The organism is Pelorhabdus rhamnosifermentans (assembly GCF_018835585.1).
GTDB lineage: Bacteria > Bacillota > Negativicutes > UMGS1260 > UMGS1260 > Pelorhabdus > Pelorhabdus rhamnosifermentans.
This window is the reverse complement of the sequence record NZ_JAHGVE010000025.1, coordinates 1-57,671: the sequence shown is the minus strand read 5'-3', so window position 1 is coordinate 57,671 and position 57,671 is coordinate 1. Positions and strand designations below refer to the sequence as shown.

General features: G+C 37.8%; 47 protein-coding genes and 1 riboswitch (1 of these 48 running past the window's edge). Of the genes, 45 read left to right on the top strand and 2 right to left on the bottom strand.

Annotation, left to right across the window (positions count from 1 at the left end; all coding sequences use genetic code 11):
• The 6 genes from Ga0466249_RS21255 to Ga0466249_RS21230 all read left to right on the top strand — a co-directional run.
• Positions 1-2,903 carry the 3' end of a hemagglutinin repeat-containing protein gene (locus Ga0466249_RS21255; protein WP_215831499.1) on the top strand. The gene continues 7,324 nt to the left of window position 1, outside the view, so 2,903 of the gene's 10,227 nt are visible here — the last part of the coding sequence; its start codon lies beyond the left edge, outside the window; it ends in the stop codon at positions 2,901-2,903.
• Complete coding sequence (locus tag Ga0466249_RS21250; protein WP_215831498.1) at positions 2,904-3,455, top strand: hypothetical protein; 552 nt, start codon at positions 2,904-2,906, stop codon at positions 3,453-3,455.
• Positions 3,456-3,705: 250 nt separating this feature from the next.
• Positions 3,706-4,152: an OmpH/Skp family outer membrane protein gene (locus Ga0466249_RS21245; protein ID WP_215831497.1), complete on the top strand. Its 447-nt coding sequence runs from the start codon at positions 3,706-3,708 to the stop codon at positions 4,150-4,152.
• A gap of 148 nt (positions 4,153-4,300) precedes the next feature.
• Positions 4,301-7,339 (top strand): hemagglutinin repeat-containing protein, encoded by a 3,039-nt coding sequence (locus tag Ga0466249_RS21240; RefSeq protein ID WP_215831496.1) that lies wholly within the window; start codon positions 4,301-4,303, stop codon positions 7,337-7,339.
• A 15-nt stretch (positions 7,340-7,354) separates the two neighbouring features.
• Complete coding sequence (locus Ga0466249_RS21235; RefSeq protein ID WP_215831495.1) at positions 7,355-7,705, top strand: DUF2019 domain-containing protein; 351 nt, start codon at positions 7,355-7,357, stop codon at positions 7,703-7,705.
• 98 nt (positions 7,706-7,803) lie between these two features.
• A complete protein-coding gene (locus tag Ga0466249_RS21230) occupies positions 7,804-8,247 on the top strand; it encodes an OmpH/Skp family outer membrane protein (RefSeq protein ID WP_215831494.1) in 444 nt (147 codons plus the stop codon).
• Between the two features lie 170 nt (positions 8,248-8,417).
• Here the strand turns inward: Ga0466249_RS21230 and Ga0466249_RS21225 are convergent, their stop codons facing one another.
• Positions 8,418-8,585: a hypothetical protein gene (locus Ga0466249_RS21225; RefSeq protein WP_215831493.1), complete on the bottom strand. Its 168-nt coding sequence runs from the start codon at positions 8,583-8,585 to the stop codon at positions 8,418-8,420.
• Positions 8,586-9,313: 728 nt separating this feature from the next.
• On the opposite strand from Ga0466249_RS21225, the gene Ga0466249_RS21220 reads away from it, so the two are divergent.
• The 3 genes from Ga0466249_RS21220 to Ga0466249_RS21210 all read left to right on the top strand — a co-directional run bounded on the left by Ga0466249_RS21220 (position 9,314) and on the right by Ga0466249_RS21210 (position 12,900).
• Positions 9,314-10,258 carry a DUF6612 family protein gene (locus Ga0466249_RS21220; RefSeq protein ID WP_246588941.1) on the top strand — a complete coding sequence of 315 codons (945 nt, stop codon included), beginning with the start codon at positions 9,314-9,316 and terminating at the stop codon, positions 10,256-10,258.
• A gap of 267 nt (positions 10,259-10,525) precedes the next feature.
• Positions 10,526-10,611, top strand: a riboswitch (cyclic di-GMP riboswitch).
• A 101-nt stretch (positions 10,612-10,712) separates the two neighbouring features.
• Positions 10,713-12,506 carry a sensor domain-containing diguanylate cyclase gene (locus Ga0466249_RS21215; protein WP_215831492.1) on the top strand — a complete coding sequence of 598 codons (1,794 nt, stop codon included), beginning with the start codon at positions 10,713-10,715 and terminating at the stop codon, positions 12,504-12,506.
• 34 nt (positions 12,507-12,540) lie between these two features.
• Positions 12,541-12,900 carry an MmcQ/YjbR family DNA-binding protein gene (locus tag Ga0466249_RS21210; RefSeq protein WP_215831491.1) on the top strand — a complete coding sequence of 120 codons (360 nt, stop codon included), beginning with the start codon at positions 12,541-12,543 and terminating at the stop codon, positions 12,898-12,900.
• Positions 12,901-13,019: 119 nt separating this feature from the next.
• Here the strand turns inward: Ga0466249_RS21210 and Ga0466249_RS21205 are convergent, their stop codons facing one another.
• Positions 13,020-13,763, bottom strand: a complete 744-nt coding sequence (locus tag Ga0466249_RS21205) for a MurR/RpiR family transcriptional regulator (RefSeq protein ID WP_215831490.1) — start codon at positions 13,761-13,763, stop codon at positions 13,020-13,022.
• Positions 13,764-14,012: 249 nt separating this feature from the next.
• Here Ga0466249_RS21205 and Ga0466249_RS21200 point away from each other — a divergent pair, with 249 nt between their 5' ends.
• From Ga0466249_RS21200 to Ga0466249_RS21020, 36 genes are all read left to right on the top strand, one after another.
• Entirely contained in the window at positions 14,013-14,327 is a 315-nt protein-coding gene (locus Ga0466249_RS21200; protein ID WP_215831489.1) for a PTS lactose/cellobiose transporter subunit IIA, read from the top strand.
• A 33-nt stretch (positions 14,328-14,360) separates the two neighbouring features.
• Positions 14,361-16,049 (top strand): PTS lactose transporter subunit IIBC, encoded by a 1,689-nt coding sequence (locus Ga0466249_RS21195; protein ID WP_215831488.1) that lies wholly within the window; start codon positions 14,361-14,363, stop codon positions 16,047-16,049.
• 25 nt (positions 16,050-16,074) lie between these two features.
• Positions 16,075-17,511 (top strand): 6-phospho-beta-galactosidase, encoded by a 1,437-nt coding sequence (lacG, locus tag Ga0466249_RS21190; RefSeq protein WP_215831487.1) that lies wholly within the window; start codon positions 16,075-16,077, stop codon positions 17,509-17,511.
• Between the two features lie 170 nt (positions 17,512-17,681).
• The gene (locus Ga0466249_RS21185; RefSeq protein WP_215831486.1) at positions 17,682-19,121 is read left to right on the top strand and encodes an S-layer homology domain-containing protein; all 1,440 of its coding nucleotides are present in this window, start codon (positions 17,682-17,684) and stop codon (positions 19,119-19,121) included.
• A gap of 100 nt (positions 19,122-19,221) precedes the next feature.
• On the top strand, positions 19,222-21,084 hold the full coding sequence (locus Ga0466249_RS21180) for a glycosyl hydrolase 53 family protein (RefSeq protein ID WP_215831485.1): 1,863 nt from the start codon (positions 19,222-19,224) through the stop codon (positions 21,082-21,084).
• A gap of 284 nt (positions 21,085-21,368) precedes the next feature.
• The gene (gene budA, locus Ga0466249_RS21175) at positions 21,369-22,148 is read left to right on the top strand and encodes an acetolactate decarboxylase (RefSeq protein WP_215831484.1); all 780 of its coding nucleotides are present in this window, start codon (positions 21,369-21,371) and stop codon (positions 22,146-22,148) included.
• Between the two features lie 105 nt (positions 22,149-22,253).
• Positions 22,254-24,254, top strand: a complete 2,001-nt coding sequence (locus tag Ga0466249_RS21170; protein WP_215831483.1) for a methyl-accepting chemotaxis protein — start codon at positions 22,254-22,256, stop codon at positions 24,252-24,254.
• 293 nt (positions 24,255-24,547) lie between these two features.
• The gene (locus Ga0466249_RS21165) at positions 24,548-25,279 is read left to right on the top strand and encodes a GntR family transcriptional regulator (RefSeq protein ID WP_215831482.1); all 732 of its coding nucleotides are present in this window, start codon (positions 24,548-24,550) and stop codon (positions 25,277-25,279) included.
• 44 nt (positions 25,280-25,323) lie between these two features.
• Complete coding sequence (nagE, locus tag Ga0466249_RS21160) at positions 25,324-26,709, top strand: N-acetylglucosamine-specific PTS transporter subunit IIBC (protein WP_215831481.1); 1,386 nt, start codon at positions 25,324-25,326, stop codon at positions 26,707-26,709.
• A gap of 58 nt (positions 26,710-26,767) precedes the next feature.
• The gene (murQ, locus tag Ga0466249_RS21155) at positions 26,768-27,646 is read left to right on the top strand and encodes an N-acetylmuramic acid 6-phosphate etherase (protein ID WP_312889815.1); all 879 of its coding nucleotides are present in this window, start codon (positions 26,768-26,770) and stop codon (positions 27,644-27,646) included.
• Positions 27,643-28,779, top strand: coding sequence for an N-acetylglucosamine-6-phosphate deacetylase (gene nagA, locus Ga0466249_RS21150; protein ID WP_215831480.1), 1,137 nt, complete (start codon positions 27,643-27,645; stop codon positions 28,777-28,779). Before murQ ends, nagA begins: the two co-directional genes overlap by 4 nt.
• Positions 28,780-28,783: 4 nt before the next feature.
• Positions 28,784-29,554 carry a glucosamine-6-phosphate deaminase gene (gene nagB, locus Ga0466249_RS21145; RefSeq protein ID WP_215831479.1) on the top strand — a complete coding sequence of 257 codons (771 nt, stop codon included), beginning with the start codon at positions 28,784-28,786 and terminating at the stop codon, positions 29,552-29,554.
• The gene (locus Ga0466249_RS21140) at positions 29,520-30,431 is read left to right on the top strand and encodes a DUF7916 family protein (RefSeq protein ID WP_215831478.1); all 912 of its coding nucleotides are present in this window, start codon (positions 29,520-29,522) and stop codon (positions 30,429-30,431) included. The genes nagB and Ga0466249_RS21140 overlap by 35 nt, the downstream gene beginning before the upstream one ends.
• A 22-nt stretch (positions 30,432-30,453) precedes the next feature.
• Positions 30,454-30,930, top strand: a complete 477-nt coding sequence (locus tag Ga0466249_RS21135; protein ID WP_215831477.1) for a PTS sugar transporter subunit IIA — start codon at positions 30,454-30,456, stop codon at positions 30,928-30,930.
• A 301-nt stretch (positions 30,931-31,231) separates the two neighbouring features.
• Entirely contained in the window at positions 31,232-32,530 is a 1,299-nt protein-coding gene (locus Ga0466249_RS21130; protein ID WP_312889814.1) for a YlbE family protein, read from the top strand.
• Between the two features lie 87 nt (positions 32,531-32,617).
• Positions 32,618-33,850, top strand: a complete 1,233-nt coding sequence (locus Ga0466249_RS21125) for an FAD binding domain-containing protein (RefSeq protein WP_246588940.1) — start codon at positions 32,618-32,620, stop codon at positions 33,848-33,850.
• A 474-nt stretch (positions 33,851-34,324) separates the two neighbouring features.
• Positions 34,325-35,338, top strand: coding sequence for a glycosyltransferase family 2 protein (locus Ga0466249_RS21115; RefSeq protein WP_215831476.1), 1,014 nt, complete (start codon positions 34,325-34,327; stop codon positions 35,336-35,338).
• 21 nt (positions 35,339-35,359) lie between these two features.
• Positions 35,360-36,136 carry a glucose-1-phosphate cytidylyltransferase gene (gene rfbF / locus Ga0466249_RS21110; RefSeq protein WP_215831475.1) on the top strand — a complete coding sequence of 259 codons (777 nt, stop codon included), beginning with the start codon at positions 35,360-35,362 and terminating at the stop codon, positions 36,134-36,136.
• Positions 36,097-37,215 (top strand): CDP-glucose 4,6-dehydratase, encoded by a 1,119-nt coding sequence (gene rfbG, locus Ga0466249_RS21105; RefSeq protein WP_312889813.1) that lies wholly within the window; start codon positions 36,097-36,099, stop codon positions 37,213-37,215. The genes rfbF and rfbG overlap by 40 nt, the downstream gene beginning before the upstream one ends.
• Positions 37,216-37,227: 12 nt before the next feature.
• On the top strand, positions 37,228-38,586 hold the full coding sequence (rfbH, locus tag Ga0466249_RS21100) for a lipopolysaccharide biosynthesis protein RfbH (protein WP_215831474.1): 1,359 nt from the start codon (positions 37,228-37,230) through the stop codon (positions 38,584-38,586).
• Between the two features lie 170 nt (positions 38,587-38,756).
• On the top strand, positions 38,757-39,584 hold the full coding sequence (locus Ga0466249_RS21095) for an N-acetylneuraminate synthase family protein (protein ID WP_246588939.1): 828 nt from the start codon (positions 38,757-38,759) through the stop codon (positions 39,582-39,584).
• A 3-nt stretch (positions 39,585-39,587) separates the two neighbouring features.
• Positions 39,588-40,070, top strand: a complete 483-nt coding sequence (locus Ga0466249_RS21090) for a KdsC family phosphatase (RefSeq protein WP_215831472.1) — start codon at positions 39,588-39,590, stop codon at positions 40,068-40,070.
• Positions 40,071-40,098: 28 nt separating this feature from the next.
• Complete coding sequence (locus Ga0466249_RS21085) at positions 40,099-41,898, top strand: thiamine pyrophosphate-binding protein (protein ID WP_246588938.1); 1,800 nt, start codon at positions 40,099-40,101, stop codon at positions 41,896-41,898.
• Positions 41,895-43,031, top strand: coding sequence for an FkbM family methyltransferase (locus Ga0466249_RS21080; RefSeq protein ID WP_215831471.1), 1,137 nt, complete (start codon positions 41,895-41,897; stop codon positions 43,029-43,031). The genes Ga0466249_RS21085 and Ga0466249_RS21080 overlap by 4 nt, the downstream gene beginning before the upstream one ends.
• An 18-nt stretch (positions 43,032-43,049) precedes the next feature.
• On the top strand, positions 43,050-44,126 hold the full coding sequence (locus Ga0466249_RS21075; RefSeq protein WP_215831470.1) for a radical SAM/SPASM domain-containing protein: 1,077 nt from the start codon (positions 43,050-43,052) through the stop codon (positions 44,124-44,126).
• A 10-nt stretch (positions 44,127-44,136) separates the two neighbouring features.
• Positions 44,137-45,171 (top strand): radical SAM/SPASM domain-containing protein, encoded by a 1,035-nt coding sequence (locus Ga0466249_RS21070; protein WP_215831469.1) that lies wholly within the window; start codon positions 44,137-44,139, stop codon positions 45,169-45,171.
• A gap of 123 nt (positions 45,172-45,294) precedes the next feature.
• Complete coding sequence (locus Ga0466249_RS21065; protein ID WP_215831468.1) at positions 45,295-46,317, top strand: radical SAM/SPASM domain-containing protein; 1,023 nt, start codon at positions 45,295-45,297, stop codon at positions 46,315-46,317.
• 497 nt (positions 46,318-46,814) lie between these two features.
• The gene (locus Ga0466249_RS21060) at positions 46,815-48,467 is read left to right on the top strand and encodes an IS1634 family transposase (RefSeq protein WP_215831467.1); all 1,653 of its coding nucleotides are present in this window, start codon (positions 46,815-46,817) and stop codon (positions 48,465-48,467) included.
• A gap of 341 nt (positions 48,468-48,808) precedes the next feature.
• Positions 48,809-49,795 (top strand): radical SAM/SPASM domain-containing protein, encoded by a 987-nt coding sequence (locus Ga0466249_RS21055; RefSeq protein WP_215831466.1) that lies wholly within the window; start codon positions 48,809-48,811, stop codon positions 49,793-49,795.
• Between the two features lie 28 nt (positions 49,796-49,823).
• Entirely contained in the window at positions 49,824-50,501 is a 678-nt protein-coding gene (locus Ga0466249_RS21050) for an LbetaH domain-containing protein (protein ID WP_215831465.1), read from the top strand.
• A 275-nt stretch (positions 50,502-50,776) separates the two neighbouring features.
• Positions 50,777-51,688 (top strand): SDR family oxidoreductase, encoded by a 912-nt coding sequence (locus Ga0466249_RS21045; protein ID WP_215831464.1) that lies wholly within the window; start codon positions 50,777-50,779, stop codon positions 51,686-51,688.
• Between the two features lie 286 nt (positions 51,689-51,974).
• Complete coding sequence (locus Ga0466249_RS21040) at positions 51,975-52,976, top strand: glycosyltransferase family 10 domain-containing protein (RefSeq protein WP_215831463.1); 1,002 nt, start codon at positions 51,975-51,977, stop codon at positions 52,974-52,976.
• Positions 52,977-53,052: 76 nt separating this feature from the next.
• Positions 53,053-54,288 (top strand): alpha-1,2-fucosyltransferase, encoded by a 1,236-nt coding sequence (locus tag Ga0466249_RS21035; protein ID WP_215831462.1) that lies wholly within the window; start codon positions 53,053-53,055, stop codon positions 54,286-54,288.
• 32 nt (positions 54,289-54,320) lie between these two features.
• On the top strand, positions 54,321-55,394 hold the full coding sequence (gene gmd, locus Ga0466249_RS21030; protein ID WP_215831461.1) for a GDP-mannose 4,6-dehydratase: 1,074 nt from the start codon (positions 54,321-54,323) through the stop codon (positions 55,392-55,394).
• Positions 55,395-55,433: 39 nt separating this feature from the next.
• Complete coding sequence (locus Ga0466249_RS21025) at positions 55,434-56,354, top strand: NAD-dependent epimerase/dehydratase family protein (RefSeq protein WP_215831460.1); 921 nt, start codon at positions 55,434-55,436, stop codon at positions 56,352-56,354.
• Complete coding sequence (locus tag Ga0466249_RS21020; protein WP_215831459.1) at positions 56,354-57,565, top strand: DegT/DnrJ/EryC1/StrS family aminotransferase; 1,212 nt, start codon at positions 56,354-56,356, stop codon at positions 57,563-57,565. The genes Ga0466249_RS21025 and Ga0466249_RS21020 overlap by 1 nt, the downstream gene beginning before the upstream one ends.
• The last annotated feature ends 106 nt before the right edge of the window (positions 57,566-57,671 follow it).

Sequence of the window (57,671 nt, the reverse complement as noted above, 5' to 3'; positions counted from 1 at the left end):
CCACGATTGAAAGCAACAAGGGGATACAGTTGGAAGCAGGGCGGGATATCAATCTAACAGCAGGTGAACTCAATCAAACAGTAGATGAAGCACATAAACACAAAGGTCATACAGGCGGATTTTCGAGTCTGACCATCACTACACGAGATACACTGGATCAAACGACAGCACAAGCTACAACCTTATCCGGTGACAGCATCAGCATCCAAGCCGGACGAAATCTAGGCGTCAATGGTAGTACGGTTGTAGGAACAAATGATGTAAACCTGGGCGCTAAAGAAAATATAGCCATTACAGCAGCGCAAGAAACCAAAACCGAAGAACATATGCGACAAGAAAAACGATCCGGTATTTTAGGAAGCGGTTTTGGCTTTACCATCGGGACTGAAACACAAAAAAATACACTCGATGGGGTAAACCTGACGCAAGCCCAAAGTACGGTTGGGTCCGTGCAAGGAAATGTAACGATTCAAGCAGGAAAGGATGTAAAAATCCAAGCCTCCGATGTGATCAGTGGGCAAAATACGAAAATCATTGGGGAAAATGTAAACATAGAAGCCGGAACGGAAAACTTACGAGAAAAACAAAGCTATGAATACCAAAAAAGTGGATTAACCGTATCGTTAAGCAGTCCGGCGATCGATACGATACCAAGTATCACAAACGACGTAAAAAGAGCCAAAGAAGTCAGTGATTCCCGGCTGTCCGCTCTTTATGATGTAAAAGCAGTCCAAGAACTAAAGGGACTCGATCAAAAAATTGACAATACGGTAAATGGTCCAGTCGTCGGAAAAGATAAAGACGGCAATATCGTACGGGGCAGCAAAGATATCAGTGTCAATATCGGTCTGGGCAGCACCAGTATGAAGCAAAATAGCACAAGTGAAGCCATCCAGGCGAAAGGCAGCCAAATTACAGCAGGCAAAAATATTGACGTGATAGCTACAGGAAGCAACCAAGGAGACGGCAACGTTGTCATTGAAGGATCAACAGTAAACGGAGATACCATCCATATCCAAGCGGCCAAGGATGTAACCATCGAAAGTGCTGAAAATAGAACGATAAATAACACCCAAAGCGATGGAAAATCAAGCGGAATCGGAGTGAAGGTGAGTGCCCAAGGAGCTGGCTTCTATGTAGAAGGAAGTAAAAACCAGGGAAGCGAAAATGGGACAACAGTAAGTCATACGCAAAGTGTAATCACAGCGAAAGATACGCTGAAAATAGAATCAGGAAAAGATACGAATATCTTGGGATCAAAAGTAAACGGTGATCGTGTAGAAATAAAAGCAGGAAAAGACTTGAATATAGCCAGCCAGCAGGATAGTGATAACTATAACTCGAAGAATCAAAATAGCGGAATCAGTATTAGCAGCGGTCCGCTAGGTAATATAACGGGTTCCGCAGGCAAGGGCAAAATAGATTCAAATTATACTTCTGTAACCGAACAGGCAGGCATCTATGCAGGCAAGAATGGTTTCGACATCAACGTCGGCAAGAATACCGACCTGAAGGGTGCGGTCATCGCCAGTGATGCTACGCCGGATAAGAATAAGATATCTACGGATACGCTGACACACTCGGATATACAAAATAAGGCGGATTACAGCGCAAGCAGTTCAGGAGTCGGTTATTCCAATAAAACTGGAATTACTCCTAATCCTGGTATACCTGTATCAGGAAAAGCTGACAGCACAACAAAATCTGCTATTTCTCCAGGTACTATTGATATAAGAAGTAATCCAAACCAAGATTTGAGTAACTTAAGTCGTAATACTGATCAAGCTTTAAATGTTTTAGGAAAAATCTTTGATAAAGAAACAGTCAAGGAAAGACAAGAATTGGTTAATCTGTTTAGTCAGGAAGCCAATAAGGCAATTGGTGATTATGCAGAAAGCATGTGGAAAAATGCCAAAACCCCAGAAGAAAAAGCTAATTGGGCCGAAGGTGGAGAATATAAAGCTCTTTTACATGCTGTATCTGCTGGAATTGTTTCTAGTATGGCAGGTACTGGTTTTGCATCTGGAGCAGCTGGTGATGGATTAAGTCAACTGCTGCAAAAACAATTAGCCAATATTAAAGACCAAAATGTTAGACTTATTGCAAGTGCAGCTATTGGTGCAGCAGCAGCCAAAGTGGTAGGTGGCAATGCTCAGGCTGGAGCTAGTGCAGCATTTAATGGAGTCAAGCATAATGATTATATTCATCATCCGACCTATGAAGGGGCATATATATTTGTTGAAGGACAGGGATTTTTCCAAGTTATTAATGGTGTAGATACTTATATGCAAGATGCTGTTCCGCCAGCTGGTGCGGTAGTTTGGTCACAGGATTCTAACAATCCGAACTATGGGTCAGAATATGTCAAAGGTGACGGAGTCAATTCTGCCGATACCTATTTAAAATGGAAACCGGAAGTATCTGGTCGCGTAGCTCTTGATGAAGATACAGGGAATGCGATCACGATAAATGGTGAGCAGGTCATTCATCCGAGTGATCTTCAAACACAGCAGCAAGCACAAGAAGATGTAACAGGTCTTGCTGGTGGAGTGAAAATAGTCAAAGAAGCAGAAGGTGCTACTCAAGCAATAGGACAAGTTATTGAGGAAGCAAGTAGTGCTTGGACTAAAGTTGAGCCGAGTACATTGAGAAATATAGGAGTACCTGCTGAAAATAGTGGTATTCGTGCCGTACAAGGTAATGCGGAGGATGCTTATAACTTCTTTAAAGCTCAAGTAGATCCAAATTCTATACAGGAAGTGAAGCCTGGCGTATTTGTCGGTCAAGATGCTAACGGAATTACTTTTACTTATAGGGCTTCATCAAAATCTGGACCTCCCACTGTCGATGTAAATGGTGCAGACGGAATTAGAAAAATTAAGTTCTTAGAGAGCGGTGAATAAATGGTTGAGAAAATTATAAAATTAGTACAGATACAGAATTTGCAGAAAGCTTTTCGGAAGGTTTTTAAATCTAACGATCCTTTTGGGGCGATGTTTCAAAGTACAGTGGAGGAACGACTGATTCTTTGCCCTATAGACGGCTACCATCTGAACAAAAAGCAATTTAGGGCTCTTCAGAATACTCTAATTGCTATAAATGAAAATAAGATATATCTTTCAGAAATAGAAGTGGAGGAATGTTTTTCTACCGAGCAATGCAATCATTGGGAAGTTCCACGGATAACGCAGTACGAGGAATATCTTTTAACACCTGTAATTCTTGAGAATGCATTATACTCCCCAAATGGAAAATGGGGAATACTCATTTCCCACGAAGAACACGCGGTAATTGGAGGAACAGCAGAGTTTTTGTCTAAGTTTAAGGAAGTATATGATGATTGGGAAAGTGGAATTGCTAATTTCCAGAAAAAGTGGCAATACAATAAGAAACACTATAATGCTGACATTGAATGGTTATCTAAGTTCGTAGCTCACATCAATAGGCGTGATTAGAAGTCTAACAGTATTGACTGCAAAATTTTAATCAAACGGACTATAAAACTGCAGAAACTGATGATTGTTGAGCAAAATCTCATACTCATAAGTCAAATTAGTTTTCTAGTTAAGAGGTGTACAAAGGCTGACTATAATAAATCGCAGCTAGCTACAAAAACCTCGCGTAGCTTCAAACAAAAAGAGATCAATGGACGTAAAAAATCCGCTGCCCCAAATCAAACTAAAAACAGAAATGAGGAACATAACAATGTTATTTAACAGTAATCAAGTGAAAAATATCTTTATGGCAGCCTTCTTGCTCTTTAGCATAATAGCCATTACTCAGCCCACCACTACCTATGCTGACGCATCTCAAGTCGGAGTAGTAAACTATCAGCAATTAATTAATCAGCATCCTGATATGGCTCAAGCTAATGATACTTACAAAGCAGCAGTTAAACAAGCGCAAGATGATTTTAATGCTAAATCAGCGACTATGAAAGATGATGAGAAAAAGGCTTATTCCCAGCAGCTAGAACAAGGACTTCAACAAAAGCAACAGGAACTAATAAACGCTATTCGTGATAAAGTAAATGCTGCAATCAAGGTGGTGGCTGAGGACAAAGGATTAACCGTTGTTGTGGATAAAAGCGTTATCGCTTACGGTGGACAAGATATAACAGATGACGTATTGAAGAAGATTACGGGTAAATAAGCTAAGTTTAAACAAAAGATGTCAGCGGACGCAAAAATCCGCTGACATCTTTTTCATCTCAGTGTCTTCTAACAACGAATCCTATACAAGACTCATAAAAAATGATTATATTCAAGCAGGAAAGGATGTAAAAATCCAAGCCTCCGATGTGATCAGTGGGCAAAATACGAAAATCAGTGGAGAAAATGTAAACATAGAAGCCGGAACGGAAAACTTACGAGAAAAACAAAGCTATGAATACCAAAAAAGTGGATTAACCGTATCGTTAAGCAGTCCGGCGATCGATACGATACAAAGTATCACAAACGACGTAAAAAGAGCCAAAGAAGTCAGTGATTCCCGGCTGTCCGCTCTTTATGATGTAAAAGCAGTCCAAGAACTAAAGGGACTCGATCAAAAAATTGACAATACGGTAAATGGTCCAGTCGTCGGAAAAGATAAAGACGGCAATATCGTACGGGGCAGCAAAGATATCAGTGTCAATATCGGTCTGGGCAGCACCAGCATGAAGCAAAATAGTACAAGTGAAGCCATCCAGGCGAAAGGCAGCCAAATTACAGCAGGCAAAAATATTGACGTGATCGCTACAGGAAGTAACAAGGGAGACGGCAATGTTGTCATTGAAGGATCAACTGTAACCGGAGATAAAGTTCATATACAAGCGGCAAAGGATGTAACTATCGAAAGTGCTGAAAATAGAACGATAAATAACACCCAAAGCGATGGAAAATCAAGCGGAATCGGAGTGAAGGTGAGTGCCCAAGGAGCTGGCTTCTATGTAGAAGGAAGTAAAAACCAGGGAATCGAAAATGGGACAACAGTAAGTCATACGCAAAGTGTAATCACAGCAAAAGATACGCTGAAAATAGAATCAGGAAAAGATACGAATATCTTGGGATCAAAAGTAAACGGTGATCGTGTAGAAATAAAAGCAGGAAAAGACTTGAATATAGCCAGCCAGCAGGATAGTGATAACTATAACTCGAAGAATCAAAATAGCGGAATCAGTATTAGCAGCGGTCCGCTAGGTAATATAACTGGTTCCGCAGGCAAAGGCAAAATAGATTCAAACTATACTTCTGTAACGGAACAGGCAGGCATCTATGCAGGTAGGAATGGCTTCGACATCAACGTAGGCAAGAATACTGACCTGAAGGGTGCGGTCATTGCCAGTGATGCTACGCCGGATAAGAATAAAATCTCTACGGATACGCTGACACACTCGGATATACAAAATAAGGCGGATTACAGCGCAAGCAGTTCGGGGTATAATCTGGATACAGTTACCAATATTAAAGATGGTGGTAAAGACGCAAATGGCAAACAAGTATTGGTTGCTGAAAAGAATCTATCTGTATCACCAGACATCAGCACATCCGTTAATGGAAACGCAAGTAGCACTACGAAATCTGGTATTGCACAAGGTACAATCGAAGTTCGTTCAGGTAATACAGATTTAAGTAGCTTAAATCGTAATACGAACGATTCCCTGAATGCTTTAGGTAAGATATTCGATAAGAAAAAGGTTCAAGAACAACAAGAATTAACGAAAGTATTTGGACAGGAAGCTTATAAAGCGATTGGTGATTTGGCTTTAAATCAATACCAAAAAGCACTTGATGATGCAGCCAAGTATAAAGAGGGAACACCGGAATACAAAGAAGCCATGGCAAGAGCAGACTCATGGCATGATGGCGGAGATAATAAAATTCTTCTTCATGCAGTAGCTGGCGGGATTATGTCAGACCTTGGTGGAAGTAGTTTCACATCTGGAGCAACTAGTGCTGGATTAAATGAGGCTGTACAGAATGAATTAGCCAAGATCAAAGACGCGGGAATTCATCAATTGGTAAGTGCTGCTATTGGAGCTGTTGTTTCGAAGTTAGTAGGTGGTAATGCTCAAACAGGTGCTGCCACTGCCCTTAGTGGGACGAAGTATAATTGGCTCTGGCATTATCAACAACAAGACATGGCGAGATTATTGTATGCTGCCACAAGTATGGAGGAAAAGAAAAGAATTGTTGCATACTATGCAGCGTTAAGTCAATATAACGACGATAATACTCTCCAACTTGTAAATTACGACTGGGCAACCTATTGGTCATGCAAAAATGAAGCTATTGATCCATATTTGCTAGGAGCATTGGGAGGTCTTACTAGTCGTACAGACCATGGTTTGAATACTACTCTTAACGAGCTGACTGTTAGCATATTAGGAGTAACGGATACCGCTAATATTTATCGGGGGTTAATAAATACCTATGGACCTAGTTATTTTCCTTTCGATGGTATACCGCAAAGCACTTTAAGTACAAGTTATTCAACTTCTAGCGGTCAACAGGAAACACAAGTTTCACTACCACGAACAATTTATCCAACAGCAGTCGATGGTAACATTATCAAAGAAAATGGACAGTACAAGGTAATATCCCATGATTCAGATGGAAATGTAGTTAAAACGCCAGTTCCTGCAAGTGAGGTCGAAGGGGAAAAACGTTATTATTCTCCAGACTCAAATTCTTGGTTTGAGCATACAGAGAAGGGTGATACTGCTATTCCACCCGTACGTGTAGTAGGAAACACAGAGTGGACAGTCGATCCGTTAACGGGTGAGGATACATATTCTGGAACTGTGGAAACATCCGAGACGAAAAGCGGAATGCCTAACCCAGTAGATTCAATGGCGCTATATTTTGCGAAAACGGGTTTAAAAGCACAAGGAATAAATCCAGACAATCCGGATAATGCACAACAATTAGCCGCTGAAGTGGAAAAACAGGTACAAATGAATAAAGAAATCCAGGATAGTGTTATGGGATCTGTTGGCGGTGGTGGCTTCAAGACATTCAAAGAGTTTAAGGCTTTTCTTGGATCTCCTGGTGCAGGAAATCAGTGGCATCATATCGTAGAGCAAGCTCAACAGAATGCAAACAGAGCAGGATTTGATCCAGAAGAGATAAATACTGTAGAAAACATAATTGCGTTGCAGTCTGGTAAGGATAGTGTCCATAGCGCTATTAGCGGATTTTATTCTTCAAAACCTTACTGGACAGGTGGATTAACAGTACGAGATTGGTTAGCGACAAAAAGTTTTGAGGAACAATTTGATTATGGAATGAACATATTAAAAAATTATGGTATAGTTGCTAAAGATTCAGCTGGAAGGTGGACATTTACACCATTTTAATCAGGGAGGCAATGTATGAGACCTTTGGAGAAGATTATAAATGAATACTTAGAATCTTGTATAAAGGGAGAGGATGCGCAAGAGAGGGGTGATTCCAAGATGTATAATAAACAACAAAGGATTATTCAAAAAATACGAAAAGAATTAAAATCAAATTCCGAATATGGGTTAGAAAAGTTGATGCCATTTTTGGAACACCAAAGTACATTTGTTAGGTTGGAAACTGCAATTAGTTTAGTCCCAGTTCAGCCAGAGCGTGCTAAGCAAGTATTATTAGAGCTAATTGATACCAGAGGGCTTACTGCGTTTAACGCAAAGATGACTCTTTCGGAATGGAAAAATGGAAATCTAAAGTTTGATTTTTAGCTATTAGTTATAAGAAATGAGATTAGTGGATGGAAAAGCGAGTTCAACGGAACATAAAAAATCCGCCCAATAACTAAAAATAGAAAGGGGCATGTCCATTGTTTACCAAACAACTTAAAACTATCTTTCTATCAGCTTTCGTACTTTTCAGCATACTAGCTTTTACAAATCCTACCACTACCTATGCTGCTGACGCATCTCAAGTCGGAGTAGTAAATTATCAACAATTAATTAATCAGCATCCAGATATGGCTCAAGCTAATGAAACCTACAAAGCAGCAGTCAAACAAGCGCAAGATGATTTTAATGCTAAATCAGCCAACATGAACGATCAAGATAAAAAAGCCTTATCCCAACAGTTACAACAAGGCTTACAACAAAAGCAGCAGGAACTAATAAACGCTATTCGTGATAAAGTAAATGCTGCAATCAAGGCGGTAGCTGAGGACAAAGGATTAACCGTTGTTGTCGATAAAAGCGTTATCGCTTATGGTGGACAAGATATAACAGATGACGTATTGAAAAAGATTACGGGTAAATAAGTAAAACAGAGGGTAGCGGACAATCAATAATCCGTTACCCTCTATTTTTATCTCAGTGTCCTCTAGTAACACCCAATCATTAGGTAATAAATTCCTATTAAACTGTAAAGCCCAATGATTCTAGCAATATCTGAGTGAATCAGAGCCTAGTCAGAATTTTGACTAGGATATTAAAATGACTTCGACTCATTGCTATTGCAATATGGACACATACCACCATGTCCAGTACCTGAACAATTGCTACAATAAATACTACCACAGTCTTGGCATTTAATAAGTTGTCCACCACAAGGTGCATCAGCACCACAATTCGGACATTTCATCACATTATCGTACATCGTAATTCCCCCTTAATAATAAGAATAATTCTAATATATCACCTAGCGGTGATGACGAAAACGGTGTTTTCGTCGTAGAGGTCTTTCTATGTAAAATATCATGAATTTAGTAAAATTAAGGTATAAATCAATCTGTCACTTTAAATAATAATCAAATTAAACAATAGAGTCACCACAGTAACTACAGAGAATTTTTCATAAACCATTGATATAGATACTATTAAATACTCACCCGGAATAAATCTGGTTCAAACAGTGATAACTAATGACAATTTACTGTCACATGTCACAGTACCCTGTAGAAATTATTCCCTAGGATACAGGTTATAGTGATTTTCCAAAATATTTTACAAAAAATCACAAAAACTATGTTACACTTTCGCAGTTTTGTAATATTTATATATTAAAATTAAAAATTAAAAAAGGAAAAATATATATTTATACACGCACCAACCCGCTAAATATAAGGATTTTAAACAACACCCAATAACATAAGGGTTAAAAATTGTACAGACGCTATTACCACTCGCTACAAAATAATTATTATTTACCCAGTTGGAGAGATCTTAGCCAATTTTTTTATGAATATAGAGCTGTTAAAAAATATATAGGACCATTTATCCCATTGCGGGAAGATTGATTGTAAATCGTAGGGGGCTATTCTATACTAATACTGTATGGAAAGCAGTGGAATTTATAAAAGGGAGTTTGATGACGGGATGAGATTTATGCGAAAGATCAACTGGGGTTTGGCTTTAGTATGGGGGCTGTTGTTTATGGCAATGGGTAGTTCGCTCGTTTTTGCCTCTGAGAAGCTGTCGCCGGAAAAAGCGTATTTGAGCTATGTATACCAAAATATGATGGAAGTAAACAGTGTGCATTGTGATATAACGGTCCAAGCAGATACGACAATGGGACAAATGAAGGCAGTAATCAATGGCGATGTTCAGTCGAACCCGTTGGGTTATAAAAGTGATATAAGTATTTGGACTCGGGATATGAAGGATAAGGAAATGACCATTCCCATGAAACAGTATCTTGAAAGAAGCCCTAGTGGTTTAGTCGTTTATACAATGGTTAATGAAAAATGGTTTAAGCAGATTGTTCCTGAGTGGAGTCCTGTGAGTAAAAATGACCTTTCTGCAGATGAAAAAAATGCTGCTTGGGTGAATCTGCTGCAGATGATGAAATCTGTGAAGCTTCAGAAGGAAACACCCGCTTATAAGTATATAGATGTTACATTAGATAGTATGCAGATCAGTGATGCGATTGCTGCGGCTGTTAAAGAAAATAATGTACAGGAAAAAGATATATTGAGCATGACTGCGATCGGGCGGATGGCTTTGTTAGCTGTCGGCGATTTGACGTATACTGTTAAAATCGATAAGGCAACAAAAATGGTAACAGAAGTGGATATGGATTTGACAGATCCGATTCGCAAAGGAGCGAACTTGTTTTTAGATCTAGTGCATCCAAAAGATCGGGCGAAAATGGAAGACTTCTTAACAAACTCGACATTGAGTATGCAGATCGTTTATTCGAACTATAATAAGGTAGATCCCATCGTGATTCCTCAGGAAGTAAAGGATACGGCAAAGGAATACAAGGCACCAGTACGGAAGGCACATTCTAAACAGGTTAAGCCAAGCGGTGAAACAGTAACTCGTTTGTAAAAACTAAATTGATCAAAACTTACCGTTGTTTGGACCAACTATTTTGCCTAAAGAAAGTCATTCCAAGAAAATTCTATGTTGTGGGGTGACTCGTATTGAAAATTCAGAAAAAGTTCTGGCTTTCATTGTCTATTTGCTTGTTATGCAGTCGTTAATGTGGGAACCGGTCCGGAGGTAGACGGCAAGCCCACCTAGAATCTTAAATTCTAAGGCGAAAATAAAGAGGGTTTTATCGAAGTTTGTCGAAATACCAGACTTAGAAATATAATTGCAATTGGGTGAACCTTTTAAAGAAGAGGATGTAAAGTTATGGGGTTAAAGATTATTTAATTTATGTTTGCCAGGCTGTCAAAATAAAGGTATACCAGACGTTATTTGTCTGGTTTTTTGTTTTATTTCGATTAGATCAATTTCAAAAGCCGGATGATAGCCGACCTACATAGGGGGTATCCGTTTGAAAACAATAAATACATTTTATGAGGATTTTAACGGCTTATCAGAATTTGTTCGAAACAATCAAAATATTTTGCGTTCTAACGAGAACTCCGCTGTACTAGTGCAGGTTTTCAATGGCCAATGTGACCAAGAATTTTTCAAGCGATTGTTAGCAGAAATTGCTGAATTGGTTCCCGATGCTCTTATTCTTGGTACAACGACATCTGGTGAAATTATAAATGGACAAGTGAATGGACTCAAGACAGTTCTGTCTTTTTCGATTTTTAAACGGACTGTAGTTAAAGCAGGATTCTTTCCAAAAGGAAACCAAAATGATTTCGATTTGGGTCGTAAAATAGCCTCGACACTTGGTGGCGGTAAGGCGAAGCTATTAATTTTATTTGCTACAGGAAGGACGATGAATTCTACCGCTGTTTTAAAAGGGGTAGAATCGGTATTCCCTGGCTTGCCTGTTACTGGTGGTAATGCGGGTCATAACGCTCTTGGCTGCTTTGTTTCTTGTAACGGACAAATTACAAGTTACGGTGTTGTGGGGGTTGTACTAGAGGGGGAAAATTTAAAGGTTAGTTGTTATTCCCATTTAGGGTGGCAACCCATTGGCAAAGAAATGACTGTCACTAAGGTTGATGGTTTAAGGGTGTATACTATTGATAATATACCTGTTTATCAGATTTATCGGAAGTATTTAGGCTTAGATAGAATTGGTAATTTCTCTAACGCTGTGGAATATCCCCTCTTAGTCAATAGAAATGGATCCCTGCTGGCTAGAACACCAGATATTTACTATGAGGACGATTCAATTTCCTTCGTGGCAGAATTAGTTGAAGGGGAAAAAGTTCGCTTGAGTTTTGGTGATATTGGGATGATCTCGGAAGCGACAGTCAGTCTTTGTCAAGAGATTAGGCAACATCCCGCTGAAAGTGTTTTTGTCTATTCCTGTGAGTCGCGCAGAGGATTTCTACAGGAGCTTAGTAAGATTGAAACTGAGCCACTGCAAGAAATTGCGAACACATCCGGCTTTTTTACTTATGGGGAATTTTATTATAGCAACAAAACTAACCAAGTACTAAATGCTACGATGACAGTCGTAGTTCTTGCTGAAACAGCTGGAAAGGTATTGGAACATACGGTAACGCGAGGAGAGGAAAATTCCAGCGTAAGCTATAAATTTTCTAAAGATAAAATAGTCGAAAGAAGTTCTGGGGTTCTTAAGGCATTAACACATCTAATCAACACGGTGACCGACGAACTGGTTACTGCAAATGAGAAGCTGAAATATGCCGGCCAACATGACTCGTTAACAGGACTTTATAACCGTGCATTTTTTGAACAGGAAATGGAGTTTCTTGAGACACAAGACGGTCCAGTAGGTATTGTTGTCTGTGATTTAGACTGTCTTAAAGTGATAAATGATACTTTCGGGCATAGTTTTGGGGACCAAATGATTTGTAAGGCTGCAAATGTAATTACCGAAGCATGTCGCAAAGAGGATATTGTAGCTAGGATTGGGGGCGATGAGTTTGCTATAATAGTTACGAATGCTACGTTATCTGGACTAAAAAATATTCGCAAGAGAATTGTATCTATAGCGGCAAAAACTAGAAGCATACAACCTGAAAATCTTGTTTATCTATCCGTTGGCTTCGCTCTTAAGACAAGCGGTGGGGAAAAAAGCTTGGATGGTGTTTTTAAGATCGCTGATGCAAATATGTATAGTCATAAAATGAGAAATAAACAATATTCGAAAAAGACGATTCTAGGAAGAACTGCCTTTGTAAACAACGACTATTAAGGAATAGGCGAAGTCACTAAGGAAGGGTGAGAGAATGAACTCCAAAGTATTTTATAACTATTGCTTGGCCCAATTAGGTGCCGTCGAGGACTATCCTTTCGGACCTGACGTAATAGTGTTTAAAATTGGCGCTAAAATGTTTGCACTTATGTCTCGTAGGAATAACCAGGATAATCTTTCATTGAAATGTAATCCTCATTATTCAGAGATACTAAGAAAGCAGTATTCAAGTATAATTCCAGGGTACCACTTAAATAAGCGCTGCTGGAATACTTTAATTCTTGATGGCAGCATTCCGGAAAAAGAAATTAAGGCTTTAATAGAACATTCTTATGAGTTGGTATTTAAATCTCTTCCTCGTATGATGCGTGCAAAGTATCAAGACGATTTTTAATGTGTCTTATATCGAGAGTAAAAAAATTCTGTGCGTTCAGTTATGAATTCTTATCGGACAATAAAAAAGTGCATGAGATAATTGATTTTCAATATCTCGTGCACTTTTTTTATTGTTCATTATTTTTTTAGTGTTAGGTAGTCAATAATGATTCTTGATAATACATAAAGCGGAAAGCGAGAAGTTACGTCTACCTTTGTGATCGAAGTATGTTTATGTTTATATCCCCATAAGGAAATGTCGGACATTTTTGTCAAAGGGGAATTCTCAGCGGAAGTACAAGTAATTAATTTCGCTCCGATAGATTTTGCATTTTCTGCAGAAACAACTAATTCTTCTGTTGTTCCGGATAGTGAGAAAATAATCAGCAATTCATCGGATTTTATATCTGTGGAAACTTTCTTCATAATGGCTGCATCAGAAATCTGAAAAATATTAAATCCTAATAATTGCAATTTTAATGAAAATTCCTGCGCGACGAGTATGGTTAAGCCTCTAGATAGGATATAAATGCGTGAAGCGTTTTTGATCAATTCAATCGATTGGAGAATTTGATCAATTGATATGTGCTCAATTGTATTAGTTACTTCCAATAATGATTTTTTTAAGATTTCATTTACCTGAATGGAATTTTCCGATTCGGAATTTTTTCTGGATAGTAAATATCGTAATTCAGCAAAACCATCAATGCCGCATTTTTTTATGGTCCTAGAAACGGTTGCCGGAGAAGAAAAAGTCTGTTCAGCAACAGCTCCGATCGACATATTGGCTATCTTATCCGTATTTGCATTAATAAAGGTAATGACTTGTTTTTCTGTAGCTGTAAGCCTGTCGTAGCAGGAATGATTTATTTTTACTAACATAAATAAAAATCCCACCCTTTCCATTCATTCTAAGAATAAATAGGAAATTTGTCAATAAAAAGAAAATAATGAAAATTGTTTCAAAATTCGAAAACAAAAGTAAATTTGAACGCAATATAATATAAACAAAAGACAAAAAGATAATATTGACTGAAAAGGTGGAGTTGTCAGATGAATTTATTGAAAAATCGTGCAAAGCGGAATATCGTGACTAATTATAAAATTTACTAAATTGCGGAGGAAGATAAGATGACGAATGAAGAGATGGAAATGATAACTGTTGAGATTATAGCTTATGCCGGAGATGCAAGATCAAAATACATGGAGTCCTTAGCGGCAGCGAATAATGCGGATTATGACAAAGCAGAAAAACTGATTCTAGAAGGTAATGATCTGATTACGGAGGCGCATAATACGCAGACAAAGGTGCTTCAAATGGAAGCTTCCGGTGAAAAAATTAAGGTAAACTTTTTAACAGTTCATGCGCAAGATCATTTGATGACAGTAATGCTACTGCGAGACCTCGTCAAAAACTTTATCAATTTATATAAAAAAACAAATTAATTCAATTTCATAAAATAGGGCGGAGGATTAGGTATGGAAAGATTAATTCATTTAATTGAAACGATGAAACCGATGTTTGAAAAAGTTTCATATAATTCTTATCTGAGAGCGATTAGAGATGGATTTGTCAGTTGTATTCCCGTAGTTTTATTTTCAAGTATGTTCATCTTGGTTGCATGTGTTCCCAATATATTCGGCTATGTTTGGCCTGAAAATATCAGTCAGCTACTATGGAAAGCTTATAACTATTCCATGGGAATTCTGGCAGTGTTAATGGTGGCAACCATTGCGAAGAGTTTAACAGATAATTTTAATAATTTGTTGCCAAAATTGAGACAAATTAATTCGGTATCTGTCATGATTGTTTCCATTTGTTGTTTCCTTTTATTAAGTGTTGAGTCTATTAAAGGTGGATTTTCAAGTGAATATATGGGAACAAAGGGCTTATTATCAGCATTTGTTGTAGCTTTTATCATACCTAATATTTATAAATTTTGCGTGAAAAATAATATTACAATCAAAATGCCTGATGAAGTACCGCATAATATTTCGCAAACTTTTGCTGATTTAATTCCGTTGGCAGTATCGGTTTTATTCTTTTGGTTAGTTAGTATATTTTTTAAAGATCTTGTCGGTATGGGATTCAGTGCATGGATTTTGGAAGTATTTAAACCGTTGTTTACGGCGGCAGATGGATATATCGGTGTGGCAATTATTTATGGTGCAATGGCAATGTTCTGGTTTATCGGTATTCATGGTCCTTCTATTGTAGAACCAGCGGTAACAGCAATTTATATTGCCAATATTGAAGCGAACTTAAATTTGTTTCAGGCAGGCGAACATGCAACGAATGTATTGACGCATGGTACTTCTTATTTTGTTGCTACATTAGGTGGTACAGGTGCGACTTTAATGTTTGCAGCAATGTGTGCCTTTATTGCAAAATCGAAACAGTTAAGGGCAGTCGGAAAAACGTCTATTGTTCCAGTATTATTTGCTGTCAATGAACCAATTTTATTTGGCGCGCCCCTTGTATTAAATCCGGTGTTTTTTGTACCCTTTATCTGTGTGCCAATTTTGAATGTTTGGTTGTTTAAATTTTTTATCGAAAATCTGGGAATGAATGGTTTTGTTTATATTTTGCCATGGACGACGCCTGGTACATTGGGTTTGATCTTAGGTACTGGTTTTGCAAAATTGTCCTTTCTCTTAGCTCCGTTATTATTGTTTGTTGATACTGTGATTTATTATCCATTCTTCAAAGTATATGATAAGCAATTACTTGCAAAAGAAATTGAAAATAACGGTGAAATTCAAGCCAAAAATCTTGGAGCAGTGCAAGCTCTGACTGCTGCCGGGAAGCAATCGGTTGTGCAGGCAGCTGTTAGTGAAAATGCTGATCAACAGTTATCAGTTTTGGTGCTTTGTGCAAGTGGAGCAACAAGCAGTATGCTTGCAAAATCAATATCTAAAGGAGCAAAACAAAAAGGTGTCAATATGGATTCTATTGCGATGGCATATGGACAGCATAAAGAAAAAATCAATGACTTTGATCTAATTGTGTTAGCACCGCAAATGGCCTCGATGTACGATGAATTGAAACATGATTGTGATGCAGAAGGTACAAAGTCAGCCACAACTTCAGGCAAAGAATATGTCGAATTGACGAGAAATCCTGAAGCAGCATTGAACTTTGCATTAAAAGTAATTTATGAAAATTAGAATATAGATAAAGGTGGTCAATAAAATGAATTCATTTGCAGGTGATTTTATCTTTGGCGGTGCAACGGCAGCTTTCCAAGTCGAAGGTGCGACGAAAGAAGATGGCCGAGGTCCGTGTTGTTGGGATGAATATCTCAACAGACCGGATAGCCATTTCAATGGAGATAAGGCAAGTGATTTTTACCATAAATATAAAGAAGATCTTGAGCTGTCAAGAGAGTTTGGCGTTAATGGCATCCGTATTTCTATTTCGTGGAGTCGCATTATTCCAGATGGAACGGGTGAGCTCAATCCTAAAGGCATTGATTTTTATAATCGGCTTATTGATGAATGTATAAAAAACAATGTAGAACCCTTTGTTACGTTACATCATTTTGATACACCGCAAGCACTCTTTGAAAAGGGGGATTGGTTAAATCGGGATACTATGGAGCATTTTATTCGATATGCAAGAGTCTGTTTTGAACATTTTGGTGATCGCGTAAAAAAGTGGGCTACATTCAATGAGCCCTGGTCAATCGCACAAAATGGCTATATTATTGGAAATTTTCCACCTAGCATTCGCTATGATATCCCGAAAGCTGTTCAGATTATGCATAATTTAATGGTTGTACATGCTAAAGCGATCAACCTATATAAAAGCATGGATCTACCGGGCGAAATTGGTATTGTCCATACGTTGGAAGGCAAGTACCCGATCAGCGACAAAGCCGAGGACAAACGAGCAGCTTATCTGGATGATACTATTGCCAATAAATTTATGCTTGATGCCTGTTTTAAAGGTGAATATAGTGCAGATACCTTTGCGACGATCCAAGAGATTCTCGCAAAAAATCAGGGTAACTTTACGATTTATGATGGTGATATGGATATTATCCGTGAGGCTGCTAAAAAAATCGACTTTTTAGGAATGAATCATTATTCCAGTCATTTTTTACAGGCTTATGATGGTGAAAGCAAAATGCATCATAACGGAACAGGGGAAAAAGGTACAAGTGTATTTGCTCTACAAGGGATTGGCGCTCGCGTAAGCAATCCAAATGTTGAAACTACCGATTGGGATTGGCCAATTTTTCCGCAGGGTATGTATGATATGCTGCTTAGAATCAAACGAGACTACCCTAATTATAAAAAAATTTATATTGCAGAAAATGGGATGGGCTATAAAGATGATTTTATTAATGGAAAAATTAATGATACGCCGCGGATTGAATACATTAGAAAACACCTTGCTTATATTTTAAAAGCCATTGAGGACGGTGTGAATGTAAAAGGGTATTATGTGTGGTCGCTGATGGATGTCTTGTCGTGGTCAAACGGCTATAACAAACGCTACGGTCTCTTTTATGTAGATTTTAAGACCCAGCAGCGCTATCCGAAAAAAAGTGCCTACTGGTTTAAGAAAATTTCCGAAACGAAGCAGTTGATAAATTCCGATGATGTAAATTATTGGTATTTATAGGATTCTTGTCACCGAGGGTCAGTTAGGCACAACCCTTATCAACCTTAGTTAATTCATTGGTGTTAAGATAGGAGGCTGTTGTAAGGAGAGAAATATTGGAAACAAGGATAACAATGTTCCTGCTTCTGTCAGTTGACTCCAAACTAAATTATTCAGTAGGAGGCAATACAATGAAAAAAAAGTTACTTCTATCGGCAGTAATTCTAGGTGCTTTAAGTTTTTCCAGCGTTGTTTTGGCCGCGGCCAATCCGTTTACAAGTGTACCGAAAGACCATTGGGCTTATTCGGCGGTTGAAAAATTGGTACAAGCTGGTTTAGTTGATGGGTATGGTGACGCAGATTTCCGCGGGGAAAAAGCTATTAGTCGTTATGAAATGGCAGTATTGGTTGCTAAAGCGATGTCCAATGTCAATAAAGCAGATGATGCAAATAAAGTAGCTTTGGATCGTTTGTCAAAAGAATATTCCGATGAATTAAATAATATGGGAGTTCGCCTAAAAAAAGTAGAAGATAAAATGTCTTCTTTTAAATGGTATGGAGATACGCGCTTGCGCTATTATGAAAATAAAGATAACAAAATGAAACAAACGAATGACGGTCACCAATCCAATTCCAGTCAATTTGAAGAACGGTTACGGTTAGGCTTCTATGGCGAAATCAATGAGAATTTATCAGTAACAGGCCGAATGAAATATGAAAATGCAATAAGAGTAAATGATGGCTGGGGCGGCAAAAATCAAAACTTCAATTCATGGGATAATAGCTACAGAGACCAGAATTCATTTAGACTTGACATGATTAGTCTTGATTGGAACCATGCCGATACAAAAGTTTCGATTGGTCGTACAGAGGTAAACCTTGGTCAGGGTATTCTCTGGTGGGAGAATCAAGTCGACGGTATTTATGCAACCCATAAGTTTGGTGATAATGTTACTGTCTCTGCAGGCTGGGGCGATTTAGCTGCTGAAGGTTGGCAACCTGTGAATATGGGAGCCTTTATGGCCAATATTGATGTGGCTACAAGTGATGCTACGCATATTACTATCAGTCATTTGAAAACCAATGATAAATTAAAAACAAGTTCTACGGAATATCAGTATAAATGGGAGGACGTCGGGGGAACTTGGCTAAACATACCTGTACTTACCAATGTATGGACTGACCAGCCATATGCTTTTGACCAATATGCAGTAGGGTTCAATACACAGTTGAGTGACAAAGTAAATCTACTTGGTGAATATGTAAAGAATAACGCCGATATAAAGAGTACCACCGCCAATGGCGTTCAGGATCATGGATGGTGGACAAGATTGACCTATGGCAAGCAGGATTGGCGCACAGCAAATACCTGGAAATTGTATGCTGATTTTCTTAGCCTCGGCAATGACGCTGTAGATTCCGATTACTGGGGCCACAGATTGAATGTAGCAGGTGGTAATGGATTCAACGGTGCTGGTGATAAAGGCTGGGGGCTTGGTTTAAGTTATATGTTAGCAAGCTGTACGAATTTAGAATTAACTTACTACAAACTTAAACCATATGATGAAGGTAAAGCCGGTTTTAGCAAATATGAAGATGTAGCTTATGCGGCTTTAACTTTTAGCTTCTAATACATAGACGTAAAAAAAGTGAATTTTGTGTACAAGGCAGGTATATTTACGGAAAAGTAGTAACTGGTATATTTTTTAATAAAATATATGAGGTGAAGATATGAAGAAAAACAAATTGGTTTCACTTATGCTCTCGACATTAATGATAGGCACAATCATGTTTAGTGCACCGAATGCAGAAGCTGCAATTCATGTAAATCCAATCGATGGTATTCGTCCTGACTTCATCAAGGGTGCAGATATATCGATGTTAAAGGAGATTGAATTAAAAGGTGGCAAATTTTACGATCAAGGAATAGAAAAAGATTGCTTAGATATTTTACAACAACACGGTATCAACTGGGTTCGCTTAAGAATCTGGAACAATCCGATAGTCAATGGCGTTGAGGTCGGCGGTGGTAATAGTGATGAAGCCAAGGCATTGGAGATGGCAGCACGGGCAAAAGCTAAAGGTATGAAAGTGCTAATTGACTTCCATTACAGTGATTTCTGGGCTGACCCCGGTAAACAAAATAAACCGGCAGCCTGGGCAAATGATAACGCGCAACAACTTGCAGATGATATATATCAATATACTAGCAAAGTTATGAAAGATTTTGCAGCCGAAGGTATTGAACCAGATATGGTGCAAATCGGTAATGAAATTAACAACGGGATGTTATGGCCAGAAGGTAAACCGGTAAGTTCCGAAGGTTATAAAAATCTTGCCAATATGATTCGTCAAGGATTAAAAGCTGTTCGTGACAATGACCCAGACAGAAGTATCAAACTTATGATTCATTTGGCAAATGGTGGCGACAATGGTTTATATCGCAGTTTCTTCGATTCTTTGATTTTAGAAAACAAGGTAAATGATTTTGATGTTATCGGACTTTCTTACTATCCATTCTGGCATGGCAAAATGGAACAACTTGAATCCAATATGAACGATGTCAGCACTCGTTATAATAAAGATGTTGTTGTCGTAGAAACAGCGCTTGGCTTTACGAATGATAACGGCGATTTTCAGAAAAATTGCTATGGTCCAAACGAAGAACGACTTGGCGGGTACAAGAGCAGTGTACAAGGTCAAGCAACTGGAATTAGAAACATCATGGAAGCTGTAAGTAAAGTAAATAATAAACGTGGTATAGGTGTATTCTACTGGGAACCAGATTGGATTCCAACACCAGGTGCAGGCTGGAAACATGGTGAAGGTGATGAATGGGATAACCTTGCAATGTTTGATTTCCAAGGCAATGCATTAGAATCTCTTGATATATTTAAGCTTGTATCTGATCCAAACAATCACTTCGTGCAAGCGACTGTGAAAGAACTAGAACCAGCAGATGTTACTGGTAATATTGGCGTACCAACAGAATTACCAAAAGTGATCGGTGCTGTTTATACAGATGATTCGGTAAAAGAGCTTCCTGTTTCTTGGGAGAATGCAAAACTAGTATATGATGCTGTAGGTAACTATCGAGTGAGTGGTACAGTTCTTGGTACAGATCAAGCAGCAATTACTAAAATCAATGTTATTAACAAGGTGAATCTTGTTAAAAATGGTGACTTTGAAACGGGTGATTTGAGTCAATGGACAATTAAAGGTGATGTTAGTGCAGTTAACAATTCAAGTTCCGCGGGAGATGTTCGCGGTAAGAGTGCAATGCACTACTGGGCTGATAAGCCGTTTGCTTTTATTGCTACGCAGACAATTACCGGCTTAAAGAATGGAAAATATACGCTATCGTGTTGGACTCAAGGTGGTGGCGGTGAAAAAGCCATTCAGCTGTTTGCTAGTGATTATGGCGGCGATAAAATGACAACTGCCATTATTAATGATGGTTGGAATAAGTGGCATCAATGGGTTATTAAAGATATTCATGTTACTAATGGCAAATTAACCATTGGTCTCGATAATCAAGCAAATGCAGGAAATTGGGGTTCCTTTGATGATGTAGAACTGTATGCTGAAGAGTAATCTCTTGACATAATTTTAAGCCGCTGCTGGGTACAAAAATGTACTTGGTAGCGGCTTACGTGTTGAAGAACAAAAACAGCGGTTTCGGAGTACAAAGTAGAAATATGACAATAGTCCCTTTTTTTGTTTAAAAAGGAAATATAAGAGGATTTAACCCCAAAAAACAGAAAATAAAATAAAATAATGTTTTATTCTACTCTTTCTGCTTCTTGGAGAATGGCGGTGAATCGTGTTTTATAAGAAGTAAATTTAGTCAATTATGTAAAATGGAGATGATGAATTAAATGAAGTTGTTTAATCGCATTGCTATTTTTGTTATCGGATTATTGTTTTTTACTGCTATTGCTAGTGCGCAAGCGCAAAATTCATTATATCAAGTTTCGACAATAAACGCTTTACTGCAAGGAGTTTATGATGGAGAAGTTACAATTAAAGAATTAAAACAGCATGGTAGTTTTGGCATTGGTACACTGGAAAGATTAGATGGGGAAATGATTGCTTTAGGTGGAAATTTTTATCAAGTAAAATCTACCGGAGAGGTTGTTTTGGTTAATGATCAGGTAAAAACCCCTTTTGCAACTGTTATGGATTTTGTTCCGGAGCGGACGGGAGAAATTCATGATATACAAAATTTTAATGAATTAGAAAAAGCTTTGGACTCTATTATTCAAGATCGAAATTATATTTATGCCATTCGTATTGATGGGGTATTTAGCGGAAAGACTCGCAGTATTCCAGGCAAAAGCAAACCTTATCCATCATTGACGGAAGCTGCAAAAACACAGTCTGTTTTTGATATTCAAAATACACCGGGAACCATTGTTGGCTTTTGGTGCCCGCAATATGTTAATGGAATTAATGTAACTGGCTATCATTTGCATTTTATTTCCGATGATCGGAAGTCCGGGGGTCATATTTTAAGCGGTGGCGTACAAGCTGGTAAAGTTCAAATTGCCCGTATTACCAATTTTGAAATGGTTTTACCTAGCAGTGATGCATTTCAACAAGCTGCGTTAAATAAAGATTACAGCAAAGAACTAAATGGGGTTGAAAAATCAAAATAGTTAGGAGCGGTTGGTCTTTAGTAACAGAGACCAACCGTACTAATTTATTTAAAGCGGAATTGTGCTATTCAGTGGAGCTGATACGGTTTACGAGGAGGTTTTTGGATGAAGAGCTTGCGCATGCAATTATTAGTACCCATTATTAGCACTATTGCTGTCATTTTGCTGTGTGTCATGGCCATTTCGTATTGGAACACATCGAAAATTCTTCAGACAAATTTAGAAGAACGCTTTCAGATTCAGACGCAACAATTGGCAAATGCTTTTGATATAAGGATGCAACGTGAAAAAACGATTATGGATTCTTTTGGCAAGCAAGGTGCGGCTCAATTTGTTCATTTACAGTCCGACACACAGTTACAGTTTGCTTTTACAAAACGCATGCATGACGATTATTCTCATTGGAATCCGGTTAGCTTTTTGCCTGACTTATCCGGCAAGAATGCGGCTACAAGTGCGGGAAAATTAGTTGATGCATCGAGTTTAGCTTATGTAAAAAGACTTCCCGAGGGAAAGACATTCTTGGATAATCCGATTGTCTCTGTGACTACGGGCCAAACAATTGTGGTAGGTGCTGCTCCTGTATCAGTGAATAATCATGTGATTGGTGCGGTAGTTGGTGGTATTCCACTTGAAGAATTCACCAAAGGATTTAGTGAAACAAAAATTGGTCAAGCTGGTTATTGTATACTAGTAGCTCCTGATGGAATGATTGTTAGTCATCCCAAGGAAGACCTTATCATGAAGAGCAGTATTAAAGATTTTGGCAATGAACAGTTAACGCAAGCGATGGAGAGTATCCACCAGGGGAATAAGGGATATATTATTACACAAATTGATGGTATTGAGTCCATTGTCGCGTTTGTCCCTACCCAGGATAAATGGGGAGTCTTTACGGTTGCTCCGACTGCACAGGAATTTGCGCCGATAAAACAGCTTACGTGGTTGTTTGTTGTGCTCTTTTTTATCGGTTTAGGGTTAGCGGGCTTTATTGTAAATGTTATTGCGGGGCGGATTGTACGGCCCATTAGGGAAATGTCGGAATATGCCAGTGCAATTGCTCAAGGCGATTTGACCAAGTCTACTTTGGAAACAATTGATCGCTCTAATTATCAGGCGAAAGATGAAGTAGGTATTTTGCATATGGCTATGCTCCAGATGCGAGAAAAGCTATGGGCGTTGATTAGCAAGGTTAGTGAATCAGCTAGTCATACTGCGACTTCCTCTTTGCAGTTGAAAGAAAGCGCAAATCAGTCGGCGCAGAGTGCAACTCAAGTGGCAGAAGCGGTTACCAAAGTTGCGACAGAAACGGTACATGGACAAAAGGCTATGGATAAGGTGTATACGACATTTGATGGTTTCATGCAAGAAATTAATGCCATGAAGAGCAATACGGAAGATGTTAATAGTTCTGCCAGCCTTGCAGTGGAACGTACTGCGAAAGGGACTGAAACGGCCCAAGCTGCTAGGGTGCAGATGGAAAACATCAATGCAAGTACGAAAAATGTAAGTGAAACTGTCGTTAAATTATCAGGGGGAACAACGAAAATTGGTGAAATTGTCAATATGATTTCTAGTATTGCTGCCCAGACCAATTTATTAGCGCTAAATGCTGCGATCGAGGCGGCACGGGCTGGTGAACAAGGACGGGGATTTGCTGTAGTTGCCGACGAAGTTCGGAAACTTGCGGAACAGTCGCAGGATTCGGCAAGTCAGATTATTGTATTGATAGAAGAAATCAAGCAAGGTGTGAGTGATGCTGTGACGGCAGTTGATCAATCATCTAGCGATGTCTCTTCAGGTATGAAACATGTTAATGAAGCAGAGGCGCATTTCGTGGAGATTTCGGATTTAATCAAAAATGTACAGCAAAAAACTTCACAGGTATTATCACGTGTAGATACGTTATTTGCTAATGGTCATATTGTAGAAGATGCTTCGAAGGAAATTAATCACGTTATGAATGAGACTGCGGCCCATACACAAACTGTTTCTGCGGCAACAGAAGAACAATCCGCATCCATGCAGCAAATTGCCGCTTCAAGTGATGATTTAGCACATTCAGCAAACGAATTAAAAGAGAGTCTAAATAAATTTCGTATATAGATTAAGTTTTTGCAATAAGCTCGTCATCCACAGAAAGAAAAACGGTTAGTAAGCAGAAACCACTTGAATTCACGATAGTGGTTTCTTGCTTTTTACAAAAAAGCAAGAGATTTTATCAACAAAAATTTACCTGTTGAATTTAATTGTAGGGGAAAGTAAAAAGGATATCAGGGCATTGACTTTTTAGAATAATTTAACTATAATGGAAAAAAAGAATAGTGGTATATACAACATGATAACATATTGTTATGCTATATATGTCATGTGCTAATTTAACTGCAGGGAGGCTTCGTATGAAGAAAGTTGACAAAGAGTCACCGTTACCATTATATTACCAGCTAAAACAAATTATCTGTGAGCTCATTGAAAATGATGAATTAAAAGCCAATGATGCGATTCCATCTGAACGAGAACTCTGTGAATACCATGGTGTAAGTCGTATGACTGTGAACAAGGCTATTATCAGTTTGGTCAACGAGGGCTTGGTTTATCGGGAACAAGGGAAAGGGACGTTTGTCTGCAAAGCGAAGGAAAAACAGCAGTTATCTAATTTATTGGGTTTGACTGAAGAAATGCGCCTGCGGGGCTTAACCGTTGATACAAAAATATTATCTTTCAAGAAAAAACCAGCGACTAAAAAAATCCAGAAGGCTTTATTGATGAATGAAAGGCGGGATGTTTTTGAAATTACCCGCTTGCGCTGTGTTTCTGGGGAACCTTATTCTTTGGAGACTGCCTATATACCCGTGAATTTATGCAGCGAACTAAATGCTGAGATGATTCAAAATAAGTCTTTATATGAAGTACTTTCTGCGCATTTTGGCTTAGAGGTAGAGTATGCGTATCAAACGATTGAGCCGATATTAGTTAATGATTATGAAAGCAATATGTTAGAGGTGGAGAAAAATGCATTGGCCTTACTGTTTTCACGACAGACTTATCTTAAAAATGATATTCCAATTGAGGTAACGAAGGCCATTTACCGGGGAGACAGATATAAGTTTGAAGTTTCTTTAAGGCGTTAATTACACCGGGGTGTGTATAATAAAGCGAAAAGGGAGGACTTATAATGTTTAATTGGCTGGGAAATCTTCAAAAGATAGGTAAAGCCCTCATGTTACCTGTTGCCGTGTTACCTGCAGCGGCCTTGTTGCTCCGGTTCGGAGCGAAAGATGTATTCAACATTCCGTTTGTTATGCAGGCTGGTTCTGCTGTGTTTGATAATTTGGCCTTACTATTTGCCATTGGTATTGCTGTAGGTTTGGCTCGAGATAATAATGGGGCGTCAGGGCTGGCTGGCGCAGTTGGTTATTTGGTGCTGACTAATGGTTTAAAAGCCATTAATGCTGATCTGAATATGAGCGTATTGGCTGGTATTATCAGTGGTATATTAGCCGGTTATATTTATAATAGATACCACGACATTAAGCTTCCGGAATTTCTGGGTTTTTTCGGCGGACGAAGGTTCGTGCCGATAGCGACTGCTGCATCGGCGATTGTTCTGGCAGGAATATTTGGGGTCATATGGGCACCTATTCAACAAGTCATTCATGCGATAGGTGAGTGGATTATTGGTGCTGGCGCATTTGGTGCGTTCGTATTTGGGTTATGTAACAGATTATTGATTCCAGTTGGGCTTCACCATATTTTAAATAGTTTTGTGTGGTTTGTATTTGGTGGCTTTACTGACGCGGCAGGTAAGGTGGCAACGGGAGATTTGAATCGCTTTTTTGCCGGTGATCCTACTGCCGGGCATTTTATGGCAGGATTTTATATTATTTTCATGTTCGCGTTGCCTGCTGCAGCTTTTGCTATTTATTCTACAGCTAAACCAGAAAATCGCAAAAAAATATTTGGTATGATCTTTTCGGTTGCCTTTACTGCATTTCTTACGGGGATTACTGAACCGTTAGAATTTATGTTTATGTTCTTAGCACCCCTGTTATATTTATTCCATGCGGTAATGACAGGAATTGCAATGGCTGTCGCTTATTACTTTGGAATCTTGCACGGCTTTGGTTTTTCGGCTGGATTGATCGATTATTTGTTAAACTGGGGATTGGCAACAAAACCGCTATTACTCATCCCAATTGGGCTAATATTTGCGGCAATTTACTATGTCGTTTTTGTCTGGGCCATTAAGACTTTCGATATTCCGACGCCAGGGCGCTATGATGAAGAGGATGAGCAGGTGAATTTGTCTGACGCCAATCTTAGTGAACTGTCAGTACAGATGCTGATGGCATTAGGGGGAGCTGCAAATATCGAATCCTTGGATTCTTGTATTACTCGCCTGCGCATGACCGTAAAAGACACGGAGGTTATTGACGAAAGTAAAATCAAGGGGCTAGGTGCCAGCGGGCTGATTAAGCGTGGTAACATTGTGCAGGTAGTTGTGGGTACAAGAGCCGAGTTACTTGCCGACGAGTTGAAAGCACTCATGAAGGAAAAATGAGCTAACTGCAATAGCTGTAATCTATGATTCAAAAATAAAATACCCACGGAGGCAGTTTGTGAAAGACCACAAGACAAATTTTTGGTATGTTGATGAGGTTTCTACTGACGATATGGTTAAGTTATTTAATGAACAAGATAAGACTGTGGCCTATGCTGTTGAGAAGACTCTGGGCATCGTTGCTGCTGCAGTGGAAATGATTGTTAAAAAACTCAGGCTAGGTGGACGACTGTTTTATTTGGGTTCGGGAACGTCTGGAAAAATCAGTGTTTTAGATGCGACTGAATGTCCACCCACTTTTGGGATTGATGATGGTGTGATTATTGGTATCATATCAGGCGGTATTCCTGCTTTATATGGCTGGCACGAAGAAACCGAAGATACGGAAGAAGCAGCTGTGCAAGATTTGAAATCCTACAATTTTTCTGCTGCCGATGTTTTGGTAGCTGTTAGTGCCAGTGGTAATACTCCTTACGTTTTAGCGGCTGCACGTTTTGCTGGTCAACTAGGCGCAACAACCATCGGTTTATGCTGTTCACCCGATGGCTTGCTTGACACGCTAACCGAGTTGTGTATTACTATTGATGTGGGGCCAGAAGTGATTTTAGGCTCCACCCGCCTTAAAGCGGGTACAGCACAGAAAATGGTTCTTAATATGCTATCTTCGGGTGCGATGATTCGAATGGGAAAGGTTTATAAAAATCTCATGGTTGATGTACGGCCCATCAATAATAAATTAAGGCAGCGCGTAAAAGATATGGTTGCTGCGACTACAGGAAAGAAAGAGTCTTTAGTGACGCAAGCGTTAACTGATTCAGCAGGAAATGCCAAAACCGCTATTTTAATGCTAACGTTAGACATTGATGCTGCAACTGCTCAAAAGTTGCTTGAAAAACATCATGGATATTTACGACAAACAATCGAGGATGAACAATGAAAGCAATTGTAAAGGCTCAGATCATAACCACTCAGAAAATTTTGCAAAATTATGCTGTGATTTTTGACGACAAAATTACTCATATCATACCGGAAGAAGCGCTAATCCACTATGATGTGAGTGAGAAAATTAACGCGCAGGGCTTATATTTATCAGCCGGATTCATTGATATTCATGTCCATGGCTGCGCTGGAATTGATACCATGGATGAACGCGCCGATGGAATAACACTACTCAGTGAAAGACTGGCGCAAACCGGAGTAACTGCTTTCTTGCCGACGACCATGACAATGCGATTTGACCAAATGGACAGGACCTTCATTCGTATTCGGACGGCAATGGGAGATGCTCCTGGCGCTCAAGTCCTCGGTTGTCATTTAGAAGGCCCCTTTATTAACAAAAGTTTCAAAGGTGCACAGGATTCGGCATATATTCTTCCACCTGATTTTGGTAAGATTAAAGATTACGTCGATGTGATAAAAATAATTACCATGGCTCCAGAATGGCCCGATAGTGCCGTATTTATTCGTCGTTGCATCGACAAGGGAATGACGGTTGCTCTAGGGCATAGCGCTATTTCTTACGAAGAAGCTATGGCTTCGATTAAGGAGGGGGTTTCCCATATCACTCATATTTTTAATGCCCTCACTCCTTTTCATCATCGGCACCCCGGCGTTGTGGGTGCTGCGGCAGACAGTGATGTGACGTGTGAACTGATTGCTGACAATATTCACGTGCATCCGGCTGCGCAGCGGCTATTACTAAAGATCAAGGGTTTTGATAAAATCATTTTGATTACGGATGCGATGAGAGCGAGTCTGATGAGTGATGGGAAATATGATTTTGGTGGACAAATTGTAATGGTTCAGGATGGGAAGGCCCGACTCGCCAGTGGTGTAATTGCCGGCAGTGTACTTACTTTAAATCAGGCAGTTTTTAATTTCAAACAGACCAGCGGTCTTGATTTGGCAAAAGTGATCTCCATGGTTACCGTTAATCCAGCCAAACGCCTGGGTATTGCTGAACGCAAGGGAAGTATCGCTGTCGGGAAAGATGCCGACATGGTGATTTTTGATGACACTCTGGCGATTCACATGACAATTGTCCGGGGAAAAACGATTTATAGGAGGTGAAGCCATGCGTATCGTTATTGCCAAAAGTTATGAAGATATGAGTGCCAACGCGGCAAGGATGGTAGCAGGTCAGCTTTACTTAAAACCGAACAGTGTTCTGGGGCTGGCCACAGGCAGTACTCCGCTCAACATGTATCAAGAATTGATTAAAATACATCATGAAGTCAGTCTTGATTTTTCCGAAGTGGTAACATTCAATTTAGATGAATATCTGGGCTTGAAACCGGAAGATGAAAACAGCTATCATTTTTACATGTTCCAGAATTTTTTTAAACATATTAATATCCAGAGGAATAACATCTATATCCCGAATGGATTGGCTCAGAATATTCCTGCAGAGTGTCAAGACTATGAGCGTAAAATTCAAGAACAGGGCGGTATTGATTTGCAGGTTCTAGGAATCGGTGTAAACGGACATATTGGCTTTAATGAACCGGACATAAATTTTGAAGCTGTTACGCATAAAGTTAAACTGGATGAGGAAACAATTAATGTAAATGCCCGATTCTTTGCGAATATTGAAGAGGTTCCTCGTTATGCTATCAGTATGGGGATTAAAACAATTATGAATGCAAAAAAAATATTGTTGTTGGCAAACGGTGTAAGTAAGGCTGAAGCTCTTTACCGCACAATCTACAAGGGGATCACTCCCGAGACACCGGCGTCCATTCTGCAACTTCATCCAGATGTTACGATCATAGCGGAAGAGGGGGCAGCAAAATTATTGAGGAGTGCGACACATGATAGAACGAATCTTGGATTTGCATCCGAATGAATTAATTAAACTTAAAGGAATTAATCTCTTGAGTAGTATACGTGCTGCAGCGGGACGGACAATGGTGTGTGAAGTCATTTGTCCAGTTATGCCATTGCTTTATGATGTGACGAATGCTGAACTAGCGGCTAGTATGGGAGCAGATATTATTTTATTGAACTTATATGATGTACTTTCTCCAGCGGTGTTTGGTGTGACACCAGCTGCCGGAGAAAGCGTGATACAGGCCCTACAGCGTTTGGCAGGCCGGGTCATCGGTATTAATTTAGAACCTTTTGATTCTAGCTGTATCTCACAAGCCGATTTCCCGGTAACGGAAGGACGGCGAGCAACGCGGAAAAATGCGAGGCTGGCCTATGAGCAGGGTGTTCAACTGATTACTGTGACAGGAAATCCCAAGACGGGTGTATCCAATGCGAGCATTTGCCAAGCCATCGCTGAAATAAAGGATGAATTAGGTGATGAAGTGGCAATTATTGCTGGAAAAATGCATGCAGCCGGAGTAGAAGGCGAAATGTCTGAATCCATACTAACCGAGAAAGTAGCCGCAGACTTTCTTGCTGCAGGTGCTGATGTAATTTTAGTACCAGCGCCTGGAACGGTTCCAGGGATTACGGTAGAAAAGGTAACAAGGATTAGTGAGTTGGCCCATAAACGAAAGGCATTAATTATGACTACTGTGGGGACTTCCCAGGAGGGGGCCGATCGCCACACAATTTCCACCATTGCCTTGCAGTCGGTAATGGCTGGCGCAGATATTCATCATATGGGGGATTCGGGTTATGTGGGAATTTCCATTCCGGAGAATATCTTAACCTATTCAATGGCGATAAGAGGTAGACGGCATACTTTTAAGCGTATGGCGATGCGTATATAATAGAATAGCAGGTGAAATGGATATGTTCAATTTTTTTAACCAGAAAAAAGATCTTATTTTAGTTGCGCCTATAAAGGGACGGATTATCGATATTGCCGATGTGCCTGATGAAGCTTTTTCGCAAGGAATGGTTGGGGATGGCGTGGCAATTGAGGTCCTGGATAATGTCGTTGTAGCTCCTTGTGATGGTGAGGTCGTGTTTATACCCAAAAGCCTTCACGCCATAGCACTTCAAACGCCTGGCGGGATTGAAATACTGATTCATGTGGGTATAGATACGGTAGAATTAGCGGGAAAAGGGTTTACGGCATTGGTTAAGATCGGCGATAAAGTGAAAACAGGCGATGCCTTATTAACGTTTGACCCGAGTTACATTCAAAGCCAAGGTAAATCACTCCTGAGTCCTGTTGTGCTTACAAATATGGCTCAACGGGTTGGAAAAGTGAACAAATATTATGCTGCGAGCGATGGAATGATTATGAGAGTGACACCTAAATAAAAATTGTAACAAAAAAGCAAGAAGCCACTATGAATTCACGCATAGTGGTTTCTTGCTTTTTTAGGCTGCTTTTTTGTACTTTTTTTTGATCCTCCTTAATAAGTTAGGACTAGAAGGAGTGTGAAATCATTCCGAGGGACGTTATCTAGAGAGTATTTCCTATGTCTAAGGTACAGATAATGATAAGCAAAATGGGGGCTACCAAGAAATCAAACTTGCCGCAGTGGGTGTTACTCTAGCCCAGACAAATGCTAGAGCAGCGTTACTTGCAGCGGCTATTGTTGATCAGGGGGTGTAAGCGGTGGATCAGATCAAGAATCATGCGCTTATTCGTGCGCTGGACAAATTGCTTGATAATGAAAAAATCGATGCAGCTAATCAAGTGGCCGTAGAAAGACTAATGAACGCTCGGCCTGTCCTCGTTGACATTGATTCAGCTCTCAATGTTATCCCAGGCATGACGAAAAAAACTATCCTTCATGCGGGTCCGCCGATTAGCTGGGAGCGAATGGCCGGGCCCATGAAAGGGGCCATTATTGGGGCGCTGTTATATGAAGGGGTGGCGAAAAATCCGAAGGAAGCCGAAAAATTGGTGCTGTCAGGTGCTATTAAGTTTTCCCCCTGCCACGAACATCGGGCAGTAGGCCCGATGGCTGGTATTATTTCTCCATCCATGCCTGTGCAGATTATTGAAAATAAGACGCATGGCAATTTTAGTTATGCCACACTTAATGAAGGATTAGGCAAGGTGCTGCGATTTGGTGCCTATTCGGATGAAGTGATTACACGGTTGCGGTGGATGGAATCAGAACTTGCGCCAGCGTTAAAAGCGGCCATTTTATTATCAGGCGGGATTGATTTAAGAAGTTTGATTGCTCAGGCTCTTCATATGGGCGATGAGTGTCATAATCGGAATAAGGCAGCAACAAGCTTGTTTATTCGCGAAATTGCACCTTACTTAGTGAAGGCTGATTTGCCGCGTGCCATGATTAGTCGCGTGTTGGAATTTATTCACTCCAATGATCATTTTTTTCTCAATCTGTCTATGTCGGCTTGTAAGGCATCTCTTGATGCAGCACAAGGGGTTGCCAATTCTACGATGGTTACAACGCTTTGCCGTAATGGTGTTGATTTTGGCATTCGTGTCAGCGGTTGTCCAGGTAGTATGTGGTTTACGGGTCCTGCACTTTATGTGAAGGGGCTGCTTTTTCCTGGTTTTACTGCAGAAGATGCTAATCCTGATTTGGGTGATAGCGCTATTATAGAGACAAGTGGTATTGGTGGCTTTGCCATGGGGGGGGCTCCGGCCATCGTTCAGTTTATTGGCGGTACTGTGACTGATGCGCTTAATTACACGACAAAGATGTATGAGATTACGATTGCTGAAAATACCCATTATTCTATTCCTAATCTCAATTTCCGCGGCACACCCACAGGCATTGATGTGCGTAAAGTGATTGAAACAGGACTACTGCCGACCATTAATACAGGCATTGCTCATAAAGAGGCCGGTGTGGGTCAAGTCGGTGCTGGAGTGGTGACCCCGCCGTGGGAGTGTTTTGAAACGGCTTTATTGGCGTTAGCTGAGCGTATGAAGTAAGAGGCAGTACTTGTAAGCATAAAACGTTACAGTGACTTTGATTAAAGGAAGTATTTTTCTTATGATCTTACTGTAGGAGGTTTGGCCATGTTAAGCAAGTTCGATTATGTCAGGCCCCAGGTTCTTGAAGAAGCCATAACATATTTGGACCAACATGAAGGTACGAAAATTCTTGCTGGCGGAACGGATCTTATGATTATGCTGCGCCATCATGCACTAATGCCTGAACATATTTTAGATATTAAATCAATTGATGTGTTGAAACGATTGGAATATCATCCCAAGAATGGTTTATTTATTGGAGCAGCCATTACAGTCAATGAAGTAGCTGAATCAAAATTGATTCAGGAAAAGTACCCGGCGTTAGCTCAAGCCGCTCATTCTTTGGCTTCATATCAAATACGAAACAGGGCTACTTTGGTGGGCAATATCTGTAATGCTTCGCCTGGTGCGGATCTCGCAGGTCCTTTGTTAGTTTATGAAGGGCAGGTTCATATTGCGCGCAGTCATTGTATTCGTGTGTTAAACTTGAATGAATTTTTTACGGGTGTAAAAAAGACGGTTTTACAGCCTCAAGAAATGGTAATTGGTATTGGACTTCCTATTGTTGGCGCTTGTGATGTGAGTGTTTATCTCAAACAAGCTCGAATTAAAGGACACGACTTGGTGGGTGTAGCTGCGCGTCTAACGGAGCACAAGAAACTATTCCTTGCCATGTCCGCCGTGGCGCCCACGCCCGTTCGAATGACGCAGCTTGAAAAAATGCTGAATTTGCAACCTTTGACAGTGAAGCGTGCAAATTGGGCGGGGGAAGCCGTGCGTACCTTTATTAAACCGATTTCAGATGTGCGTTCTTCTGATGAATACCGTACGCATATCGCCGGTGTGTTAGTCAAGCGTGCTCTCACTCAGTTGCTAGCCGAGAGAAGTGAAGAGATGAGAGAAAAAGCGCGTATTCCTTTGCACGTTACTGTCAATGGCGAACAGGTAGATCGTTTGATTGATCCAACGATGACATTACTGCATTTTTTGCGGAAAGAATTAAATCTTTTTGGTACCAAAGAAGACTGTGGTGAAGGTGAATGCGGAGCATGCACTGTTATTATGAATGGTGTCGCTGTGAGTTCCTGTATTGTCTTGGCAGTTGAGGCCAATGGGGCAAATATTACCACTGTTGAGGGCTTGGGACAGGCAGGTAAAATATCGATACTTCAGCAAGAATTTATTCAACATGATGCGCTGCAATGCGGTTTTTGTTGCACGGGGTATACGTCCAGTGTTGCCGCCATTTTATCGGCAGACAAGCGTGATGACTCTTGATATGCTGAAGATCGCGTTGAAAGTGGCTCAGCAAACAGTGTAAAGCCAGCCTCAACCTTTGTATCATACTGGTTGAAGACCCTTTTCCGAAAAATCACCTGCCAAATTCAGTGGAAATTTAGCAGGTGATTTTTTTATGAGTGTCCTTAAATATGAATTGCCAAGGTGGTACTTTTTTTCGGCGATTTAACTACTTTAATTCCCATAATAACTCACCCCTATTATTAAAATATGCCTGTAATTTGTTTTTGTTACGGGATTAAGGTTTTAATATTCTATTTAGCCTGCTAGTAACATTGAACATTGTACGGAATATACTGATGTAAGAGAAATGGTTTCATTCTAGAGTAGCGATATACCTAAGATAGGTGTATTTTCGGGTGGGCATTAGCTATATTTTGGCATGATCGTACTCATCTGAGTTCATTATAAGATTCTCGCGACTTCTATCATGACATGGGGGGCGAATATAATATGTTAAATCAAGATATTGCTGAGCCTAATACTTTACAGCAAGAATTAATCAAAATACGTGAATATATAAAAAAATTTGATGTTGTTGATGCTCTGTCTATGCCTAAAGTAAGTATTATTATTCCTACTTATAATAGACAAGAAATGTTAAAAGACGCAGTAGAAAGTGCAATGGCACAGGATTATCCTAATTTAGAGATTATTGTGACTGATAATGCTTCTATAGATGGTACGGATGACATGATGAAAAGCTATGTAAAGGATGATAGGATTATCTATTTTCGTCATGATAAAAATATGGGGCCTGTTTTTAATGGTCGGAATGCTTGTATTAATATTGCTACGGGAAAATATGCACTACTATTATGTGATGATGATTATTTACTTGACTCTAGTTATATCAGTAAAGCTATAAATTTAATTTTAGAAAATCAAAGCATTGTTTTAGTACATGCTAATTGTAAGTGGTTGAATTTAAGCAATGGTTCTGTTCAAGTTACTAATTATAAAGAGGCTCGATTTATTAAAGGCAATGAGTATTTTTTATATTACGAAACAGCAGAACAATATCCTCATATTGTTGGTTTGGTAACGGCATTATTTGATAGAGAAAAGGCGATTCATACTATGGCGTATGTTGACGAAGGGGCTGTAGGAGGTGACATGGTATTATATTTAGAATTAATGCTATTGGGAAATGTTGGAATTTTAGGGAGCTGTGCTGGTTTTTATCGGTTTCATGATGGAAGTTGCTCCAGTCATTTAGAAAATTATGTGCAGATGGATAGTACAATAATTTTATTAGAAAAATTAAAAAAAATGGCTTTAGAGAAACAATTTAATCCACAACTATTGGAGCAATGGATAAATTTTCGAGTTTTTACTTATGTCCGATGGTTTGTCGTATCTTGTTATAATCAGGGACAGCATCAGGCGGGGGAATGTCTATTAGAAAGAATTAAAGAGCAATATCCTGCTATTTATCAAGCAGTGAAACGGAGTTTAAATATGTAATTTATTGAGAGGTGAGATGTTGTGAAGGTCGTTATTTTAGCAGGCGGCTTTGGTACTCGGATTAGTGAAGAATCTCATCTAAAACCGAAACCAATGATTGAAATCGGTGGACGGCCGATTTTATGGCATATTATGAAGATATATTCTTATTACGGACATAATGATTTTATTATTTGTCTTGGGTATAAGGGATATTGCATCAAAGAATATTTTGCTCATTATTTTCTGCATGAATCGGATATAACTTTTGATTTTGGTCATGACAATCAACAGGTGATTCATCACCGACATGCCGAACCGTGGAAGGTTACGCTTGTTGATACAGGAATAAATACTATGACAGGTGGTAGAGTAAAACGCGTGCAATCCTATGTGGGCAATGAGACTTTTATGCTGACTTATGGTGATGGAGTTAGTAATGTTAATATTGAAAAATTGATAGAGATGCATCAAAAATACGGAAAACTAGCTACTGTTACTTCTATTCAGCCAGCTGGCCGGTTTGGCGCTTTGAAGTTGTCTTCTGATAATTTTGTAAAAGGGTTTCAGGAAAAGCCCCAAGGCGATGGCGGGTGGAGTAATGGTGGATTTTTTGTATTGGAACCTGAAGTGTTTAACTATATTAAAGGAGACGCGACTAGTTTTGAAGGGGAGCCGTTAGAACGGTTGGCATGTGAAAATGAACTTATAGCTTATAAGCATGATGGCTTTTGGCACCCGATGGATACAATGCGGGATAGGGAGGCGTTAGAAGAGATGTGGAATTCGCAACAGGCGCTATGGAAATTATGGAAGTAGGAAAGATGAATAGTATAGAATTTTGGAACAAAAGAAAAGTTTTTCTTACTGGACATACCGGTTTTAAGGGAGCATGGTTTTGTCTATGGTTGCACAGCTTGGGGGCAGAAGTAACTGGATATGCTCTAAATCCGCCAACTAAGCCTAGTTTATTTGCTGTCTGTAATATTGATCATTTAATTACATCTTGTATAGGTGATATTCGTGATAGAGAAAGATTGATTGTTGCGATGAAGAGAGCTGAACCTGAGATTGTGATTCATATGGCTGCGCAGCCACTCGTTCGTGAGTCTTATAAAAATCCGACGGAAACTTATGAAATTAATGTAATGGGAACGGTTAATTTATTTGAAGCCGTTCGTCAATGCAAAAATGTTAAAGCCGTTATTAATGTAACTACAGATAAGTGCTATGAAAATAAAGAATGGATTTGGGGGTATCGGGAAAATGATCCATTAGGCGGTTATGATCCCTATTCAAGCAGCAAAGCATGCTCTGAGCTGGTTACAGCAGCGTATTGCAGTTCTTATTTTAATCCGCTAAATTATATTCAACATGGAGTAGCGATTGCATCGGCGCGGGTCGGCAATGTTATTGGCGGCGGCGATTGGGCCGCAGATCGGTTAGTTCCTGATTGTATCAAAGCTCTTTTGCAGAATGAGAAGATTAGGATCCGTAATCCTAATTCCATTCGCCCTTGGCAGCATGTGTTAGAGCCCCTTCTTGGATACTTACTGTTAGCGCAAAGGTTATATGAGAATGGAGTTATGTTTGGCGAAGGCTGGAATTTTGGTCCTAATGACAGTGATGCCAAACCAGTAGAATGGATGGTAAAAAGAATGTGCGAAGAATGGGGAATTGATGCAGGCTATGAAATCGACAAAGGTACTCAGCTTCATGAAGCCCATTATTTAAAGCTTGACTGTTCAAAAGCAAAAATGAGACTCGGGTGGCGTCCAAATTGGAATTTGGAGCAGGCACTAGTAAAAATTGTTGAGTGGGTTCATGCTTATCAAGCAAAGGATGACATGCGTGGAATTTGCATAAAACAAATTTCAGAATATATGAAATCGTTATAGTGGGGTATAGCAATGAGGGATGAAATAGAATTAGAAAAAAAACTAAGACAACAGGCTATTGAAGCCGCTGTCAAGCATTATAAAGTAAAACATAAAAAAGAAAATGACTTTAAGCCAGGCGATCGTATTTCTTATGGTGGTCGTGTTTTTGATGAACAAGAAATTATAAACTTAATCGATGCTTCCTTGGATTTTTGGCTAACTACAGGTAAGTATGCCGAAAAGTTTGAGAAAGATTTTGCTGAATTTTTAGGGGTGAAGCACTGCTCTTTAACTAATTCTGGTTCATCAGCTAATCTTTTGGCGTTTATGGCACTAACCTCTCACAAATTGGGTGAACGCAGAGTCAAGAAAGGTGATGAAGTTATCACAGTGGCAGCGGCCTTCCCGACAACTGTCGCACCTATTATTCAATATGGGGCTATTCCTGTATTTGTGGATGTGACATTACCTTCATATAATATTGATATTACACAATTGGAGGCTGCCATATCTGATAAAACCAAAGCAGTTATGCTTGCACATACTCTAGGTAATGCTTTTGATTTACAGGCAGTGAAAGAATTTTGTGATAAGCATAAGCTATGGTTAGTTGAAGATAATTGTGATGCACTAGGAACAAAATATTTTTACAACGGTGAGTGGAAGTATACGGGGACAATTGGTCATATAGGTACCTCTAGCTTTTATCCACCACACCATATGACTATGGGGGAAGGCGGAGCGGTATATACAAATGATGCGCAGTTAAAGCGATTGGTTGAATCATTTCGTGATTGGGGACGGGATTGCTGGTGTCCATCCGGGCATGATGATACATGCAAACATCGATTTAATCAACAGTTTGGTGATTTGCCGGTAGGGTATGACCATAAATATGTTTATTCTCATTTTGGCTATAATTTGAAGGTTACTGATATGCAAGCGTCTATTGGTTGTGCACAATTAGAAAAATTACTGGCTTTTATTCAAAAACGACAAGCTAATTGGAGTTATTTGCGCAAGAAACTGAATGATTTAAAAGATATTTTTATATTACCTGAACCTAGTGAAAATAGCCAACCGAGCTGGTTTGGCTTTGTGCTAACGGTAAAAGAAGCGAGCGGTATTTGTCGAGAGAGTTTGATCAATTATTTAGAAGAACGAGGCATTCAGACCAGAATGCTATTCGCAGGTAATCTCATTAAACATCCTTGTTTTGATGAGATGAGAAAGGCTGGACAAGGATATCGAGTCGTGGGTGATTTGATTCATACAGATTGTATTATGAAAAATACGTTTTGGATCGGTGTCTACCCCGGTTTGACACAGGATAAATTGTCATATATGGTAAACGAGATTAAAGCGTATTGTAAGAAACATAGTAAATAACGAGGGGTAAAGGAACTTTATTGAACTTAATTTCATATATTCATTGTAGGAAACATAGTAAATAACGAGGGGCTTAAATTATGAAAAGGCGTATGCAAGCAATTCTGGATTAATTTGCTTTAAGATATCTTGAACTAAAATATATTTTTGTTTACGGAGGAATGGCAAAAATGCATAAAGTGTTTTTTATCGCAGAAATAGGAATTAATCATAATGGGGATATGAATCTTGCCAAACAGCTAATTGATGTTGCCTGTCAAGCTGGGTGTGATGCCGTAAAATTTCAAAAACGTACGATTGATAAGGTATATACACCAGAGTTTTTAGCTAGTTCACGTCAAAGTCCCTGGGGAACGACGCAGCGGGAGCAAAAAGAGGGACTTGAATTTAATCAGGAACAATATGAAGAAATAGATCGGTATTGCAGTCAAAAAAAGATTGAATGGTTTGCATCGACTTGGGATGTCGACGCTCAAAAATTTTTGCGGAATTTTAACTTGAAGTACAATAAAATTGCTTCAGCTATGCTCGGAAATTTTGCTTTGCTGGAAGAAGTTGCTTGGGAAAAAAGACATACTTTTATTTCAACTGGGATGAGCACTTATGAAGAGATTGATGCAGCGGTTGCGTTGTTTCAAAAATATCATTGTCCTTACGAAATTCTTCACTGCAATAGTACCTATCCTATGCAGACAGAGGATGCTAACTTACGCTTAATTCCAGAATTGCGTAAAAAGTATCAGTGCGATGTCGGTTTCAGCAGCCATGAAATCGGTTATGTGGCTACATTAGGTGCTGTTGCGTTAGGAGCGGTGACAATTGAACGGCATATTACACTTAATCGGAATATGTATGGTTCCGATCAAAAAGCTTCGATTGAGCCACAAGGTTTATTTTCATTAGTAAAAGATATACGAGCGATGGAACAAGCATTAGGAAATGGAGAAAAAATTCTGGATGAAAAAGAAATGGCGGTTCGGAAAAAACTCCGGGGGTAATGGATGATTATGATTAAACTTTTTTTGATGGATATTGACGGAGTTTTAACTGATGGGAAAATAATAGTCAATTCTACGGGAGAAGAATACAAAACCTTCTGTTTTAAAGACTTTGATGCCTTTAGTGAATTAAAAACAAGAGGTATCGTAGTTGGTGCCATTACGGGTGAAAATACACCGATTACGGAATATATAAAGAAGCGGGTTCCGTGGGATTATTTTTATAGCGGTATTAAAAATAAATTTGCCATTATTAAAGAAATATGTAAAAAAGAACAGGTATTATTTTCTGAAGTAGGCTATATTGGGGATGGAAAATATGATCTTACTCCACTATCCTATGTGGGATTAGCAGTATGTCCGAAAGATGCAATTCCCGAAGCGAAAGAGGTTGCACATGTATGTTTATCCCGAAACGGTGGAGAAGGTTGTATATGGGAACTCATTAACGTGATCGATAAATTTAATGCCAAGAGTCGCCTATAATGGTTGGTTTAGAAAAGAGAAGGTACAGATGATAAAATTATCGGATTATGTAATAAATTTTTTAGAACATAAGGGAGTCAAGACAGTCTTTATGCTTCCAGGTGGCGGTTGCATGCATTTAGTCGATTCGCTGGGGAAAAACGAAAGAATCGAGTATATATGCTGTCTTCATGAACAAGCAGCTGCTATTGCGGCTGAGGCATATAGTCAGCATACGAATCATATAGGTGTAGGTCTTGTTACGACGGGACCAGGCGGAACGAATACTATTACAGGCGTTACGGCAGCATGGATTGACTCCACTCCCTGTCTGTTCATTTCAGGTCAGGTGAAACGCTCGGATTTGATAAATGATACGGGTGTCCGTCAAATGGGTAACCAGGAAGTCGATATTGTATCTATTGTAAAACCGATTACAAAGTATGCGAAAATGGTGCTTAAGCCAGAGAAAATACGTTATCATCTAGAAAAGGCTTATTATTATGCGATGCAGGGAAGAAGAGGGCCTGTCTGGATTGATATTCCGCTAGATGTGCAAGCAGCTATGATTGATGAAACTTCCTTAGTTGGATTTACACCGGATTTTGAAGAGAGAAATAAAGATTTGTCTGAATCAGTCGAAAAGTTCATCGAGTTAATTAATCAGGCAAAAAGACCCGTTGTTATTGTAGGAAATGGAGTAAAGCTAGCTCATGCGGAGCCGCTATGCTTAGATTTCATAGAAAGAGCAAATATTCCGATGCTGTTGACTTGGAAAACTATTGACTTAGTTGACGAAAACTATCCGCTTCAATTTGGCTGTCCAGGGACCCTGGGACATCGAGGAGCTAATTTTATTCTGCAGAATGCCGATTTATTGATTGTGCTTGGCAGTCGACTGGATTCTAGTTTAACGGCTTTCAATCATACGAATTTTGCGCCGAAAGCAAAAAAAGTAATGGTCGATATTGATCGTACAGAAATAGACAAGATGCAGTTTCCTGTTGAGTTGTCTATTGTAGCTGATATAAAAGAGTTTCTACAAGATCTTTGTCAGCAAAAAAAACAGATTATTTGTAAAGACCAAGTAGAATGGCTGAACTATTGTAAAAGAATGAAAACTAGTTATCCCGTAGTGCTGCCAAAGTATTATGAGGATAAAGAGTATGTGAACTCTTATGTTTTTATCGATAAATTGTGTAACTTTTTGACTTCGCAAGATGTTATTGTACCAGAAAGCTCCGGTAGTGCTGGAGAAATTACTTATCAGGCCTTTAAAATCAAAAAAGGACAAAAAATGAAAAATGCCGCTGGCCTTGGGGCGATGGGATTTGGTTTGCCCTATGCGATCGGAGCGTGTCTGGCAAATGATAAAAAAAGAACCATTTTAATTAATGGTGATGGAGCCTTTCAGCTTAATATTCAAGAGTTGGCTACATTGGCGGGACATAAATTACCCATAAAAATATTTATTTGGGATAATGGCGGATATGCCAGTATTATGGGAACACAAAGAAAGTTTTTTGAAGGGCATTATGTTGCCAGCAATCAGGAAAGCAAGTTGTATTTGCCGGACCTTAAGAAAGTGGCAGAAGCATATGGTTTGAAAACATTTTGTATTGCGAATCACGGGGAAATGGAAGAAAAAATACAAGCGGTATTAAAGCAGGATGGTCCAGTACTATGCCAAGTAAAAGTTTCACCTATGCAAATGACGGCTCCTAAGGTACAAGCGATGAAATTACCTGATGGAAATATGGTATCAAAACCTCTAGAAGACATGTGGCCGTATCTTGACGAAGCAGAAATTCAATGGAATATGATTACAGGAGAAGAAAAATCACTATGATTAATTATAAAAGTGAGTTAATTCAATTTTTAAAAAATTCCAATTCAACGGAGAAAAGTTACGCACAGAAGATTATTAGTAAATTGAAAGAGTCTAAATATATCTGTATTTTTGGTGCTGGGCAAATGGGACGTTCTTTAGCGTGCTTATTTCGTGAATTGAATATTGATATAAAAGTCGACTTTTTTTGTGACAATGATAAAGAAAAATGGGGGCAAGTTGTTTGCAATGAAATAACTTGTATTTCTCCAACGACGCTTAAATCATATAAAGAGAGTGTTGCCATCATTATTGCTACTAAATATTATGAAGAAATAGTTGAACAACTTAAGAAAGAAGGAATTACTAATTTATATCCTATTGTGACTTTTTTTTATTTTAAAAATAATATTCTTTATGGGAATAATGCTAGTAAAATTGAACTTATTCAGGATAAATTATCTCAGGTGATGGATGCTCTTGCAGATGAACAGTCTCAACGAGTTGCATTGCAGTTAGTTAAAAATTGGTTTGCGGAAAGTCCTGCGCATATAGATTATAAATCTATATGCACAGCAAACCAATATTTTGACGATTCTGTTATAAAACTTGGTGATAAGGAGATATTTGTTGATGCTGGAGCTTATGATGGCGGAACAATATTAGAATTTTTGCAAAAAGTACAGAATAAATTTACTACTATATATAGTTTTGAGTTGGATCGGAAAAATTTTTCGATTTTAGAGGAAACAATGGTTAAAATGGATAGTGCTCTTAAGAGTAAAATTCATATATATAATATAGGTTTATGGGATAAGCGAAAAACAATTAGATATAATGAATTGATTCAGGGTTCTAATATTGAGGACGAAGGTGAGATAGAAGGAAATGTAGATGCTCTAGATAATGTGCTATGCAATAGCAAAGTAACATTAATAAAAATGGATATTGAAGGAGCGGAGCTTAAAGCTCTGCAAGGAGCAGCACAAAGCATAAAAAACTATAAACCAAAAATGGCTATATGTGTGTATCATAATCCAGAAGATTTGTGGGAAATATCGTTATATCTTAAAAGTATTGTTCCAGAGTATAAAATTTATCTTAGACATTATACTACATTTGAATCTGAAACAGTATGCTACGCTGTTATTTAATTACAAGGAGGAGATTTTATGCAGAATAGTAATGTGAATAGAAAGAAAATTGAGCAAGAAAGAAGAGAAAAGCTTAGAATCGAAAAGCCATTAGTATATGAAAAAGTTTTAAAAATAAATGATAAGTATCTGAATGGTGAAAGTGTAGCCATGCTTGATATTTCATATGATTATATATGTAATTTCAAGTGTGAGCATTGTTGTAATAATAGTTTCCAAGTAAAAGACAGGAGCCTAACAATTGATGATTTGCGGAATATTTCTGAACAAGCTGATCAACTTGGTTTATTTCAATTTACTCTTACAGGTGGAGAACCACTTTTATTTAAAGATTTAGATAATATAATTCAAGCACTAAATCCAGAAAAATTTCACATATCTGTAAATACGAATGGATACTTACTTACTTATAATATGGCTAAACATCTAAAGGAAATAGGTGTGGATAAAGTAAAAATTAGCATTGATAGCTTTCGAAAAGATAAGCATAATCAAATTAGACATAATTCGCAAGCCTATACTCATGCTTTTGAAGCGCTTTTTAATGCTCAAAAAGCAGGATTACATGTAGTAGCACAACATGTAGCAACGAGGCAGAATACGCAAACTCAAGACACAGTTGAATTGGCAAAATTTGCACAGAAAAATGATTTTGCTCTTGATGTTTTAATAGCTAAGGCACTTGGCCAATGGGAGGGCAACCATGATGTGCTGATTAATGAAGAGGATGCTGCTTTTTTAAGAGAATTACACAAGGAATATCCAGTAGTGTGGAGAGATGTTTTTCCCGCTTATGGTTTAGAAAAAGGCTGTATCAGTGTAAATTCAATATTAGGAATAACTAAATACGGTGATGTATTACCGTGTCCTTTTATTCATATAGGAATAGGAAATATTTTTGAGGAATCGCTAAAGGATATTATTGATAGAGGACTTAGAATAAAGCATTTTAAAGAATTTAGAACCAAATGTTTATCAGGTGAAGATAGGTGTTTTATTGACACATATATGACAAAATTTTATGGCAAACCATTGCCAATCCATTGGTCGGAAGCTTTTTCTGATGAGGATTTTATTGATGGTATTGCAAAATAGGGGTGTCGAATTGAGTACTGAAAGAGAGTTTACTATAATCAATAGGCAGGGCAGGCAAATACTTAAAGATATTATGCCTTTAAAAAAACCATTATCAATTTTTATTGAACCTACTAATATATGTAATTTTAGATGTGCTCCATGCGTTCATGGAAATGAAAAAACACGTAATGATTTAAAGCCATTCATCAATATGGACATGGAGTTATTCAATAAAATAATAAATAATATAAAAAGCTGGGACGGAAATAAGCTTAAACTTGTACGGCTTGCAGCATTGGGGGAGCCTTTGCTGCATCCTAATTTTCTAAATATGGTCCGAATTACTAAAGAAGCAGATATTGCTGAACGGGTTGATACCTTTACTAATGCATCACTACTTGATAAAAATACATGCGAAAAACTAGTTGATTATGGATTAGATTACATTCGAGTTTCTATTTATTCGGTTATACAGAATAAACATAATGAGATAACAAGGACCAATATTGATATACAAAAGATACGCCAAAATGTGGCTAATTTGCGCAGAATTCGAGATGAAAAAGGATCTAGAAAACCGTATATTCTAGTAAAAATGTTTGATACTTATAGTGAAGAAAATGATATTTTTATAAATATGTATAAAGATATTGCTGATAAGGTTGAATTTGAAAAAGTTAATAATGCCACGAAATACAGTGGACTTGATTTAATTAAAGCATATTATAATGATGAGACTAAAGAAGAAGCTACGAAAGAAGATCTTCAAAGTCATTTGAATCAACACATTGCTTGTCCAAAACCATTTATGTCATTAGTTATAAACAGTAATGGCGATGTGCTTATTTGTACTCATGATGCACCAAAAGCAACTAAAATTGCTAGTGTCAAAGATAAGAGTTTGGCAGAAATATGGAAAAGTAATGAGCTGTTTGAATTTAGAAAAATGCATTTAGAAGGGAATAAGCATTTAAATTATATATGTAAAAACTGTGATTGGTATAAATTATTTCCCATGGAAGATAATGTTGATGGTTTTCCTATTGAAAAATTGAAAAGTTAAGTGATGAAACTACTTGAAAATATTTATATGCTTAATGCAATATGGTTTTAACTGGGAATAAAAGAGTGAATGAATCGGTGCTAACAGATATTAAGAAAGAGGTCGGGGGGGGGATTTTAGTTTATGCAAGCAAAAGTGGCACCTAAATTTTCTATGAAAAGCCGTGCAAAATTGGAAGCAATTATTCCATTGCGGACACCTTTTTTAGTATATGTAGATCCTGCAAGTGTATGTAATTTTCAATGCGAATTTTGTGCAAGCGGAGATCGTGAAGCTATTCGTAAAAATGGACACGGACGGGGTATTATGGATTATGAACTGTTTAAAAAAATTGTAGATGATATGTCTGCATTTAAAGATAAAATTAAAGTTATTAGATTATTTAAAGAAGGAGAACCATTGATGAATCCTAGGCTGCCTGAAATGATCAGGTATGCTAAAAAAAGTGGTATATTTGAAAGTATTGATTTTACGACAAATGGTTCCTTACTTAATCCACAAAAGAATTTAGAGATCATTGAAGCGGGTTTGGATAGTATTACGATTTCTGTTGAAGCTATGTCATCAGATAAATATCTAATGATTGCCAAAGCAAATATTAATTTTGATGAATATGTTGCGAATATAAAACATTTTTATAATAATAAGAAAAAGTGTATAATCTATATTAAAATTTTAAAAAATTATTTAGATGATGGGGAAGAAGATTTATTTTATAAAACATTTAGTAATATTGCTGATCAAGTTTTTGTTGAAAGAATAGTTCCTAATTGGCCGGAGTATGATATGAGTAAATTCAATAAAAATTTTGATTTGAATCTTTATGGAAAAGAAATTGTTAAGAAAGAAGTTTGTCCTCATATTTTTTATTCTTTAGCAATAAATGTTACTGGAAGTGTAAGCGCATGCTGCACGGATTGGCAACAAAACTTAATTGTTGGAGATATAAACAAGGAAACATTGAATGATATTTGGCATGGTAAGGCATTATATGAACTTCGAAAACTGCATTTACAGAAAAAGAAACAACAGCATAAGACCTGTCGGAGTTGTGGGGCAATTGATTATTGTGCGCCGGATAACATTGATTATTTTGCTGAAGAGTTACTTAAAAAATTAGCTGATTGTGGAAGAAAAAACATTTAAAAATAAGCTATTCTTCTAAATTGTACTAAAATTCCTAAAATTTGGATTGCAGATAAAACGTGACAACAATAAAAAAACAGCTCATAAAGCTAACCTTAGTGTAGAATGAAGTTACTACACAACATTCGACGGAGGTATCCTAAGAGCTAGCAACATCTTGGCATGCTTGGTGTGCACGTATACAAGCATTTCATAATCTTGGTTATTCAACTTGACAAATTGCGTTTATAATAAAAAAATTGCTGATGTGATTGAAGAAAAGCTATGTTTAACATGGTCACCCGAGAAAATTGCGCAAACGGCTCTCCACGCAAAAGTCAGTTTTAAAACCATTTATAACTGATTTTTCCCTAGGAGAAGGTACTACGACACAAAGAAAGTCGCAGTCGTCCGCCAGAAAAGCGTGGCAAGTTCACAATAGGTCTATTGATAGCTGATCTACTCGAAGAGATGAAAGAACGACAGATATTTGGGCATTGGGAACTTGATTCTATGGTTTGAGCCGTGGAAAAAGCAAAGGTTGTTTTGCTACATTTGTAGAACGAAAAAGTCCTGCCCTCTATACAGCTCTAAAAATGCATGACCGATCTTCCCATAGCACAGGCAAAAAGCGATTGAAATATCTCTGCAGCACGCTTATTGGTCGCTTAGATGCCGCAACCGGTGAGATCGTTCCTACCGATGGTCGAGGGCACAAGAAAACTGAGCCTGCTGTACAGCCCAAACAAGGTCCGATTCCAATTTCCCATACGGATCGCCGCTTTTTCGGCGCTACTTACCTTTTCGACAGAATCAGCGAAAAGATTGGTGTCACCGCTGACCTAAAACAATGCTTTCCTAAGGACTATAAGAAGATTTTGTCGATTGTTTATTACTTGATCTTTGAAGATGCGAATCTATTATGCCGTTTCGGCAGATGGTCACGAATACATCGTCATCCGTTTTCTACAGATATTACTTCACAACGCAGTTCAGAACTTTTTGCTTCGGTTACGGAGGAAGCAAAAAGCCAGTTCTTCTGTTTGCAGGGAAAACGACGTGTCGAGAAAGAGTTTTGGGCATATGACTCGACCTCTATTTCCAGTTATTCCGAGCACCTCCAGCAAGTCCGTTATGGAAAGAATAAGGATTATGACCCTCTTCATCAAATCAATTTGGCTTTGCTGTTTGGTAAGAAATCCAATCTGCCATTCTATTATCGCAAGCTGGCCGGAAATATTCCGAATGTAAAAACCGTTCGTGAATTAGTAAAAGAGTTGAATATCCTTGGATATGAACGAATCAAATTAGTTATGGATCGCGGCTTTTACAGTGCTGGAAATATAAATGAGCTCTTTAAGAATCATTACAAATTTATTGTTTCTGCCAGCACAGCACTTTCCTATGCAAAAGCGGCTATTAAGAAACAGGGCACTTTGATGAGGTCCTGGCAGAATTACAGCGAAAAATATGAGCTGTACTATTACAGTGAAAGCATTGCCTGGGATTATACGCAAGAACGGCTATACAAGGGGGATGCTATTAAGGGCAGCAAAAGAATGTATCTACATTTCTATTACAATCCGGAAAAGGCTATCGAAGATGGGAAGAACTTTAATCGATACATGTCAAAGCTGCAAAATGAACTTTTAACTGGGAAGCATTTTTCAGAGCATGAAGCTGCTTATAAGAAGTACTTTGAAACAAAGGAAACGCCTATACGCGGCATCCAAATCGCGCCAAGGCAGGGAGCTATGGATGAAGCGCGCAGCAGATGTGGTTGTTTTCTTCTCTTAAGCAATGAAGTAAAGGATGCTATTCCAACATTAGAACTTTACCGAAACCGTGATGTCGTAGAAAAAGCATTCGGTAATCTTAAAGAGCGGTTGAATGGTCGGCGCACACTGGTATCTTCAAATCAAAGCCCGGAAGGAAAACTATTTGTAGAATTTATTGCACTCATTTATCTTTCTTACATCAAAAAGAAGATGGAAGAAAAAGATTTGTTTAAAAAATATACCTTGCAGTCTCTACTGGATGAATTAGATGTTATTGAATGTTATGAAGAGCCTGGGAAAGCCGTTATTGTTGGTGAAATACTACGCAAGCAGGTTCAAATTTATGAAGATCTTGGTGTGGGTGCGCCTGTTGATGAAACCTCGTTAGATTAATCCGGGAATGCAGGTTAAAAGCTTTTAAAACAGCAACGACAGATCGGGGAAGTTGGGGATTGACATGTATTTTGCAGATTCTTACTGTTCTTGGCAGCGAGGGAGCAATGAAAATTTCGATGGATTGCTCAGAGAGTTTTATCCCAAGAAGACCGATCTTTCTTTAGTAAGCGAAACGGAACTTATTTACAATCTGTTTTTGATAAATTTAAGTACACGAAAATGCCTAGGCTGGAAATTTTCTATTGAAGTCTTTTTACACGAAGTGTCGTACTTGACTTGACAATTCGCCAAATTAAAAAACATAAAGAAAAAGGATATTTTTGTGTAGGAGGAATTTTATGCAAGCAAAAATGGTTTCTCAAAATAGAACTAAATTGGAAAGTATTATTCCGTTACAAGAGCCATTTGTGGTATATATAAATCCTGCTAATATATGCAATTTTCAATGTGAATTCTGTACAAGTGGAGATCATGAACTTATACGTAAAACTGGTCGGAAACAAGGAATAATGGATTTTAATTTATTTAAAAAACTAATTAATGATATGTGTATGTTTAAAAATAGAATTAAAATTATTAGAATGCACAAAGATGGCGAACCTTTATTAAATCCTCAGCTGCCTGAAATGATAAAGTATGCAAAACAAAGTGGTGTGACTGAGAAAGTTGAATTTACAACAAATGGTTCTTTACTTAATCCTCAGTTAAATTTGGCACTCATTGCAGCTAAACTAGATAAAATTCATATTTCTGTAGAAGCGATGTCAGTAGAAAAATATAGAGCAATTACCAAAACTAATATTGATTTTGGTACATTTGTTGAAAATATACGACATTTTTATAAAAATAGAAAACAGTGTATTGTTTCTATTAAAATAATGAGTAATTATTTGGAGAATGGTGAAGAAGCACTTTTTTATCAAATCTTTGGAGAAATTGCTGATGAAATTTCTGTAGAAAGAATAGTTCCTTGCTGGCCGGAGTATGACATAAGTAAAATTGGTGGTGAACTTACTACTGGCATATATGGACAGCAAATTGAAAAAAAAGAAGTCTGTCCTCATATTTTTTATTCTGCGGCGGTTAATATAGATGGAAGTGTGAGTGCCTGTTGTGCGGATTGGAAATATAAATTGATTGTTGGAGATATTACTCAAGAATCATTTTGTGATATCTGGAATGGGCAAGCATTTCGCGAACTTAGACGTATTCATTTAATGAAAAAGCGAAAAAATAATAATATATGTTGTACTTGTAATAATCTTAATTATGTTCCCTTAGATAATATAGATGATTTTGCTGAAGACTTATTAAAAAAGATATAATTATATCAAGTTGCTGTGGAGTGTTTTTATGAAAATTTCTTTATCTACGAGCGAATTAAAAGAATTTATTGGTCGACAATTAGAAGCGTTTTTCCCTGATAAGTATTTGTTTAGAGGTAAGGATATTGATACTTCAATGAATTTGGCGCTAGAAAGGGTAGAATATTGCTTTAAACATGTAGCGTATAATACTTATCATGTTGATAGTGAGACCTATTTTTCACACTTGAATTCTGATCAGTACAGTCAGTTTCTTTATTTCTTTTCTAATAGTTTATGGACAAATTCTCAAAATAAACCTATATGTGATAAATTAATATTGCTAAATAAGATGTTGAATGGAATGTTTGTAACTTATAAATGTTGTCTGCCTGCTATTTTTTTATTTATCCATCCAGTGGGAACAGTAATTGGAAATGCTATTTATGATAATTACCTTGTATTTGAGAGTAATGTTACAATAAACACAACAAAGGACGGTATTAACACACCGAAAATAGGAAAAGGGGTATTCTTTTCAACAGGTGCAACGATTATTGGGGATAAGATTATTGGGGATAGGTCTTCCATTGGTGCTAGAACCTTAATTTTTAATAAAGAAGTCCCTCAAGATTCTATTGCTTTGACACGTGAAGATGGTTCACTTAATATTATCAAAAGGAAAAAGCCTTGTATGGCTCAATTTTTTTTCAATGTACCAATATAGGGTATACACCAATTGAATATATTTTAAAAATCCTGAATTTTTCTAACGTGATTTATGTTTCTGCTGTTAATCTGGCAATAATATCATTAAGCTTTGTTGAATGGCATTGTGTGTGGGCAATGCCTGCAGTTCCTCTGTGAATATAGATTGATTATATATAGGTAACGTGTTTAGCACTGATCAAACAAATCTGAATAATTAATCTTAGTTTTCAAAGAGCATTCGAGTTGAAAGAAAAGTTCCTTTGCCTAAATTATACAAGGAGAATCTTTTTGATGAAAGTCTTAATTACTGGTGCAGGTGGCTTCGTAGGACGCAATTTAGAGGAATATTTTTCTGGAAAGCATGAAATTTTTGCAGCTACTCATGCAGATTTAGATCTATTAGATGATAGTGCCGTAAAAAATTATATCGAAGAAAATCAAATTGAATTTATTATTCATTGTGCGTCTTACGGTGGTTCCCGCAAGAGTAATTATGATGAGAAAAATGATAATGTAGTAGAGCAAAATTTACGAATGTTTTTTAACTTGGAACGTTGTTTAACTCCTAATATGCGAATGGTTTATTTGGGAAGCGGTGCAGAGTATGATCGGTTGCATTGGTCGCATAAAATGAGCGAAGAGTATTTTGATACTTATGTACCTGCTGACAGTTATGGTTATGCAAAATATTTGATATCAAAATATATAGAGCAGACGGATAATATTGTATGTTTACGGATATTTGGTTTATTTGGGAAATATGAAGATTATCGTTTTAAATTCATTTCCAATGCCATTGTAAAAAATCTATTAAAAATGCCGATTACTATTAATCAAAATGTTGTATTTGATTATTTATATATAGGTGATTTTGTAAAACTTGTCAAGTATATGATAGGGAATAAACCAAAAGAAAAGCATTATAATATTACTCCGACTCAATCTATTGATCTTGTAACAATAGCTGAGATTATTAACGAAATTAGCGATTTTAAAAGCAAAATAATTGTTTTATATGAAGGAATGAACAGGGAATATAGTGGGGATAATAATAAATTATTATCTGAAGTGGGAAATTTCCAATTTACAGAGTATGTCAAATCGATAGAAGAATTATATCAATATTATAGTAGCATTTTTGATACACTAGACGTCGAAATAATAAAGAATGATCTATTTATTTCTAAATGCTTAAAACGTTGAATGGTTTTACAATATATCTAATGTCCCGTTGTCTCAAGTTTTAAGTGGTTAATGAGTGCTTAGGTAAACCATAATTTATTATTTTGTTAGTAAATAAGGTAATGATGCACGGTTTGCAGATGAAAGATAACTCGTCTATGTAAATATTTAGCAGGAACATTGATCGTTGCTAGAACATAATAATAATAGAAGATTTTTTTTACACGCACTCAAGTAAGAAAAGTATTAGACTTTTTTTAAATGGTTTAGTGTTGGTCTATGATATTTTTATGGGAGATAATTTGACATGAAAAAAGTTATCATGAGCTCCTATTACTCAGGAGGTAACATATTTTCAGATAATCCTGATTTGGAACGGGGGGCAAATATTAACGAAGTACGAGAACAGTTATTAGCCAAAGGCTATGAAATTAAGGCACAAGGTACCTGTGATCCTCATGAAGCACATGCAATTTTTTTTCTTGAAGGAATTCCATATGAAGGCGGACCTAATTACGAATTTTTTAAGCAATGCGTGGAGCAGGGGTTAGTCAACAAGATGCGGTTGTTTTTAATAGAAGCACCGATAGTGACGCCACATTCTTGGAATTTAGAGTTTCATAAATACTTTGTTAAAATCTATACATGGAATGATGATTTAATAGATAATAAAAGATATTTCAAAATAAATTACTTCCAAAGCTTATTGAATATACCGGAAAAGATTCCTTTTAATCAGCGTAAATTATGTACGCTGATTTCGGGGAATAAGATGTATTATAGTTCCTTAGAATTATATTCAGAAAGAATAGAGGCTATTCGGGCTTTTGAACGGTTAGGTCCATATGAATTTGATTTATATGGTACCTGTTGGAATCAACCGAGATCGCAAGTACAGCAGTTGTATCCATTTTTAGTACCTAAGTTTCCTAGTTATCGGGGGCCGGTGGAGAAAAAGTTGCCGGTACTTTCTCGATATAAATTTAGTATTTGTTATGAAAATATGATTGGTTTAGATGGATATCGAGGATATATTACTGAAAAAATATTTAATTCACTTATGGCAAGATGCGTTCCTGTATACCTTGGGGCTGTTAATATAACAGATTATGTTCCAGATAATGTTTTTATTGATAGAAGAAAATTTAACTCATATGATGAATTGTATACTTATTTGATTAACATATCGGAAAAACAGTTTGACGAATATCTTCACAATATTGACGTCTATTTAAGTGGAAATACGTTTTATAAACATTTTTCCCAGGATAGCTTTATTAAAATGCTTTTAGAAGACCTGGCGGAATGAAAGTGAAATATTCATTTATCTTCAAATGTATAAAACGATAATTGTTTTGAAAGCGAAATAAAGTGAGGTAGCGTGTTTGGAACATTTATTATCTTTTTTGGGAAGCACAGTAGGGAAAAAAATTATTATCGTAGGGCTTACTAATATAACTGAACAAATTTGTACGATACTTCCATGGAATATTAATTATATTATCGATGTAGAGAAAAAGTCTATTGGGCATACAATCTTAAGTAAGCCTATTTTTCCGCCGGAAATATTGCAGCAAGAAAATCCAGCTAACATAGTACTTATTGTTGCGGGTTATTATAATCTGTTCATTGAACAATGGTTTGTTGCCTTAGGGTTACAAAGAAATGTTAATTATTATTTTGCTCCTAATTTATTAGAATGGTTTTCATATACAAATAATGTGGGGAGTGAGAAGCTTTTAAATATTGTCAGAATGGATGGCGGCTTGGGAAGCCAAATGACACAGTATGCGATTGGCCTTCTGTTAAAGGAGAAACTGGATGTACAAGTAAAATATGATTTGTCATGGTTTTCTATTGGTGGAAAAGATATTAATGGAAAAGAAAACAGGAATTTTTGCTTAACTGATATTTTTGATATGAAAGACTTTGAAGCAGCTGATGAATCTGAAATAAAGCAATATAAAGCTTTTTATTATTATAATCATAGTAAATATTGCTTATATGATGAAAGCCTTGTGAATGTACGATGCAATCGATATATTGATGGCTATTTTGGGAATTACAAATACCTTGTGCCTATAATGGAATTATTAAAGGAAAAATTCCGTTTTAACTTACCTCTCTCAGGGAAAAATCTGAGTTTTCTAAAAAAAATAAAAGATACCGAAGTTCCTGTTGCTATACATGTACGCAGAGGTGACTACGTTGGAAGCATGTTTGATATTTTGAATGAAGATTATTATCAGCGAGCGGTTCAGTTTTTGTTAAGTAAGTTAGCTGCTAAACAGATTCATTTTTTTGCTTTTTCAAATGATGTGCAATGGGTAAAAGACAATATCCATCTAGAACAACCTGTAACTTATGTAGACTGCAATGATAATGATAATGGGGCATTTGATATGCATTTAATGTCTCAGTGCAAGCATTTTATTATTGCAAACAGTGGATTTAGCAGTTGGGCGGCAATTTTGGGAAATGCTCAGAATAAGATAGTGATTGCACCTAATAGAAGTTTTGATGTTAGTGCAATAGCCAATAATCCTATTTTAGTGGCATCTCTTGAAGGTCATGATGATATAAAAAATAAATTTCCTGACTGGAATTATCTGTCTGTATGATGAAAAGTTAAGAATTTTGGGGAGAAAGCGGTATGAAGAAAGCCTTGATTACAGGCATTACTGGTCAAGATGGGGCATATTTGGCAGAGTTTCTTTTAAATAAAGGCTACGAAGTGCACGGTATAAAAAGAAGAGCTTCACTTTTTAATACGCAAAGAATCGATCATTTATATCAAGACCCCCATGAAGAAAATGCCCGCTTGCAGTTGCATTATGGCGATATGACGGATTCTACGAATTTAATTCGCATTATACAGGATGTGCAGCCTGATGAAATCTATAATTTAGCAGCACAGAGTCATGTACAGGTATCTTTTGAAACGCCGGAATATACGGCGAATTCCGATGCTTTAGGTACATTGAGATTGTTGGATGCAATACGAATATTAGGATTAGCGCAAAAAGCACGGTTTTATCAGGCATCAACAAGTGAACTGTATGGTTTATTGCAAGAGACACCGCAGAGAGAAACAACCCCTTTTTATCCGCGAAGCCCTTACGCAGTGGCTAAGTTGTACGGATATTGGATTACTGTCAACTATCGGGAAGCATATGAAATGTTTGCTTGCAATGGTATATTATTTAATCATGAATCTCCTTTGCGCGGCGAAACTTTTGTCACACGTAAGATTACAATGGCTGTAGCGCAAATTAAACTTGGAATACAAAAAAAACTCTACCTGGGAAACTTAAACGCCAAAAGAGATTGGGGATTTGCGAAAGACTATGTGGAAGCCATGTGGCTTATGTTACAGCAAGATAACCCAGAAGATTTTGTGATTGCCAGCGGACAGACTCATTCGGTGCGCGAATTTGTAGAACTTGCATTTAAAGAAGTGGGGATTACCATTGAATGGCAAGGAAGCGGTGTTCAAGAAAAAGGCATTGACCATACCAATGGTCAGATTATTGTAGAAGTAGACTCACGCTATTTCCGGCCGACTGAGGTGGAGTTTTTATTGGGTGATGCTGCCAAAGCCAGAAGAAAATTAGGCTGGCAACCTAAAACTTCTTTGCCTGAATTGGTAGCCATGATGGTACAAGAAGATTTTAAGAATGCACAGCGCGATTTATTATGTAAGCAAAATGGTTTTTCCACTTACTAGATGGAAAAGCCATTTTCTTTAGAAAAGAGGAAAGAAATCATGCGTATATTACTAACAGGCGGTTCGGGGATGGTAGGAAAAAATTTTTTTGAGCATCCTCAAACGTCAGCTTTTGAAGTTCTATCACCGACGCGTGGAAAACTGAATTTATTTGATTATATAGCGGTAGAAAATTATATTCATAAGGTAAATCCGGATATAATTATTCATGCTGCCGGTAAGGTCGGGGGGATTGAGGCCAATATTAGCAGCCCAGTAGCTTTTTTAGTAGAAAACCTGGATATGGGGCGGAATATTGTTATGGCTGCTAGGAATGTGGGTGTTACCAAATTGCTCAACCTGGGAAGTTCTTGTATGTATCCGCATGAAGCGATTAATCCGCTAAAAGAAGAGAATATTTTACGGGGAGAATTAGAACCGACTAATGAAGGATATGCCTTGGCCAAAATAATGACTACTCGCTTATGTGAATATATTTCACGTGAAAATCCGCGATATCAATATAAAACATTGGTTCCGTGCAATTTATATGGACGTTGGGATAAGTTTGACCCGCAATATGGACATCTGATTCCAGCCGTCATTCATAAATTGCATCAAGCCAAAAAAATCGGTAAAAAAGAAGTAACAATTTGGGGTGACGGGACTGCAAAAAGGGAATTTATGAATGCTGCAGACTTCGCCGATGCCTTGGTATATGCGGTAAACAATTTTGAAAGTCTATCACCTGTGATGAATATCGGTCTTGGCTATGATTATAGTATTAATGAGTATTATCAATTTATCGCCAATACAGTTGGATATAATGGGACATTTATTCATGATATAAGTAAGCCTGCCGGAATGAAACAAAAATTAGTGGACATTTCAAAACAAAGAGCCTGGAAGTGGCAGGCGAACATGGAAATTCAAGAGGGGATTGCCAAAACATATGCATTTTATTTAGAAAGGTTTGAATAATGATGCAGAAAAAAATGGGTGTAGGTTATGCTTATGTAGGTGAGCTAGAAAAAAAGTATGTCAATATGGCACTTGATGCAGGCCGATTATCACAAGGTGAATTTGTATATAAGTTTGAAAAAAAATTTGCGGAATTACACCAACAAAAATATGGAGTAGCATGTAATAGCGGGACGTCGGCACTGCATATTGCTTTGGAAGCATTAAAAGAAAAATACAGCTGGCCGGAAAGGGCGGAAGTATTAGTTCCTGCCATTACTTTTATTGCTACATCCAATGCCTGTTTATATGCGGGGCTACAACCTGTTTTTGTTGATGTTGATCCAATCACATATAATATGAATCCTAACTTAATTGAGTCTAAAATTACCTCAAAGACAGTGGCTATTATGCCTGTGCATACTTTTGGACAGCCTTGTGAAATGGATGCTATCGTTAATATTAGTAAAAAGTATAATCTTAAAATAGTCGAAGATTGTGCAGAAGCTCATTTTGCAAAATATAAGAACAAAAGCGTAGGCAGTTTTAGTGAGATAGCAAGTTTTAGTACGTATGTTGCTCATACGATTACAACAGGAGTCGGAGGCATCATCGTAACTGATGATACACAACTGGCTGAAATTAGTCGTTCGCTCATAGCCCATGGAAGAGCCTGTACCTGTGAGCAGTGCATTGCATCTAATCCCAATGCAGTATGCAAGTTACGCATGAAAACGAAGATAGATAAACGGTTTATGATGGTAAGATTGGGATATAGCTATCGTATCGGGGAACTTGAGGGGGCTTTGGGAATCGCGCAATTAGAAAACCATGAATATATTATGAAGACAAGAAAAAAGAATGCTGATTATATGACAAAGGCCTTGCAACAGTGTCAGAAATTTTTACAATTGCCGTCTTTCCCTAATTATGTAGATCATTCATTCATGATGTATCCAATTGTAGTAAAAGAAAGTGCGAATTTTTCTCGAAATGATTTGGTATGTTTTTTAGAGGAGCACAATATCGAAAGCCGTCCTATGTTGCCTTTATTAAATCAACCTATATATAGAGAGTTATTTGGCGATCTTGAAGATGATTTTCCGGTTGCCAAATGGATTAATCAACAAGGGTTTTACATTGGGTGTCACCATGGGCTAGTCGTAGAAGATCTGGATTTTGTGGTTTCTGTTATTAAAGATTTTATACAATCACATAATGTTGTTATATAAATTATCACAAAAAAATGCTCCTCATGCTGGCAATGTCATTAAGATAAGAAAACAAAACGACAAAGAAACAACGGAAAAGACAGGGAGATTGAGAAATAATAGTCTC

Coding starts and splice junctions, on each gene's coding strand:
- Ga0466249_RS21065 (WP_215831468.1), top strand. CDS start 45,295: ATGCAAGCAAAAGTGGCACCTAAATTTTCTATGAAAAGCCGTGCAAAA.
- Ga0466249_RS21135 (WP_215831477.1), top strand. CDS start 30,454: ATGTTCAATTTTTTTAACCAGAAAAAAGATCTTATTTTAGTTGCGCCT.
- Ga0466249_RS21020 (WP_215831459.1), top strand. CDS start 56,354: ATGATGCAGAAAAAAATGGGTGTAGGTTATGCTTATGTAGGTGAGCTA.
- nagB (WP_215831479.1), top strand. CDS start 28,784: ATGCGTATCGTTATTGCCAAAAGTTATGAAGATATGAGTGCCAACGCG.
- Ga0466249_RS21075 (WP_215831470.1), top strand. CDS start 43,050: ATGCAGAATAGTAATGTGAATAGAAAGAAAATTGAGCAAGAAAGAAGA.
- Ga0466249_RS21090 (WP_215831472.1), top strand. CDS start 39,588: ATGATTATGATTAAACTTTTTTTGATGGATATTGACGGAGTTTTAACT.
- Ga0466249_RS21125 (WP_246588940.1), top strand. CDS start 32,618: ATGTTAAGCAAGTTCGATTATGTCAGGCCCCAGGTTCTTGAAGAAGCC.
- gmd (WP_215831461.1), top strand. CDS start 54,321: ATGAAGAAAGCCTTGATTACAGGCATTACTGGTCAAGATGGGGCATAT.
- Ga0466249_RS21245 (WP_215831497.1), top strand. CDS start 3,706: ATGTTATTTAACAGTAATCAAGTGAAAAATATCTTTATGGCAGCCTTC.
- rfbH (WP_215831474.1), top strand. CDS start 37,228: ATGAGGGATGAAATAGAATTAGAAAAAAAACTAAGACAACAGGCTATT.
- Ga0466249_RS21180 (WP_215831485.1), top strand. CDS start 19,222: ATGAAGAAAAACAAATTGGTTTCACTTATGCTCTCGACATTAATGATA.
- Ga0466249_RS21205 (WP_215831490.1), bottom strand. CDS start 13,763: ATGTTAGTAAAAATAAATCATTCCTGCTACGACAGGCTTACAGCTACA.
- Ga0466249_RS21140 (WP_215831478.1), top strand. CDS start 29,520: ATGATAGAACGAATCTTGGATTTGCATCCGAATGAATTAATTAAACTT.
- Ga0466249_RS21085 (WP_246588938.1), top strand. CDS start 40,099: ATGATAAAATTATCGGATTATGTAATAAATTTTTTAGAACATAAGGGA.
- nagE (WP_215831481.1), top strand. CDS start 25,324: ATGTTTAATTGGCTGGGAAATCTTCAAAAGATAGGTAAAGCCCTCATG.
- Ga0466249_RS21185 (WP_215831486.1), top strand. CDS start 17,682: ATGAAAAAAAAGTTACTTCTATCGGCAGTAATTCTAGGTGCTTTAAGT.
- Ga0466249_RS21220 (WP_246588941.1), top strand. CDS start 9,314: ATGCGAAAGATCAACTGGGGTTTGGCTTTAGTATGGGGGCTGTTGTTT.
- Ga0466249_RS21115 (WP_215831476.1), top strand. CDS start 34,325: ATGTTAAATCAAGATATTGCTGAGCCTAATACTTTACAGCAAGAATTA.
- Ga0466249_RS21025 (WP_215831460.1), top strand. CDS start 55,434: ATGCGTATATTACTAACAGGCGGTTCGGGGATGGTAGGAAAAAATTTT.
- lacG (WP_215831487.1), top strand. CDS start 16,075: ATGAATTCATTTGCAGGTGATTTTATCTTTGGCGGTGCAACGGCAGCT.
- Ga0466249_RS21225 (WP_215831493.1), bottom strand. CDS start 8,585: ATGTACGATAATGTGATGAAATGTCCGAATTGTGGTGCTGATGCACCT.
- Ga0466249_RS21040 (WP_215831463.1), top strand. CDS start 51,975: ATGAAAAAAGTTATCATGAGCTCCTATTACTCAGGAGGTAACATATTT.
- Ga0466249_RS21210 (WP_215831491.1), top strand. CDS start 12,541: ATGAACTCCAAAGTATTTTATAACTATTGCTTGGCCCAATTAGGTGCC.
- Ga0466249_RS21200 (WP_215831489.1), top strand. CDS start 14,013: ATGACGAATGAAGAGATGGAAATGATAACTGTTGAGATTATAGCTTAT.
- Ga0466249_RS21050 (WP_215831465.1), top strand. CDS start 49,824: ATGAAAATTTCTTTATCTACGAGCGAATTAAAAGAATTTATTGGTCGA.
- Ga0466249_RS21045 (WP_215831464.1), top strand. CDS start 50,777: ATGAAAGTCTTAATTACTGGTGCAGGTGGCTTCGTAGGACGCAATTTA.
- Ga0466249_RS21235 (WP_215831495.1), top strand. CDS start 7,355: ATGAGACCTTTGGAGAAGATTATAAATGAATACTTAGAATCTTGTATA.
- Ga0466249_RS21080 (WP_215831471.1), top strand. CDS start 41,895: ATGATTAATTATAAAAGTGAGTTAATTCAATTTTTAAAAAATTCCAAT.
- Ga0466249_RS21195 (WP_215831488.1), top strand. CDS start 14,361: ATGGAAAGATTAATTCATTTAATTGAAACGATGAAACCGATGTTTGAA.
- Ga0466249_RS21055 (WP_215831466.1), top strand. CDS start 48,809: ATGCAAGCAAAAATGGTTTCTCAAAATAGAACTAAATTGGAAAGTATT.
- Ga0466249_RS21165 (WP_215831482.1), top strand. CDS start 24,548: ATGAAGAAAGTTGACAAAGAGTCACCGTTACCATTATATTACCAGCTA.
- budA (WP_215831484.1), top strand. CDS start 21,369: ATGAAGTTGTTTAATCGCATTGCTATTTTTGTTATCGGATTATTGTTT.
- Ga0466249_RS21170 (WP_215831483.1), top strand. CDS start 22,254: ATGAAGAGCTTGCGCATGCAATTATTAGTACCCATTATTAGCACTATT.
- Ga0466249_RS21095 (WP_246588939.1), top strand. CDS start 38,757: ATGCATAAAGTGTTTTTTATCGCAGAAATAGGAATTAATCATAATGGG.
- nagA (WP_215831480.1), top strand. CDS start 27,643: ATGAAAGCAATTGTAAAGGCTCAGATCATAACCACTCAGAAAATTTTG.
- Ga0466249_RS21250 (WP_215831498.1), top strand. CDS start 2,904: ATGGTTGAGAAAATTATAAAATTAGTACAGATACAGAATTTGCAGAAA.